Below are 57,671 nucleotides of genomic sequence, written 5' to 3' on the forward strand. Positions count from 1 at the left end.
AAGGCTTCATGACGCTGGCCACGGCGTCATCGCCCTCGGTCGGCCACTGCAACACCATGGGCACGGCGCTGTCGATGAACTCGCTGACCGAGGCGCTGGGCATGTCGCTGCCCGGCTCGGCGGCGATCCCGGCCCCGTATCGCGACCGGCAAGAGAATGCCTACCGCACGGGCCTGCGCATCGTCGACATGGTGCATGAGGACCTGAAACCCTCCGACATCCTGAGCCGTGAGGCGTTCCTGAACGCCATCGTCGTCAACTCGGCCATCGGCGGCTCGACCAATGCCCCGATCCACCTGAACGCCCTGGCGCGCCATGTCGGCGTCGAGCTTTCCATCGACGACTGGCAGCAGACCGGCGAGGACGTGCCGCTGCTGGTCAATCTGCAGCCGGCCGGGGAGTATCTGGGCGAGGACTACTACCGCGCCGGCGGCGTGCCGGCGGTGTTCGGGCAGCTGATCGAGCAGGGCCTGATCCGCGAGGAGGCGCGCTGCGTTTCCGGCCAGAGCATCGGCGAGCAGTACCGTGGCGCCACGATCGAGGACGAGAACGTCATCCGTCCGTTCTCCAGGCCGCTGGTCGAGCGGGCCGGCTTCGCGGTGATGCGCGGCAACCTGTTCAACTCGGCGATCATGAAGACCAGCGTGATCAGCCAGGAGTTCCGCGACCGCTACCTGTCCAACCCCGACGACCCCGACGCCTTCGAGGGCGAGGCCATCGTGTTCGACGGGCCCGAGGACTATCACCACCGGATCGATGATCCGTCGGTGGGCATCACCGCCAACTCGATCCTGTTCATGCGCGGCGCGGGCCCCATCGGCTATCCGGGCGCGGCCGAGGTCGTGAACATGCGGGCGCCCAACTACCTGATCAAGCAGGGCATCCATCAGCTGCCGTGCATCGGCGATGGCCGTCAGTCGGGCACCTCGGGCTCGCCGTCGATCCTCAACGCCTCGCCCGAAGCGGCGGCGGGCGGCGGTTTGGCCTTGCTGAAGAGCGGCGACAAGGTGCGGTTCGACCTGCGCAAGTCGCGCGTCGACGTGCTGGTCTCGCCCAGCGAGATCGTCGAGCGTCGCAAGGCGCTGGAAGCCGCCGGCGGCTTCAAGTATCCGGAGAGCCAGACGCCCTGGCAGGAGATGCAGCGCGCCGTCGTCGGCCAGATGGACACCGGCGCGGTGCTGGAGCCGGCCGTGAAGTACCAGCGCATCGCCCAGACCAAGGGCCTGCCGCGCGATAATCACTAGATTGGTGAGGGGCGGCGCTTAGCGCGCCGCCTTGAACACCCGCGCCTCGAAGACCGCCGCCCACTGATTGGCGGCCATTTCGAAGCTCACCGTCACCTTGCGCTTACCGTCCGTCAGGGCCTGGGGCAGGGCATAGGTCTTCACGTTCAGCGGCCCGGTGCGCTCGCCCGGCAGCGTCTCATGCGCGATCTCCTGGCCTTCGACCAGGATCCGGAAGTCCTTGTTCCGAGGCGCGCCGTCATACGTCACCTCCAGGGTCAGCGGCCCGGGCGCGGTCGCCATCTGGAAGGCGATCGAGCCCTTGTTCAGGATGCGGCTGCGGACCGTCAGGTTGCCGCTGTCCTGGGTGCCGCGACTGGCCTTCAGGTCGTGGTCGACCTCGGGCTGCTGCTCGCCGAAGCGAATGGTGTCGACGGTGCGGTCGCGAATGTCGGCGCGGACCTTGGCCTCGGCGACCAGGCGGGGCTCGGCTTCGGTCCATTGCGCTTGGCTCAGGCGACGGAAGTAGACAGCCGTGCGGTTGTGGTGCTGCTCGAGATAGGGACGCAGGGCCAGGTTCTGGGGACGGCTATTGTCGTCCAGGGTGAATCGCTGCGCGCCGCTGGCCGGCGTCAGAGCAGGGGTCCCGACCACCACCGGATCGAAGCTGTCCCAAGGCTGGTCGGGTGAGCCCAAATCAGCGGCCAGCACCAGGGGACCATTCAGGAAGGCGATCAAATCCGGAGCGTCCGGCATGCTTTCCGTGCGCACCGTCATCGGCAAGGTCAGTGTCACACGATCGCCAGCCTTAAGTGTAAGGTCGACATAGCCGTTCTTGGGCGTGATCGTCCGGGTTTGGCCGTTGATCTTCACCGACGGCGCCGCGCACCAGCTTGGGATCCGCAGCGAGATCGGTGTCGGCGTCTTGGCCTTCGCCAGGGTCAGGACCACCCTGTCGCTGTACGGAAACTCGGTGTCGATCTCGAGCTTCACGCCCTTCTGTGACCAGTCCAGCGTCGCTGGGTAGTAGAGATTGACCCGCACCCGTTCGCCGTCGCGCCAGAAGATGCTGTCGCCCAGCTTGGAATAGTTCTCCATGCCGGTCCCGACGCAGCACCAGAACGAGTCCGTCGGTGTCGAGTGGCCCCGGGCATAGCCCGAGGCTAGCGGCGAGAAGTAGGTGAACATTCCGGTGTCGGGGTCCTGCTGCGACAGGATGTGATTCAGGTGGGCGCGTTCGTAGACGTCGAAGTAGCGGCTATCGCCAGTCCAGCCGTGCAGGTGGCGCGTCAGCTTCAGCATGTTGTAGCTGTTGCAGCACTCGCAGGTCTGCTGGCCCAGGCGTGTCGACAGCTGGCGCGGCTTGCCGAAGTGCTCGAACTCGGAATTGCCGCCGATTACGTAGGAGTGGTCGTCGACGACCGTCTCCCAGAAGAACATCGCGGCCTTGGCCGCATCGGTGTCGCCGCCGGTCTCATAGAGCCGGGCCTCGCCGATCAGCTTGGGGATCTGGGTGTTGGCGTGCTTGCCGGCCAGCTCGTCACGGCCGGCGATCAGGGGATTGATGATCTCGTCGTGCCGCAGGCGGCGCGCCATGTCGAGCCAGCGCGATTGGCCGGTGCGCGCATGCAGCTCGGCGAAGCTATCGACGATGCCGCCGTGTTCCTCGTGTAGCACGGTCTGGATCTGCCGGGCGTCCAGCGGCTCGAACACGCCAGCCAGATATCCGCCCAAGCCGACGGCAACTGCCAGGGCCTTGGGATCGCCGCAGTAGAGATGGGCGTCCAGCGCGCCGGCCAGCACCTTGTGATAGGTATAGATCGGCACCCAGCCGCCGTTGAGGTTGCCCGAGGCGCTGATCTTGCCGGTGCGGATCTCCTCATAGATGACCTTGCCGTCGATCGTCTTGCCGTCGCGGTCGACCGTCGTGCCGCCGGCGTAGCCGTCGCCATTGGCGGCCTGGCATGCGGCCAGCTCCTCGACGATGTAGGCCGCGCGTTGCTTGAACTCGGGCTGGCCGGTCTGGGCCCACATCAGCGAGACGGCGGTCAGGTAATGGCCCAGGCTGTGGCCGGCGATGCCACGGCTCTCCCAGCCGCCGTAGACCTCGCCCTTGGGCGTCAGGCCCGCGCCGGCGCGGAAGTTGTGCAGCAGGCGATCGGGCTCCAGCGACAGCAGGTAGCGCTGGTTGGTCTGCTGGGCGGTCAGGAAGCGCGAGGGCTTCAGTCGCACCTGCGACAGGGGAAAGCTTTCCAGCTTCGTTTTGGGGGGCTGCGCGAAGGCGGGCGCAGCCAGGGCCGCCGCGCCGAGCGCGGCCCCGGTCTTCAGGGCGGTACGGCGCGACGGTCCGGTCATGGCGCGCGCCCTATTCGACGTGCTGGTCGGGCAGGGCGTTGGTCGCCTTCGAGCCCCACAGCGCATAGAACAGCACATAGATCTCGCAGGCCGCCGTCAGCAGGAACGAGGTCTGCAGGCCGAAGGTGTCGGCCAGCCAGCCCTGGACGATCACCAGCGCGCCGCCGGCGATGGCCATGATCAAGAGGCCCGAGCCTTCCTCGGTCAGCGGCCCCAGGCCCTTGATGCCCAGGGTGAAGATCGTGGGGAACATGATCGAGTGGAAGAAGCCCACCGCGATCAGCGACCACATGGCCACCGGGCCATGGGCGAAGGTGGTGATGATCATCACCACGAACGCGCCGATCGAGAAGGCGGCCAGGACGTGCTCGGCGGGGAAGCGGCGCATCAGCACGCTGCCCAGGAACCGGCCCACCATCATGCCGCCCCACAGGATAGCCAGGTAGCGCGAGGCCTCCTCATGGGTGATCGCGGCGATGTTGGGCTGCGAGACGAAGTTGATGAAGAGGTTGGCGACCCCAATCTCGGCGATCAGGTAGATGAAGATGGCCGGCACGCCGAACACCAGGTTTCGGTGCGACCACAGGGACAGCTTCTTGCGCTCCTCGCGCGACGAGCGCTGGGTGGCCTGGCCGATGGCCGGCAGCTTCACGCGGCCCATGACCACGGCCAGCAGGATCAGGGCGATGGTCACCAGCACATAGGGAAGGATCACCGACTGGGCGTCGGCGTAGCGCTCGGCCTGGGTCAGGACGACATCGGTCCCGGCCGTGCCGCTCTTGGAGCGACCCAGGATCAGGTAGCCGGCGAACAGCGGCGCCAGGGTAGTGCCCAGCGAGTTGAAGGCCTGCACCAGGTTAAGGCGGGCCGAGCCGGTCTCGGGCGGACCGATCACGGCGACATAAGGATTGGCTGCCACCTGCAGCAGGGTGATGCCGCTGGCGATCACGAACAGCGCCGTCAGCACCAGGCCGTACGAGGCCAGCATCGCCGCCGGAACCATCATGGCCGCCCCGACCGCCATGCCCAGCAGGCCAACGACGATGGCCTTCTGGTAGCCGATCCGCTCGATCAGCTTGGCCGACGGGATCGAGGCCACGAAATAGGCGATGAACCAGACGGACTCGATCAGGGTCGTGCGGGTGTAGTCCAGCACGAACACGCTGCGCAGGTGCGGCAGCAGCGTGTTGTTGATGACCGTGATGAAGCCCCACATGAAGAACAGGCTGGCCAGCAGGCTCAGGGCCGAGCCGTAAGCCTTCTGCGGGGCGTCGGCGCTCGCCGTGGGCGGCGCGCTTTGCGGGATGGCGGGCATCGTTTCCTCTCCGTCGATGCGGGCTTCGGCGGCTGACGCCACTCTCGATTTATTGTCCGAGTATATTGATGCTGCCAAGCCGTCAACGCGCGAGCTTTGGCGTGTCCCATAAGCTGGGATCGTCGGAAGCGTTGCTGGTTATTGTAGGACAAAAATAAGCCTGCTACCAAAACGCCCAACGATTTTCAGGGGCGCGTAAAGCCCCGTCAGGAGGAAGCACCATGGCGAAGGCCAAGATATTCCTGGGCGCGGCGATCGCGGCCCTGGCGATGGCGGCGAGCGTACAGGCCGCCGAATTGACCGCTTCGGCGACCCTGAAGGCAGACCAGCCGGGCGCGCCGATCTCGCGCTACATCTATGGCCAGTTCTCCGAGCACCTGGGCGCGGGCATCTATGACGGCGTCTGGGTCGGGACCAATTCCAAGATCCCCAACGTCCGCGGCATCCGCACCGACGTGGTCACGGCGCTGAAGGACATCCGCGTGCCGGTGATCCGCTGGCCGGGCGGCTGCTTCGCCGACGAGTATCGCTGGCGCGACGGCATCGGCCCGCGCGACAAGCGTCCCTCGCGCAAGAACAACTGGTGGGGCGGCTCGCCCGAGACCAACGCCTTCGGCACCCACGAATTCATGGACTTCGCCGAGCAGGTCGGCGCCGATCCCTACGTCTCGATCAACATGGGCTCGTCCGACCCGACCGAGATGCGCGAGTGGATCGAGTACATGACCTCGCCGGGTGACGACACTCTGGCCCAGGAGCGCCGCGCCAACGGCCGCGACAAGCCGTTCAAGGTGCCGTTCATCGGCATCGGCAACGAGAGCTGGGGCTGCGGCGGCGAGATGACGCCCGAGTACTATGCCAACGAGTACCGTCGCTTCTCGGCGTTCTTCCACAAGAACGACGACAATCCGGCGATGCGCATCGGCTCGGGCGCCAACTCGTTCGACGTCAACTGGACCGACGTCGTGACCAAGAACGCCGGCAAGTTCATGGACGCCATTTCGCTGCACTACTACACGATCCCGACCGGCGTCTGGTCCAAGAAGGGCGCGGCCACGGGCTTCGACAAGGCGGCCTGGAGCAAGACCATGGCCCAGACCCTGCGGATGGAGGACCTGCTCCAGAAGCACATCGCGGTCATGGACAAGAACGATCCGAGCAAGCGGATCGGTCTTTATGTCGATGAATGGGGCACCTGGTACGATGTCGAGCCGGGCACCAATCCGGGGCACCTCTACCAGCTCAACACGCTGCGTGACGGCGTCCTGGCGGCGGCGAACTTCAACATCTTCCACCACCACACCGACCGGGTGAAGATGACCAACATCGCCCAGACCATCAACGTGCTGCAGGCGATGATCCTGACCCAGGGCGACAAGATCGTCCTGACCCCGACCTACTACGCATACAAGATGTACGTGCCCTTCCAGGACTCGACGGCGATCCCGCTGGACGTGACCGCGCCCGAGATCGACGTGGGCGGGACCAAGATCCCGGCCTTCAACGCCTCGGCCGCCAAGGGCAAGGACGGCAAGACCTACATCGCCATCGCCAATATGGCGCCGGACGACAGCCTGAAGCTCTCGGTGGCCCTGGGCGCGCTGAAAGCCAAGGCCGTGTCGGGCCAGGTGATGACCGCCGACAAGATGGACGCCATGAACGCCTTCGGCGCCAAGCCGGCCGTGGCGCCGGTCGCCTTCAAGGGCGCGAAGCTGTCGGGCGACAAGCTGACCTTGGACATCCCGTCCAAGTCGGTCGTGGTGGTCGCTGTCGAATAGGGCTGTCGAATAGTCGTTTCGGGAGCGCCGTTCGCACGGCGCTCCCGACATTTCATATTTGACGATCCAATTCATATATGATGTCCATCTCTACAGGCGCTCAACGAGAGGCGCCGGAGGAAACATCCATGTCTCAAGGCTCGAGCTCGCGTACGGGCTGGGCGCCGCTGGTGCTGATCGTCGCCCTGTTCTTCCTGTGGGGCGTCGCGAACAACCTCAACGACGTCCTAATTCCCCACCTGAAGAAGGCCTTCTTCCTGACCGACCTGCAGTCGGGCCTGGTGCAGTCGGCGTTCTATCTGGGTTACTTCTTCCTGGCCCTGCCGGCCGGCCTGCTGATGCGCCGCTACGGCTACAAGGCCGCGGTGATCGTCGGCCTGACGCTCTTCGGGGCAGGGGCCTTGCTGTTCTGGCCGGCCGCCGAGCTGCGCCGCTACGAGTTCTTCCTCAGCGCCCTGTTCGTCATCGCCTCGGGCCTGGCGTTCCTGGAGACCTCGGCCAATCCGCTGATCACTGTGCTGGGAGATCCGGCCAAGGCCGAGCAGCGCTTGAACCTGGCCCAGGCCTTCAACCCGCTGGGTGCGATCACCGCTGTCGTCGTGGGCCGCCAGTTCATCTTGTCGGGTGTCGAGCCAACCAAGGCGGAATTCGCCGCCATGACCCCGGCCCAGCTGTCGGCGTTTCAGGCGGCCGAGGCCAAGTCGACCCAGCTGCCGTATCTGATCATTGCCGGCGTGGTCATCCTATGGGTGGTGCTGGTGGCGATCACCAAGTTCCCGCCCCAGGCCAGCCGCCCGACCGAGGCGGACCAGCACGAGGAACGCGTCGACAAGCCTATCCTGGGCCTGTTCTCGCGTCCGCGCTTCCTATTCGGCGTAGCGGCCCAGTTCTTTTATGTCGGCGCTCAGGTGGGCGTGTGGAGCTACATGATCCGCTACGCCCAGGACCAGGTTCCGGGCATGGGCGAGAAGACCGCGGCCGCCTACTTGTCGTGGTCACTGGTCGGCTTCATGGCCGGTCGCTTTGCCGGCACAGCGTTGATGAGCAAGGTCGATCCCTCGCGGCTGATGGCGGTGTTCGCCGCCGCCAATGTGGTCCTGACCCTGGCCGCCGTCGCGATCGGCGGACATCTGGGTCTGCTGGCCCTGGCCTCGACCAGCTTCTTCATGTCGATCATGTTCCCGACCATCTTCGCCAGCTCGATCAAGGGGCTGGGGCCGCTGACCAAGACCGGTTCGTCGTTCCTGGTCATGAGCATCATTGGCGGGGCGGTCCTGACGGCGGTGATGGGCGCGATCTCCGACGCCAGCGCCATCCGCTTCGCGATCCTTGTTCCTTGCGTCTGCTTCGCTGTCGTCGGCGTCTTTGGCCTGACCGCCAAGCGCCGCGACGTCACCGCCCACGATGCCGTCCTGGCTGGAGGTCACTAGAAATGATGGATGTCTTGGTCTGCGCCGCGCCGGGTGAGCTCAAGTTGGAGCAGCGTGCGCAACCGACGCCAGGTCCCGGCGAGGTGCTGCTGCGCGTGCGCCGGGTCGGGATCTGCGGCACGGACATGCACATCTATCGCGGGACCCAGCCTTATCTCAGCTATCCGCGCGTGATGGGCCACGAACTGTCGGGCGAGGTGGTTTCGGCGCCGGACGGCAGCGGGCTAGGCGAGGGCGACCACGCCTATGTCATGCCCTACCTGTCGTGCGGGACCTGCGCGGCCTGCGCTAAGGGCAAATCCAACTGCTGCATGAACATCCGCGTGCTGGGCGTGCACATGGATGGCGGGCTGCGCGAGTACCTGACCGTGCCGGCCGGCTTCGTGCGCAAGGTCGAGGGCGTCTCGCTGGATGAGGCCGCCATGGTCGAATTCCTGGCCATCGGCGCCCATGCCGTGCGCCGCGCCAGGATCGAGCCCGGCCAGTCGGTGCTCGTCGTCGGAGCGGGGCCGATCGGCATCGCCGCAGCCCTGTTCGCCAAGCTGGCCGGCGGCCAGGTGACGGTCCTGGACGGCCGGGCCGATCGTCTGGACTTCTGCCGTGACCACCTGGGCGCCGACCACATCGTGACGCTGAGCGACGAAACGTCGGCAGCGCTCTCGGCCCTGACCGAAGGCGTCTTCTACGACGTGGTGTTCGACGCCACCGGTAGCGCCGCGGCCATGCAGCAGGGCTTTGGCTATGTTGGCCATGGTGGGACCTATGTGCTGATCTCGGTCGTCGCGGCCGACATCACCTTCTCGGATCCCGAATTCCATAAGCGCGAGATGTCGCTGCTGGCCAGCCGCAACGCCACGCTGGAGGACTTCGACTACGTGCTGGCCGCCATGCGCGCGGGTCGTGTTCCGACGAAAGAACTCAATACACACAGCGCCTTGCTGAAAGATCTTGCAGCAGCCCTGCCGGGTTGGATGGAGCCGTCGGCCGGCGTCATCAAGGCCATCGTCGCGTGCTGATCGACGCTCACTGTCATGTCTGGCGGATCGGCCATAACGACCACGAATGGCCAACGCCGGACTTGGCGGTGATCCATCGTGATTTTGACCTCAGAGGTCTGGTGCAAGCTTCTAAATCTACTGATCTTTCTGGTGTCGTTCTCGTGCAATCTCAGCCGAGCGACCGCGACACCGAATGGCTGCTGGAACTGGCCGCCGCCGACCCGCTCGCGCTAGGCGTCGTGGGCTGGACCGACCTGACCGCGCCCGACGCGGCGGACCGGATCGCGGCCCTAGCGCGGGATCCATGGCTGAAGGGCTTGCGGCCCATGTTGCAGGATCTGGCCAGCGACTGGATCCTCGACCCCAAGCTCGCGCCCGCCATCGAGGCGGTGATCGCGGCGGACCTGTCGTTCGACGCCCTGGTCAAGCCGCGTCACCTGCCGGCCATACTGGAACTACTCCATCGCTGGCCTGAACTGCGCGTCGTGATCGACCATGGCGCCAAGCCGGAGATCGCGGCCGCGCGCCTGGACCCCTGGCGCGATCAAATGGCGGCGCTGGCCGCGCAACCCGGCGTCCATTGCAAGCTCTCGGGCTTGTTGACCGAAGCTGGCGATGCGCCGACCGCCGAGGCGGTTACGCCTTACGCAAGGCATCTGATCGACGTCTTCGGCCCTGATCGCCTGATGTGGGGCAGCGACTGGCCCGTGCTGAACCTGGCCGGTGACTACCCGTCCTGGCGCGCCATGTGCGAGGCCTGGCTCCCGCCAGAGCAGCATCCCGCGCAATTCGGCGAGACGGCGCGGCGATTCTATCGCTTATAGAAGGCATGTCCGACCTGCCCGCCAAGAAGCGAGAATACCGTGCGCCCGCCCTGGAGAAGGGCCTCGACGTGCTGGAATTGCTGGCCGCCCATCGTGGCGGCCTGACCCTGGCCCAGATCTCCAACGCCCTGGACCGCTCGTCCAGCGAGCTGTTTCGCATGGTCCAGGTGCTGGAGGCGCGGGGCTATGTCGGGCGCGCCGCCGACGAGGACGGTCTTGTCCTGACCAACAAACTGTTCGCCCTGGGCATGACCCGCGCGCCGGCCAAGGATCTGATGGAAGCGGCCCTGCCGGTCATGCGCTCGGTCGCGCAGAAGATCGGCCAGTCCTGCCACCTGGCCGTGGCCAGCGGCGACCAGATGGTCGTCGTCGCGCGCATCGAGGCCCCGGGGGACCAGGGTTTCTCGGTCCGTGTCGGTTATCGCCGCCAGATCGTGGAGGCGACCTCGGGTCTGGTGCTCTACGCTTTCCAGCCCGAAAGCATCCGCGCGCGCTGGGACGAGACGCTGAAGAGCGGGGCGTCCGCCGGGACCTGGAAGGCCTTCCAGGCCAGCGCCGCTCAGGCCCGCAAGGACGGCTATGTTCGCGCCGACAGCTATGTGACCAAGGCCGTGGTCGACCTCTCCGTGCCGATCCATGGCCCGAATGGCGTGTCGGCGGCCCTGACCTGTCCGTATGTCGATACGCCAAGCGCGCTGCCGGTGGCCGACACCATCGCGGCCATGCAGAAGGCGGCCGCCGAGGTCACCAGCGAGATCCGGCCAACAGCCTAGTCGGGCGAGAGTTTCGGCGTCTGTCGATTGACTTGCCTCGCCTGGAATGGAATTTTATCAGCAAGATCGATTTTATAAATAAACGGGATGGAAGCGGGAATGGCAGGCGGCGAGCAACGGTCGGCGACCTTGGCGCGTCTGCCGCGTTTGGGGTTCGGCGGCGGGGCCCTGGGCAATCTCTATGCGGCCATGTCGGACGGCGCGGCGCGTAACGTCATCGACACCGCCTTGGTCTCTGGCATCGATTATTTCGACACCGCGCCGCACTACGGTTTCGGCCTTAGCGAGACCCGCCTGGGCGAGGCCCTGGTCCGGCGCGATGTGATGATTTCGACCAAGGTCGGTCGGCGCTTGGAGCCGATCCAGACAACCGAGCGCGAGCGTCACGGCTTCGTCGACGCCGCGCCATTCGAGCCGGTGTTCGACTACACCCGCGACGGCGTCCTGCGGTCCTTCGAGGCCAGCCTGCGCCGTCTGAAGCGCGACCGGGTCGACGTGCTGCTGGCCCACGACCTGGGCCGTGCGACCCATGGCGACGCCCATGCGGGCCACATGCGCGACTTCCTGGAGGGCGGCTACCCGGCCATGCGCGAGTTGAAGGACAGCGGCGCGGTCGGTGCGATCGGCCTGGGCGTCAACGAGCAGGCGGTCTGCGAGGAGGTCCTCGACCACGCCGATGTCGACGTCTTCCTGCTCGCCGGCCGCTACACGCTGCTGGAGCAGACGGCGCTGGAGAGCTTCCTGCCGCGCTGCGTCTCGCGTGGCGTCGGCATCATCGTCGGCGGCCCATTCAATTCCGGCGCCCTGGTCGAGACTACCGGCACGCTGCACTACAACTACGAGACCGCGCCCCGCGAGATCGTCGAGCGAGTGGAGCGCTTGCGCCGGGTCTGCGCCGTCCACGGTGTGCCTCTGGCCGCTGCGGCGTTGCAGTTCCCGCTGGCCCATCCGGCGGTGCTGAGCGTCATTCCGGGCATGGCGACGCCGGCTCAGGTGACCGATGCAACCCGCTGGCTGGACATGACTATTCCAGATGCGCTGTGGTCTGACCTCAGGAGCGAAGGTCTGATCCGTCTCGATGCCCCCGCTACACGAGCCGCCGCATGAAGCCTATCCTGCTGCATCCCGACGACAACGTCCTGGTGCTGGCCGAGCCGATCCTGGCTGGCCAGACGATCGAGATCGATGGCGCCGAACTGGTCGCGCCCGGCGCTGTCGCGGTCGGCCACAAGATTGCCCGCCGCGCGCTGGTCGCCGGTGAGAAGATCCTGAAGTACGGGGCGCCGATCGGCTCCATGACCGTCTCGGTGACGGCTGGCGAGCACGTCCACATGCACAACATGAAGAGCGACTACATCGCCAGCCATACCCGGTTGGCGACCGGCGAGGGCCGAGGCTGATGAGCATCCAGGGCTACCTGCGCGCCGACGGCCGCAAGGGCATCCGCAACGTCGTGGCCGTAGCCTATCTGGTCGAGTGCGCCCACCATGTGGCCCGCACGATTGTGACCAAGAGTGACGATCCCGACGTTCATCTGATCGGTTTTCCGGGTTGCTATCCAAACGCTTACGCCCTGAAGGTCATGCAGGCGATCGGGACCCATCCCAACATCGGCGGCGTACTGCTGATCTCGTTGGGCTGCGAGAGCTTCAACCGCGAAGCCCTGCGCGAGGCGATCGCAGCCAGCGGCCGGCCGGTCGAGATTCTGGTCATCCAGGAGAGCGGCGGCACCGCCGAGACCATCCGCAAGGGCGTCGAGGCCGTGGCCCGCCTGAAGGCCGTCGCAGAGCAGACTGCCCGTGTTCCTATGGATGTCTCCGAGCTCGTCATCGGCACCATCTGCGGCGGCTCGGACGGCACCAGCGGCATCACCGCCAACCCCGCCGTCGGCCGGGCCTTCGACCGCCTGGGCGCGGCCGGGGCGGCCTGCGTGTTCGAGGAGACCGGCGAACTGGTCGGCTGCGAGAAGATCATGGCCGACCGGGCCATCACCCCGGAGCTAGGCGTCGAACTGGAAGCCAGCGTTCGCAAGGCAGAGGCCTATTACACCGTCATGGGCTACGGCAGCTTCGCGCCGGGCAATGCCGAGGGCGGCCTGACGACCCAGGAAGAAAAGTCGATGGGGGCCTATTCCAAGTCGGGATCGGCCCCGATCGTCGGCATCCTCAAACCCGGTGATCTGCCGCCCAGCGGCGGGCTCTACCTGCTGGATGTGGTGCCGGACGGTGAGGTTCGGTTCGGTTTCCCCAACATCTCGGACAATGCCGAGATCGTCGAGCTGATCGCCTGCGGAGCCCACCTGACGCTGTTCACGACGGGGCGCGGCTCGGTGGTCGGCTCGGCCGTCTCGCCGGTGATCAAGGTCTGCGCCAATCCCGAGACCTACCGCAAGCTGTCGGGCGACATGGATGTCGACGCCGGCCGGATCATGGAAGGGCGCGGCACGCTGGACGAGGTCGGCGACGAGATCTTCGACCTGGTGCTTTCGGTGGCCGGCGGCCAGCGGACAGTGTCCGAGGCGCTGGGCCACCAGGAATTCATCCTCACCTACAAGGCCTTTGACCCGATCGGTCCGGCCTGCCTGCCGCTGCGGCGCGCGAGTTAAGGGGCGTATCCATGGGACGACTTTCGGGGAAGACCGCGCTGGTGACGGCAGCGGCGCAGGGCATCGGCAAGGCCAGCGCGGAGCTGTTCGCCCGCGAAGGCGCACGGGTCATCGCCACCGATCTGAACGAAGACCTGCTGGCCAAGGTCGAGGGCTGCGAAGGCCGTCGCCTGGACGTGCTGGACCTGGACGCCATCAACGCCCTGGCGGCCGAACTGGGCGCCATCGACGTGCTGTTCAACTGCGCGGGCTATGTCCATGCCGGTACGATCCTGGACTGCGACGAGAAGGCCTGGGCGTTCTCGAACGACATCAACGTCACCGCCCAGTACCGCACGATCCGCGCCTTCCTGCCGGCCATGTTGGCGGCCGGGAAGGGCTCGATCGTCAACATGGCCTCGGTGGCCAGCTCGATCAAAGGCGTGCCCAACCGCTTCGCCTACGGCGCCACCAAGGCGGCCGTGATCGGCCTGACCAAGGCCGTGGCCGCCGACTTCGTGGGGCAGGGCGTGCGCTGCAACGCCATCTGCCCGGGCACGGTCGACACGCCTTCGCTGAACCAACGCTTGGCCGAGACCGGCGACTACGAGGCCGCCCACAAGGCCTTCACCGCCCGTCAGCCGATGGGCCGCCTGGGCAAGGCCGAGGAGCTGGCGCAGCTGGCCCTGTACCTTGCCAGCGACGAGTCGAGCTTCACCACCGGCCAGATCCACATCATCGACGGCGGCTGGATCAACTAGATATGCGCCACTGCCTGGCCCTGGACCTCAAGGACGATCTGGCGCTGATCGAACGCTACGAGGCCTGGCATGCGGGCGGGGCCGTACCGCCGGCAGTGATCGCGTCGATCCGCGCCGCCGACATCCGGGACATGCAGATCTGGCGGCTGGGAACGCGGCTGTTCATGATCATGGAGACCGGCCCGGCCTTCTCTGCGGAAGCCAAGGCTGCCGCCGACATGGCCTCCGAGGACGTCCAGGCCTGGGAGCGCCTGATGTGGGAGTTCCAGCAGCCGCTGCCGGGCACCGCTGACGGTGAGAAGTGGCTGGCGATGCAGCAGATCTTCGCTCTGGACGACCAGCCTTAGCGGTATCGGTAGCGCAGTCCCAGGCGGACGTCCCGGCCCGTGCGGTGTTGGTAGTTTGGGATCTGGCTGCGATCGATGAACTGGCGCGCCGCCGGGTCGGTGAGGTTCGCCAGGTCTGCCGCGAGGGTCAGTTGCGGCGAGATCTGGTAGCGCACTGACACATCGACCGTGGTCAGAGCGTCGAAACCCTCGGCGTCGCCGCCAGTCACGGCGGGCACGTTGCCCAGATAACGACCGCGGTGGCTGATCCCCGCCCGAGCGTCCAGGCGACGGCCGTCATAGTTCAGCGAAAGATTGCCCACGAAGCGTGGCCCGCCTAGCGAGTCCTGGATCGCTTCCATCGCGCCGTTGGGCATTCGGTAGCGGACCTTGGAGCGCGTATAGGCCAGCGAACCCTGCAGCCGCCACCGCGCCAGCGTCGAACCCGGTGCGCCCAGGGGCGTGAAACCCGAGATCTCCAGCCCGCTCAATCGACCCTTGCCCGTGTTGGCCGGGCGCACGAACTGCCAGATCGGCAGAGCCGGATCGCAGCCGGGCGTGCTGCCGCAAGCCTGGGCCGCTACGCTGTCGGGCAGGCCGTAGGGATTGGTCGAGAACAGCGCCGGCGGGCTGATGGTCTGCTGGACCACCGAGGCGATCGCCTTGTGATAGGCCGAGACCGTCACCGCGCCGCCGTTCGGCGCGTACCATTCCGCGCCCAGGTCGAAGGTGGTGGCGCGGGTCGGCGTCAGGTTCGGATCGCCCGCCGAGACGCTCTTGAGGCTGGGGGTCGAGATGGTGAAGCCGGGACGCAGGCTGCGCAGGTCGGGACGGACCATCACCCGCGCCGCGCCCATCCGCACGGTCCAATCGGCAGCCGGCTCCCACACTAGGTTGGCCGACGGGAGCAGGTCCAGATAGCTGCGCTTGGCGCGGACAGGCTTGAGGCTGCCATCGGCCTGGACCTGCGAGCCGCGCGCGTCCTGCGCTGTCCGGGCCAGGCGCAGGCCGACGTCGCCCCACAGCTGGCGATCGTTCTGGCGGGGACGTGAGATCAGGACATGGGCGGCGTCGTCGCGCTCGCCGATCGCGTAGTTGGTGGCCGCGGCCGGTTCGCGGCCCAGGCGGAAGGCGTCGCAGGCGGCCTGGGCGCAGGCCTGACGCAGCAGGGTCAGGCCTCGGAACATATCCGGCGCGAGCCACGGGCCAGGAGGGTTCACCGCGCCGAACGACGCATTCGCGCCGACCATGCGGACATAGTCGGCGATCGGCACGGCGGCCAGGGCGGCGGGGATCGAGCCGTTCAGGTTGGCGGTCGTGCCGTTCGAGCGCGACAGGCTGACGGCCTCGGTTCGGTAGTCCTTGTGCAGCACGCCCGCGCGCCACTCCAGGCCGCGCGCCGCGCCCTTCAGGTCCAGGCCGGCGGTCTTGTAGCTGTTGTCGACCCAGTTGGGATCGTCGCGGACTTCCGAAAGCGTCCAGGCCGAGGCTTGGTCCAACACCGCGTCGCCGTAGCCGATGTACGGGCGAGAGGCGTCGCGAAAGTCGTAGACGAAGCCGTTCACCCCATACTGATCCATGTGCAGAGTGTTCTGCACCGGATTGCTGAAGTCCGAGCGCGAGAAGCCCAGCAGCGCGGTGGCCTCGATCCCGTTTGCGAATAGTTGGGTCGCCGACAGGGTGGCCTGTCGGAAGATGGTGTCCAGCTCGTCGTAGCGGGCTTCGGACTTCACATCGACGCCGTCGAAGATCCCGGCCAGCAGCACGTCCGGTCCCTTGCCGGTGCGGATCACCGGATCGATCGCGGTCACCGCGTTCAGGCCGCAGATCGGCGCGGCGGCCGGGCCGCACGGGCCGGCGGTGCGGAAGGTAAAACTTTCCAGCAGATATTCGTGCCGTCGGGCGCGCAGGCTGGCGTACAGCAGGTCCAGCGAAACGCGGGTGCGGTCCGAGGGGCGCCAGTCCAGGGCGCCGGTCAGGCCCAGGCGCGACTGGTCCGCCGTCATCAGCTCCAGGCGCGGGATGCGGGCGTGCAGGGCGGCGTTGACCTGATCCAGGCTGGCGTTGCCGCGAACCGCGCCGAAGCCGGGATACAGCGCCTCGCCCGTCTGCCAACCGCCAGCCGTGGTGCCCGCGTCGACGGCGTAGCGGCGCGAATAGGCGGCCGAGACCAGCACGCCCAGGCGATCGTCAGCCAGGCGACGCGACACGACGATCGAGCCACGCGGCGCCAGGCGGTCGGCGCGGCTGTTCCAGCTTTGCTCGCCGTAAAGCAATACGCTCTTGTCGCGCAGGTCGAAGGCCGAGCGGGTGCGGATGTCGACCGTGGCCCCCAGCGAGCCTTCATCGATGTCGGCGGTGGCGGTCTTCTGCACCTTGATCTGCCGGAAGAGGTCGGCGGCGAAGACGTTGTAGTCGAACGCCCGGCCGCGATTGGTGCCGCCGCCGACATTGGCGCCGCCGAAGGTCGCCAAGGTCTCCATGCCGTTGATGCGCACGCGGGTGAAGCGGCTGGCGACGCCACGCAGGGCGATCTGGCGGGTCTCACCGCCGTCGCTGACGGCCGCCGCGCCGGGCAGCTCCCGCAAGGCGTCGCCCAGGCTGATCGCGCCGGAGCGGGCGATCTCGTCCTCGGTCAGGATGTCGATGGGCGAGGGTGTGCGGCGCTTGAGGTAGGCCGGCAGGTCGGCATTGGCGATGGCCGTGACGGCGACCGGCGCGACCTCGGCCGGGGGCTCGTCATCGAACCGGCGCGGGGCAGGTGGAGGCGGAGGAGGGCGGCGAGATGGCCGAGTGGCCTGGGGCGCGGCCGGGATGATCGTGACCACCCCGTCGGCGCCGATCACGAAGGTCAGGCGCGACCCGGCCAGCAGGGTCGAGAGGGCCGTTGGCAGCGACAGCGTTCCGCGCAGGGCGGGCGCTTGTCGATTGGCGATCAGCGAAGCGGGGGCCAGGACGACGACGCCCGTGCGTTCGGAGACGGCCAGCAGGGCGCGGGCCAGGGGCTGCGCGGGTTGGTCGAAAGCATAGGCCGTCGGACCGGGCGCGGCCATGGCCGGAACGCTGGCCAGAAGCGCGGCCAGAGCCGTCGCTGATCCGAGCACGTGGGGAGGTTTCATAGGGAGCGCGCGAACGCTTGAGCGGTCCGACTACGCCAAACCACACTCGCAACGATTCGACGCTTCGGCCGCTCCGCCCCGGACACCGCCACTCCCCGATTGTTCTCGGTATCCTTGTTGCGACAGACGATGCGGGGGATCGGTGCGTCGATCAATGGCTTGTCGGACAATTCGAGCAAATCCGGAACTTTCTTGTGCGGATCGGCGAGCGTGAAACGTTGTTGAAATCTGGTTTCGCTGACGCAAGGAAAATTCATATATTTCTAGAAGTTACCGGTAACTTTCCGCTTTTTCCAGTTCTCTGGGCATGCTTATCTCGATGACACCGGTGACAGAGATCCGGTGAGAACGGCCCCTGGATGGCCGCCAGTCGGGAGGAAACGATGACTAAGCCACAGCGCGCGCCGCGCCGCTCGGCCCTGTGCGATTCCCTCGCCGCACACTCCGAAATCGCCGCGTGCAGCGTTGCCGGCCAACGGCATTTCGTTGGCCGCACCTAGGCGTTCGAGACCACCTCCTCCCGAGGTGCCAACTGGGGCGGCGTCGGTCCTTCATCCCCGACGCCGCTCATCTTCTTCGGAGTGACCCATGCGTTTGAAGGGCCTGACACTGGCCACCGCCCTGGCGCTAACGCCGCTGGCCGCGCAGGCGCAAACCGCTGAGGTCGCGCCGCCAAAGTTCCGGGCCATCAAGATCGTGCTGATCGGGGATTCCACCAGCGCCGTGCAAGGCGGCTGGGGTCCCAGCTTCTGCGGCTGGCACGTGACGTCGTTCGCCGCCTGCATCAACCTGGCGCGCGGCGGCCGCTCCAGCGGCAACTACCGCGCCGAGGGCTCGTGGGCCCTGGCCATGGACGAGATCAAGTCGGGCGGCTTCACCGACACCTATGTGCTGATCCAGTTCGGCCATAACGACCAGCCGGGCAAGCCGGGCCGCTCGACGGATCTGGCGACCGAGTTTCCGGTCAACATGAAGCGCTATGTCGACGAGGTGCGGGCCGTCGGCGGCAAGCCGATCCTGGTCACGCCGCTGACGCGTCGCCAGTTCAAGGACGGCAAGCTGCAGGACGATCTGGGGCCTTGGGCCGACGCCGTTCGCAAGGTCGCGACCGAGACCAACACCCCGCTGGTCGACCTGCACGCCCGCAGCCAGGCCGCCGTCCAGGCCATGGTACCCGTCGAGGCCATGAAGTTCGCCCAGCGTCCGCCTTCGACCGAGGTGGTCGATGCGGCGGCCAAGACCGGCACGACGATCCCGGCCAGCACTGGCGTTCCGGCCCTGCCAAGGGCGCCCGCGCCGACGGCCCAGAACAACGCCGCCGTCGAACCGATGGGCCAGGCCAGGCTGTCGTTCGACTACACGCACCTGGGCGTCGTCGGCGCCGACTATTTTTCGGCGATCGTCACCGACGAGCTGTCGAAATCCGTGCCGGCCCTGCGCCGCTACCTGATCCAGTAGGCTTCCCATGACCCTGACCCGCCGCTCTACGCTCGCCGTCCTGGGCGCCGCCTCGGCCCTGACCGCCGCGCCCGCGCGCGCCGCCCAGGCCAAGGCCGGCCCGCTGCGCCTCTGGTGCCGTCAACCCGCCAAGGAATGGGTCGAGGCCCTGCCGGTCGGCTCGGGCAAGCTGGGGGCGATGATCTTCGGCGGCGTCGCGGCCGAGCGGCTGCAGCTGAACGAGGACACCCTGTGGGCCGGCGGCCCGTACGAGCCGATCAATCCGGAAGCTAACGGCGCGCTCCCGGAGATCCGCCGTCTCATCAATGCGGGTGAGTACGCCAAGGCCACCGAACTGGCCGACGCCAAGTTCATGGGCTCGCCCAAGCGCCAGATGTCGTACCAGACGATCGGCGACCTGAAGCTGGACTTCCCGGGCCTGGGCGAGGCCGGCGCTGACTATGTCCGCGACCTCGACATCGACGGCGCTCTGGCCGCCACCAGCTTCACGGCCGGCGGCGTGCGGTATCTGCGCGAGGTAATCGGCAGTGCGCCGGACGGCGTGATCGCCGTGCGCCTGACCGCTAGCAAGAAGGGCGCGATCAGCGTCGACCTGACCTTCGCCAGCCCGCTGAAGTCCAAGCCGGTCTCGTCGGTCGAGGGAAACCATCTGGTCCTGGCGGGCGCCAACGAACCCTCGCAAGGCATCGACGCCAAGCTGAAGTTCGAGTGCCGCATCGACGTCCGCGCCAAGGGCGGCAAGGTCAGCGGGCAGAGTGGCGTGTTGTCGGTGAAGGGCGCCGACGAGGTATTGCTGCTGATCACGGCGGCGACCAGCTACAAGCGCTACGACGACGTTTCCGGCGATCCGACGGCGCTGAACAAGGCGAAGCTCGCCAAGCTGGCGACCAAGCCGTGGACCGAGCTGCTGGCCGAGCACCAGGCCGATCACCGGGGGCTGTTTCGCCGTGTCAGCGTCGACTTCGGCCGCACCCGCGCCGACCTGCTGCCGACCGACGAGCGCATCAAGCAGTCGCCGACTACCGACGACCCGTCCCTGGCGGCGCTTTACTATCAGTACGGCCGCTACCTGCTGATCGCCTGCTCGCGTCCAGGCAGCCAGCCGGCCAACCTGCAGGGCGTTTGGAACGACAAGACGTTCGCGCCTTGGGGCGGCAAGTACACGATCAACATCAACACCGAGATGAACTACTGGCCGGCCGAGCCGACCAGCCTGCCCGAGCTGGTCGAGCCGTTGATCGCGCTTGTGAAGGACATCTCCGAGACCGGCGCGCGGATGGCCAAGGCCATGTACGGCGCGCGCGGCTGGGTCACGCACCACAATACCGACCTGTGGCGGGCGACGGCGCCGATCGACGGCGCCAAGTTCGGCGTTTGGCCGACCGGCGGCGCGTGGCTGTGCAAGCACGTCTGGGACCACTACGACTATGGTCGCGACCAGGCCTATCTGGAGCGGGTCTATCCGCTGATGAAGGGCTCGGCGCGCTTCTTCCTCGACACCCTGGTGGTCGATCCCAAGTTCGGCGTGCTGGTCACCAATCCGTCGATCTCGCCGGAAAACAACCACGGCTACGGCTCGTCCATCGTCGCCGGCCCTACCATGGACCAAGCGATCGTTCGCGACCTGTTCGAGAACTGCCTGAAGGCCGAGGCCATCCTGGGCGGCGACGAAGACTTCGTCGCCGAACTGAAGACGGCGCGCGACAAGCTGGCCCCGTACAAGATCGGCAAGGACGGCCAGTTGCAGGAGTGGCAGGAGGACTGGGACGCCGACGCTTCGGACATCCATCACCGTCACGTCTCGCACCTGTACGGCCTGTTCCCGTCGGACCAGATCTCGATCGACACCACGCCCAAGCTGGCGGCGGCGGCCAAGACCACCCTGGTCACGCGCGGCGACCTCTCGACCGGCTGGGCCATCGCCTGGCGTCTGAACCTGTGGTCGCGCCTGGGCGACGGGGATCACGCTCACGGCATCCTGAAGCTGTTGCTGGGTCCCGAGCGCACCTATCCGAACATGTTCGACGCCCACCCGCCGTTCCAGATCGACGGCAATTTCGGCGGAACTTCGGGCATGACCGAGATGATCCTGCAGAGCCGCAACGCCCGCATCTACCTGCTGCCGGCCCTGCCGTCGGCCTGGCCAACGGGACACATCACCGGCTTGCGGGCGCGCGGTGCGGTTGGTGTCGATGTCCGTTGGGCGGGCGGCAGGCTTTCCGAAGCGGTGCTGACGGCCAAGGCCGAAGGCGAGCATACGGTGGTCCATGCCGGCTCGACGCTGAAGGTGGCGTTGAAGAAGGGTCAGACCGCACGCCTGGTGGTGCGCAATGGCGCCCTGGTGCGCGCATGATCGGCAAGCGCCTGTTCCTGGGCCTGCTGCTGGCGATGGCGCTGAGCCATATCGCTTCCGCCGAGACCCTGCGGGTCGGTCCCAAGGCCGCTTACAAGACCCTGACCGCCGCCGTGGAAGCTCTGCCGGCCGACGGCGGCACGATCGAGCTGCAACCGGGCGAGTACCGGGAGAAGGTGACGATCGCCAAGCCGAACGTCCGCCTGGTGGGCAAGGGCGCCAAGCCCCAGGACGTGGTCATCGTCTGGAGCGACGGCGCCCGCAACGCCGGCGGCACCTTCAAGTCGTTCACGATGAACGTCACGGGCGACGGCTTCAAAGCCAAGAACCTGACGATCCAGAACGACTATCATCTGAAGGATCCGCAGCCCTCGCAGGCGGTGGCCCTGGCGATCACCGCCGACCGTGCGGTGCTGGAGAAGGTGCGCCTGCTGGGCGCGCAGGACACGCTGTACGCCGCCTCCAAGAAGGACAAGCCCAGCCGGCAGTACTTCAAGGACTGCTACATCGAGGGCCACGTCGACTTCATCTTCGGCGACGCCAAGGCCTTCTTCGACCGCTGCCACATCCACGGCATCGCCCACCAGAGCGTGATGATCACGGCCCAGAGCAAGGTGCGGCCCGATCAGGACAGCGCCTATGTCTTCGACCGCACCCTGATCACCGCCGACAAGGACGCCCAGGGCATCTTCTTCGGCCGCGCCTGGCGGCCGCTGGCCACGGTGATCTTCATGCGCTCGCGCATCAAGGCCCCGCTGGACCCCGCCGGCTGGCGCGAGTGGACGCCGGGCAAGACCGACACCCTGAACACCGCCTATTTCGCCGAGTACGCCTCGACCGGTCCGGGGGCGAGCCCCAAGACCCGCGAGCCGCGCACCCATCAGCTGACCGACGACCAGGCCAAGGCCTGGGATCGTCGCAAATTCCTGGCCGGCCCGGACGGCTGGAACCCCTGAGCAACGAGTATCCCATGCGTCTCGACCGCCGCAGCTTCCTGACCACCAGCCTGGGCGTCGCCGCCGCCACGGGCCTGACCCCGACCACCGGCTTTGCCGCCGAGCCGTCCTTGGCTATCCCGGACGACGGCTGGCGGCTCTGGATCGACCAGGGCGCGGCCTGGAAGGACGACGTCATCCACCTGCCGGGGACGTTCGAGCTGGCCAAGCTGCCGGTGAACCCGCCGACTGGCGGCTGGGACGCGTTGGCCTCGGGCGAGGCGATTAGCGTCACTCTGCCAACCACGGTCGAGCAGCACTTCTGGGGCGCGTTCGGCACGCGGCCCTATGGCGCGGACGAGTACCGCTACGCCGAGGACGACGACGTGCCGCGCTACGGCGCCTACAAGGGCGTGTCGTGGTGGAGCCGGGCCATCGACATCCCGGCCTCGGCCAAGGGTCAGCGCGTGATGTTGAACATCCGCGGCGCGCGCATGCGGGCCGAGGTGTTCCTGAACGAGCAGCTTGTCGGCTACTCGATCATGTCGGAGCTGCCGATCCATTGCGATCTCTCCGAGGCCATGAAGCCCGGCGAGGCCAACCGCCTGTCGATCCGCATCACCAATCCGGGCGGCCGGTTCGACTGGCGCGACTCCACCACCATGATGTGGGGCAAGCTGAAGTTCTTCGCCTCGCACGGCTTTGGCGGCCTGGATCGCGGCATGACCTTGAGCGTCCACCCGCGCGCGGCGCGGATCGACGACGCCTGGGTGCTGAACACGCCGAACGCGCGGCAGGTCACCGGCTTCATGGAGGTCGTGCTCGACAAACCGCTGCCCAAGGGCGGCCTCGACAAGCTGAAGAGCAAGGCCGCCGTCGAACTCACCGACGACAAGGGCGCGCCGGTCGCCGCCACGGCCAGCGTCGAGGCTGTCAAAGCGCTGGACGACAAACGCGTGCGGATCCGCTTCACGGTCGCCGCGCCCGGCGCGCAGATCTGGGACCTGAAGACCCCCGTCCTGCACCGCCTGCGCTTCCGCTGGACCGAGGCCAAGGGCGTGGTCGATACGCGCGAGGTGCGCTTCGGCTTCCGCTGGTTTGGCGTCGACGGCGTCGGGACCGACGCGCTGCTGCGCCTGAACGGCCGCCGCGTGCGGCTCTATTCGGCGATCTCGTGGGGCTATTGGGGTTTCAACGGCCTGTGGCCGACGCCGGAACTGGCCAAGCGCGAGGTGACCTCGGCCCACGCCCTGGGCCTGAACGCGCTGCACTTCCATCGCAATGTCGGCAAGCCCGAGGTGTTCGACGCGATGGACGAGATGGGCCTGCTGCGGGTCATGGAGCCCGGCGGCGGTCGCCACGCCATCGGCCGCGACCTCAAGCCCGGCGAGAAGCTGTCGGACGCCGACACGTTCAGCCGCGATTTCCTGCTCGAGAAGTGCAAGACCATGGTCCGGACGTTCCGCTCGCGGCCGTCGCTGGTGCAGTACACCCTGCAGAACGAGATCGGCGCGAACCTGGCCAATCCGGACGTGCAGATCGTTCTGAAGGCCATGCACGACCTGGATCCCAGCCGGGCGGTCATCCTGAACGACGGCTTCGTCAAGCGCGGCGCCGCCCAGGCCATGTACCTGCCGTACAACGACCACTACTACCGCTCAGACGTCGAGCAATGGGGCGGCTGGTGGGTCGAGCACCAGGGCGCGGGCGACCAGTGGTACGACCGCTTCTACAAGTCCAAGGATGACTACATCCACATGCAGAAGGGCAAGCCCTTCATCGTCGAGTTCGGCGAGATGCAGGGGTGCGCCACGGCCGACAACCACGAGGCCATGGTGGTCGAAATCCTGGCCAAGGGCGGCAAGAGCTACGACCTGCAGGACCACAAGGACATCGTCGCGGCCACCAACAGCTATATCGAGCGCTGGGGCTTCAAACAGGCCTTCCCGACGTCCGAGAAGCTGTGGCTGTCAGTCGGCCGCAAGGTCTATGAGAGCTGGCGCAACTATCTTGAGAACATCCGCCTGGGCGAGACCGTCGACGTGGCGGCGATCTCGGGCTGGGAGACCACCTCGATCGAGAACCACTCGGGCATCGTCGACGCTTTGCGTGGCTTCAAGGCCGATCCGACCCTGATGAGCCAAGCCCTGCGGCCGGTGATGGCGATCGCCAAGCCGCGCGCCCTGGCCTATGCGGCCGGCGAGACCGCCGAGCTGGACATCTGGTTCTTCAACGACAGCGGCCAGGCCGCGACCGGCGAGGTCGTGCTGAGCCTGGTGGGCGAGGGCGGGGCGGTCCAGGAGCTGAGCCGCTGGCCGGTCCCGGCTCAGACGTCGGACCAGCTGAGTTATCTGCTGGCCGAGAGCTTCCGCACGCCGGCCCTGACCCGTCCGGGCCTGAACACTCTGCGCGTGGCGTTCGGCGACGTTGTCTCCGATCGCGAGGTCTGGGTGACGGCCGCTGCGGCCAAGCCCGCCAAGCCTATCAAGCTGGGCGTCTCGGGCATCGCCAAGAGTTTGCGCGAGCAGCTAACCGCGTCGCCCAACGTCGTGGTCGAGGACTTCAAGCCGGGCGTGCGTTACGCAGGCATCGTCGCCTCCGGCCTGAAGACCGACGAGATCATCCGCCGCCAGGTGGGCGAGCAGACCGGTCTGGAGGCCCAACCCAAGAAGGGGGAGAAGCCGGTCGTCGTGCTGGGCGAGCTGCCGCCCGAGGTGCTGGCCGCCGCCAAGGCCGGCACGCCGCTGTTGGCCATGGTCCAGGAAGACGGCCTGGCCGACGGCGTCGCCGAGCAGCTCTCCGGTCTGGGTCTGTTCAGCTATGCCGGCCAGGTCGGCGGCCTGCGCGCGCCGTGGATGGGCAACTGGAACTATGTTCGGGCGCACTCGACCTTCGCCGGCCTGCCGGCCGACATGGCCATGAGCGTGCTGCATCAGGTCGAGGGCCAGCCTTCGAACGGTCTGGTGATTGACGGCGACGGTATCGAGGTCATCGCCGCCTATAGCCGCGACCACGACCGCAAGAATGGCGCGGCCAGCTTCACGGTCCGCAAGGACAAGGCGCGGGTGCTGGTCCACCGGCTGCCGGACATGGTCAAGCCGCTGCAACAGCGCTGGCTGGCCAATGCGGTGAGCTGGCTGGCGACCGGCGCCTAAAAACAAGAAAAGAGGGAGGGGTTACGATGATCACCCGACGCGACACGCTGCTGGCCGCCGCCCTGGCGGCGACGCCCGGCCTCGTCATGGCCGCGCCGCGCAAGGCGCCGTTCGAGCGCCTGGGCTGGGCCGGCAAGACGCCCGGCGGTGACGGCGGCAAGGTCATCCGGGTCAAGACCCTGGCCGGCGGCGGTCCCGGCTCGTTGCGGGAAGCCATCGCCGCCAAGGGACCACGCACGATCGTCTTCGACGTCGGCGGCGTGATCGACCTGGCCCGTCACAGCATCAAGGTCACCGAGCCCTTCCTGACCATCGCCGGCGAGACCGCGCCGTCGCCGGGCATCACCCTGATCAAGGGCAGTCTGGCCATCGAGAGCCACGACGTCATCGTCCGCCACATCCGCGTCCGCGCGGGCCGCGACGGCGAGCCCAGCAAAAGCGGCTGGGAGGTCGACGGCATCACCTGCTGGAAGGCCTACGACGTCATCGTCGACCACTGCTCGACCAGCTGGGCCACCGACGAGAACCTGTCGGCCTCGGGGCCGCGCTTCACCGGCGGCGAGGACCCGGCCAAGTGGCGTGACGGGACCTCGCACCGCATCACCTTCAGCAACAACATTGTCGCCGAGGGGCTGTCGAACGCCAGCCACGTCAAGGGCGAGCACTCCAAGGGCAGCCTGATCCACGACAATGCCTATGACGTGCTGATTACCCGCAACCTGTATGCCCACAACCGCGAGCGCAACCAGCTGTTCAAGGGCGGGGTCGAGGCGGTGACGGTCAACAATTTCATCTACGACCCCGGCACGCGCTGCATGCACTACGCCCTGAACGCCAGCGAGTGGGTCGGCCACCAGTGGCGCGTGGGCCAGCTCGCGATCGCCGGCAATGTCGTGAAGGGCGGAGCCTCGACCCGGCCGGACCTGCCATTCCTGATTGTCGAGGGGCAGGGCGATCTGGAGCTCTACGCCTTCGACAACCCGGCCCACTATGCCGACGGGACCGAGATGCCGCCGGTGCGGATCCTCAACACCGATCCGTTCCCCAAGATCAAGCACCTGACCAAGCCGCCATTCTGGCCGGAGGGGCTGAAGCTGATGCCCTCCAGCCAGGTCGAGGCCTATGTGCTGGCCAATGCCGGCGCCCGGCCCTGGGACCGCGACGCCGTCGACCGCCGGATCATCCGCGAGGTGAAGACCGGGACGGGCAAGGTGATCGACGACGAAGCCGAAGTCGGCGGCTATCCCAAGGCCTAGGCCGGGACCTTGTCGAGGAAGCCGGTGACGACGCTCAGGCGGCCATTCTCGACGACGCCAAAGTCCGTACCCTCGACCAGGCTCTGGCCGTCCGGACCCAGGGTCCACGAGAAGCGGACCTTGTCGCCATAGCCGTCGGGCTTGCCCGACAGGGCGAAGCGGAAGCCGGGGAACTGCTGGTGGACGCCGGCGATCAGGGCGTCGATCTGGGCGCGGCCTTCGCCGGCCATCATCGGGTCGACGTAGCGGGCGTTCTCGGTCCAGAGCGCGGCCAGCAGGCCGGCGCGACGATCGGCGTCGGTCTCGTTCCAGCTGTCGATATAAAGCTGAGCGATCTGGGCGGCGTCGGTCATGGCGGGTCTCCGTTGTGGAAGCGCCTGGCGTCTCCAGGCCAGCTCTTGATGCCGGCTTGCGTGAGGTCGCGCGATTACGCGGGAGGTAAAGGCGACACCGCGACCTCTCGCCCGGATGGCGCGCGGGCGCGGTTCCGGCTAAGACGCGCGCCATGCTGCGTATTTCGGAACTGAAGCTGCCGCTCGGCCACGCGCCGGAGGCCATGGCGCCGGCCATTGTCGAGCGTCTCGGGATCGCGCCCGACGATCTGCTGAGCCACGTCGTCGCTCGCCGCGCCCATGACGCGCGCCGCAAGGCGGCGATCCTGATGGTCTATTCGGTGGACGTGGAGCTGCGCGACGAGGCCGCCGTCCTGGAGCGCTTCAAGGGCGACCACCATGTCCGCGTCCGGCCTGACACCGACTACCGCTTCGTGGCCAAGGCGCCGGAGGGCTTCGACGGCCCGCGTCCGGTGGTCATCGGCGCCGGCCCCTGCGGCCTGTTCGCCGGCCTGATCCTGGCCCAGATGGGCTTGAAGCCGATCATCGTCGATCGCGGCAAGATCGTGCGCGAGCGGACCAAGGACACCTGGGGCCTGTGGCGCAAGAGCGAGCTGAACCCGGAGTCCAACGTCCAGTTCGGCGAGGGCGGGGCGGGGACCTTCTCGGACGGCAAGCTCTACAGCCAGATCAAGGATCCACGCTTCCTGGGCCGCAAGGTACTGGAGGAGTTCGTCGCGGCCGGCGCGCCTGAAGAGATCCTGACTGAGGCCCACCCGCACATCGGCACCTTCCGCCTGGTGCACATGGTCGAGCAGATGCGGGCGCTGATCGAGAGCCTAGGCGGCGAATACCGCTGGCAGCACAAGGTCGAGGACTTCGATATCGAGGTCGCCGCCGATGGTTCGCGCCGGCTGAAGGGCCTGCACATCGCCGGACAGGGCTACGTGCCGACCTCCCATGTGGTCATGGCCCTGGGCCACAGCGCTCGCGACACCTTCCAGACGCTGTACGATCGCGGCGTCCACATCGAGGCCAAGCCGTTCTCGATCGGCGTGCGGATCGAGCATCCGCAGTCGTGGATGGACAAGGCGCGCTTTGGCGACTGCGCCGGTCATCCGGACCTGGGCGCGGCCGACTACAGCCTGTCGCATCACTGCGCCAACGGCCGCACGGTCTATAGCTTCTGCATGTGCCCGGGCGGCACGGTGGTGGCGGCGACGTCCGAGCCGGGCCGCGTCGTGACCAACGGCATGAGCCAGTATTCGCGCAATGAGCGGAACGCCAACTCCGGCTTCGTGGTCGGCATCGATCCTGAGCGCGACTATCCCGGCCATCCGCTGGCCGGCATCGAGTTTCAGCGCAAGTGGGAGAGCCTGGCTTATGTGGCGGGCGGCTCCAGCTACAAGGCGCCGGGCCAGAAGGTCGGCGACTTCATGGCCGGCCAGCCGTCGACCGAGTTCGGCGAAGTGCAGCCCTCTTACAAGCCAGGCGTGACCCTTACGGACCTGTCGGCGTGCCTGCCGGACTTCGTGATCGCGGCCATGCGCGAGGCGCTGCCGGTCTTCGGCCGCCAGATCGCCGGCTACGACCATCCGGACGTCATCCTGACCGGTGTCGAGACGCGTACGTCCTCGCCGATCCGCATCACGCGCGGCAAGGACTTCCAGAGCCTCAACACCGCAGGCCTGTTCCCGGCCGGCGAGGGCGCGGGCTATGCCGGCGGCATCCTCTCGGCCGCCGTGGACGGCATCAAGGTCGCCGAAGCGGTGGCGCAGGCCTATGTCGCCGAGGGACTGATCGAGGCCTGCTGACAGGATCGGGTCATGGGCCTGCTCTAAGCAGGCTCATGAACAGCGTCCTCGAACTCCGCCAGTACAAGATCGTCCCCGGCCGCCGGGATCAGATGATCGACGTCTTCGAGCGCTGGTTCGTCGAGAGCCAGGAAGAATTGGGCATGCGCCTGGTCGGTCAGTTCCGCGATCGGGACGACCCGGACCGCTTCACCTGGATCCGCGACTTCGCGGACATGCAGGCGCGCGAGCAGGGGCTGAACGCCTTCTATTTCGGCCCGGTCTGGCAGGCGCACCGCGACGAGGCCAATCCGCTGCTGTTGGACAACGACAACGTCCTGCTGCTGAAGCCCCTGACGCCCGAGCTGGCCTTTGCCGATACGGAGCGTCGGGAGGCGGAGCCGGCGAGCCCGGTCGTGGCGACCATCTTCTATCTCTGGAAGGATCCGGCCGAGGGCTTTGGCCAACTGTTCGCCGAGCGTGCGTCGGCTGCGGGCGCTTCGACGCTGGGCGTCTACGTACCCGAAACAAGCGAAAACACCTTCCCGCGCTTGCCGGTGCGGCAGCACGAGAAGGTGCTCGTGTGGTTCTCGAAAGCTGAGGATCGTGCTTGGCTCGAGGCCGATCCCGATCTCATGGACGCCCAGGAGCGTCCGGCCCAGGTTCTGCGCCTGGACCCGACGCCCCGGTCGAGGCTGCGCTAGGCGACTTCCGCCACCTGCTCCAGCGTGGGGTAGTCGGTGTAGCCTTCGGCGCCGGGGGCGTAGAAGGTCGCCGGGACCGGCGCGTTCAGCGGGGCGTTCTTTTGCAGACGCTCCACCAGGTCCGGGTTGGCGATATAGGCCTTGCCGAACATTACCGCGTCGGCCTTGCCGGCGTCGATGGCGGCGTTGGCGGTGGCCAGGTCGAACTTCTCGTTGGCGAAAAAGACGCCCCCGAAGGCGGCCTTCAGCGCCGGACCCAGGCTGTCGGCGGCTTCATGCTCGCGGGTTGAGATGAAGGCGATCTTGCGCTCGCCCAGGGCCTTGGCGACGTAGCCGAAGGTGGCCGGCAGGTCGCTGTCGCTAATGCCGTGACTGTCGGCGCGCGGCGCGAGGTGCACGCCGACGCGGCCGGCGCCGAACACCGAGACCACGGCGTCGGTGACTTCCAGCAGCAGACGGGCGCGGTTTTCGATCGGGCCGCCATATTGGTCGGTGCGCTGGTTGGAGCCGTCCTGCAGGAACTGGTCGAGCAGGTAGCCATTGGCGCCGTGGATCTGCACGCCGTCGAAGCCAGCGTCCTTGGCGTTCTGGGCGCCTTGGCGGAAGGCCTCGACCACGCCGGCGACTTCCTCGGTCGTCAGGGCGCGCGGGGTCGGATAGGGGCGCTCGGGGCGCAGCAGGCTGACGTGACCCTTGGCGGCGATGGCGCTGGGGCCGACCGGCAGCTCACCGTTCAGGTGCTCGGGATCGGAGATCCGGCCGACGTGCCAGATCTGCATGAAGATGCGGCCGCCCTTGTCATGCACGGCCTTGGTCACTTGTTTCCAGGCCTCGACCTGATCCTTCGACCAGATGCCGGGCACGCCGGCATAGCCGATGCCTTGCGGGGTGACAGGTACGCCCTCGGTGATCAGCAGGCCCGCCGAGGCGCGCTGGCCGTAGTATTCGGCCATCAGGGCGTTGGGGGTATTGGTCGAACCGGCCCGCAGGCGGGTCAGCGGCGCCATGACGACGCGGTTGGGGAGGTTCAGGTCGCCGACGCGCAGCGGGTCGAACAGGTTGGTCATGAGGGTATCCGTAGAAAACGGGCGCCGACCCTCCGTCGGCGTCTGCGCAGCTATCTGGGGGCGCTGTCGGCTATCGCAACCGTAACAGGATCTATTTCGTCTAAAGGCGGGGCGGCCAAAATCTGAAAATCTGGCGCCGCCGGAGTTCGGTGTTTCGCCGGGGTCGGACGGTTGAAACGCGACAATTGCGAGCAGGCAGCTGTTCAGGCCTGCTTTGCTGCTGTGCAAAACGACGTCTTTCGGGGCGCGCGAGGACCGAGAACGCGGTTTTGCGATTGCCGGCCGGACGGGTTGGCCGCCTCCTGATCACGACACGGGAAACAACGGCGTTTCCCGTTGGCCTGTAAGGGCCGCCGGCGGCGATGTAGCCGTCTGGCAAGCTTGGACAACGACGTCCGGAGAGACCACTGCGCGTGGTCTCGCCGGGCGTTTTTTTGTTTTGGCCTTAGGGGATGAAGGCATGAAACCCGGACGATTTATGCTGCACTGCGGTGCGGCACTGAGCACGCTTGCCTGGAGCACGGCCGCCTTGGCGCAGGCCGCACCGGATCCGACGCCAGCGCCCATCGAGGAGCCGGCGCCCGAACCGCCGCCGCCACCCGCGCCGCCGCCGACGATCAGCGACCAGATCGGGGCCGGCAAGCTGATCTTCGAGGTCCGCGGCCGCTACGAGGCCGTCGACCAGACCCACACCGCGACCTTGCTGGACAAAGGTGACGCCTTCACGGTCCGCACCCGTCTTGGCTGGGAGACGGCCGAGTGGAACGGGTTGAAGGGCCTGGTCGAGTTCGAGGATGTCCGCCAGGTCGGCAATGAGCACTACGCCGTCAATGTGCCAGGCGCCGCGACCCCGCCGCTAAATGGAGCCGACAAGTCGCGCTATCCGATCATCAACGATCCGGACGTGACCGAGCTGAACCGCGCCCAGCTGACCTGGACGCCCAGCGCGGCCTTGCAGGTCACGGCCGGCCGGCAGCGTATCAACATTGATGACCAGCGCTTCGTCGGCGGTGTTGCTTGGCGCCAGGACGAGCAGACCTTCGACGCGGTCCGCGCCGACGTGGCCCTGGGCCGGTTCAAGGCGACCTACGCCTATGTGACCCACATCAACCGTATCCTGGGCGAGCTGCGAGACTGGGACAGCGACAGCCATCTATTCAACGCCACATGGTCGCCGGCCGAGGCGCTGCGCCTGCAAGGCTTTGTCTACGCTCTGGACTTCGGTAACTCGGCCGCGAACTCGTCAATCACCAGGGGCGCCAAGGCCTCGGGCAAGGCGTGGCTGGGCCTGTACCAGCTGGCTTATAACGCCACCTTCGCCAGGCAGTCGGACTATCGCCACAACACGGCGAACTTCGACCTCGACTATGTCAGCGGCGACCTGGCCGCGACCTTCGACATCTACACCGCCAGGATCGCCTACGAGAGCCTGGAGGGTGACGGGACGCGCGGTTTCACCACACCCCTGGCCACGGTCCACGCCTTCAACGGCTGGTCGGACGCCTTCGTCTCGCCGGGCGGCAACAAAAGCTTCGTCGATGGGATCGAGGACCGGAACCTGGGCGTGAATGTCAAGCCGCGCTTCAAGGCGACCTACTTCTTCAACACCGATCTGATTGTCCGCTACCACGACTTCGACGACCAGAGGACCGGCGCGGACCTGGGCCACGAGTGGGACGTCCAGTTTACCGCCGCGATCACGCCCAAGCTCACCTTGCTGGTCAAGTACGCCGACTTCCAGCGCGAGAGGACCGTGCCTGTGGGCACGGCCACGCCGCCGGCTTCGCGGACCAAGACCTGGCTCTCCCTTGAATACAAATTCTAGCCCTTCAGGACGCATGACCATGAGCAAGACCGACAAAACCTCGTCCGGCCTGACCCGTCGCCACGCCCTGATGGGCGCGGCCGCCACGGTCGCCGCCGCCAAGGCTGCGTTCCCGGCCGGCGCCCACGCCGCCGGCGCGGGACCCGAGATCGCCAAGGCGCGCTTGGGCTTCATCGCCCTGACCGACAGCTCGCCGCTGATCATCGCCAAGGAGCGTGGCCTGTTCGCCAAACACGGCCTGCCTGATGTCGAGGTGGTCAAGCAGGCCTCGTGGGCCGCCACTCGCGACAACCTGGTGCTGGGTTCGGAGCGCGGCGGCATCGACGGCGCGCACATCCTGTCGCCGATGCCCTATCTGATGACCACCGGCGCGGTGACCAACGGCGTGCCGACGCCGATGTACATCCTGGCCCGTCTGAACACGAACGGGCAGGGCATCTCGGTCGGCAACGACCTGAAAGCCGTGAAGGTCGGGCTGAACAGCGCCGGGGCGAAGGCCAAGTTCCAGCAGCTGAAGGCGGCCGGCAATATCGCCAAGGTGGCCATGACCTTCCGGGGCGGCACCCACGACCTGTGGGTCCGCTACTGGCTGGCGGCCGGCGGGATCAATCCGGACGTAGACGTCGCCACGATCGTGATCCCGCCGCCGCAGATGGTGGCCAACATGAAGGCCGGCACCCAGGACGCCTTCTGCGTGGGCGAACCTTGGAACGGCCAGCTGGTCAATCAGCGTGTCGGCTACACCGCCTGCCTGACGTCCGAGCTCTGGATGAACCACCCGGAAAAGGCGCTGGGCATGCGCGCGGCCTGGGTCGACAAGTATCCCCGCGCCGCCCAAGCGATCACCGCCGCCGTCCAGGAGGCGCAGCTGTGGTGCGACAAGGCCTCGAACCTGCCGGCCATGTGCTCGATCGTCTCGGGCCGCCAGTACATCAACGTGCCGATGGGCGATATCCTGCCGCGCCTGCAGGGGACGGTGGACTATGGCGACGGCCGCAGCCTGAAAAACTCGCCGCACCGGATGAAGTTCTGGGCCGACAACGCCAGCTTCCCGTTCAAGTCCCACGACCTGTGGTTCCTGACCGAAGACATCCGCTGGGGCGTGCTGCCGCAGAAGACCAACACCAAGGCCCTGGTCGACAAGGTCAATCGCGCCGACATCTGGCGCGCGGCGGCCAAGACCATCGGCCACGCCGGACCCGCCAGCGACAGCCGCGGTGTCGAGCGCTTCTTCGACGGCAAGGTGTTCGACCCGGCCAATCCGGGCGCCTACCTGGCCAGCCAGCCGATCAAGAAGCTGGTCTGAGGGGAGGGCGCGCCATGACCTTTCCCAAGCCTTCGTTCACGCCCGCGACGCCGGTCGCGATCCTGAAAGCGCCGGCGCCGTCGAAGCCGCCGCTGCTGCCGGAGCTGGGCCGCCGCGCCAAGACCGCCGCGGGCGTCCTGGTCCCGCCGGTGCTGACCCTGCTGGTCGCTCTGGCGCTGTGGCAGGCGATCATCGGCGACTCCTATGCCGGCCTGCCATCGCCCAAGCAGGTGTGGCTGGAGTCCAAGGACCTGATCCTGCACCCGTTCTACGACAATGGAGGGGTCGACAAGGGCCTGGCCTGGCACGTGTTCACCAGTCTCAAGCGCGTCGGCATCGGCTTCTCGATCTCGGCGGTGTTCGGGATCCTGCTGGGCGTCTTCGTCGGCTCCAACCGGTGGGCGCACCGGGGGCTGGATCCGATCTTCCAGGTCCTGCGCACCGTGCCGCCCCTGGCCTGGTTGCCGATCTCGCTAGCCGCCTTCCACCAGGCCCAGCCTTCGGCCCTGTTCGTGATCTTCATCACCGCGATCTGGCCAATCATCATCAACACCGCCGTCGGCGTGCGAAACATTCCCAGCGACTACGTCAATGTCGCCAAGGTGCTGCGTCTGTCGCCGGTCGAGTACTTCTTCAAGATCCTGCTGCCGGCGACGACGCCCTACATCTTCACGGGCCTGCGGATCGGCATCGGCATGAGCTGGCTGGCCATCGTCGCCTCGGAAATGCTGCTGGGCGGCGTCGGCATCGGCTTCTTCATCTGGGACCAGTACAACGCCTCGCGCATCGCCGACATCATCGTGGCCCTGGCCTGGGTCGGCATGACGGGCTTCTTCCTCGATCGCCTGGTGGCCCTGGTTGGCCACTTCGTCTCACGCGGCAACGCCGCCAGCTAGGAGCGCACGCCATGGCCAAGGCCTATCTTTCCATCGAGAATGTCGGCGTCACCTTCCAGAAGGGCGCGGCGCGCACCGAAGTGCTGACCGGGGTCGATCTCAAGGTCGAGAGGGGCGAGTTCGTCTCGATCATCGGCCACTCCGGCTGCGGCAAGTCCACCTTGCTGAACGTGGTGGCGGGCCTCACCCCCGTCACCACCGGCGCGGTGATCCTGGACAGGCAGGAGGTCAATGCGCCCGGCCCCGACCGCGCCGTCGTCTTCCAGAACCACTCGCTGCTGCCGTGGCTGTCGGTGCGCGAGAACGTCTCGCTGGCGGTCGACAAGGTGTTCGGCGGATCCAAGTCCGCCGCCGAGCGCCGCGACTGGACGCTGCACAATCTGGAGCTGGTCAAGATGACTCATGCTCTGGACAAGCGACCGTCCGAGATCTCCGGCGGCATGAAGCAGCGGGTCGGCATCGCCCGGGCGTTGGCCATGGAGCCCAAGGTTTTGCTGCTGGACGAGCCGTTCGGGGCCCTGGACGCTTTGACCCGCGCCCACCTGCAGGACAGCGTCATGGAGATTCACGCGGCGCTGAACAACACGGTGCTGATGATCACCCACGACGTGGACGAGGCGACCTTGCTGTCGGACCGCATCGTGATGATGACCAACGGCCCGCGCGCCTGCGTCGGCCAGGTGCTGGACGTGGCGCTGGCCCGGCCGCGTGATCGTCTGGCCGTGGCGGAGCACCCGACCTACGTCCATGCGCGGGCGGCGGTGATCGAGTTCCTATACGCCCGCCGAGCCGCCTAACCGGGTTTCATCTCCTGCAGCATCGTTGGGATCAGCTCGGACACCGTCGGATGGATGTGCACCGCCCGCGAGATCACCGTGTAAGGCGCCTTGGCGTACATCAGGTCGATCATGCCGTGGATGGCTTCGTCGCCGTTCAGGCCCAGGATGGCGGCGCCGAGGATCTCTTTCGTCTCGGCGTCGACCACCACTTTCATGAAGCCTTGGGTCTCGCCCTTCTCGACGGCGCGGCCGACGCGGGTCATGGGGCGCTGGCCGATCAGCAGCATGCGGCCGGTCGCGCGGGCCTCGGCCTCGGTCATGCCCACGCGGCCCAGCGGCGGATCGACGAACAGACCGTAGCAACTGATGCGATCGCTGACCTTGCGCGGATCAGCGTCCAGCAGGTTGGCGGCGATGATCTCGAAATCGTTATAGGCCGTGTGGGTGAAGGCGCCCTTGCCGTTGCAATCGCCCATGGCCCACACGCCGGGGACGTTGGTGCGCAGCTGGTCGTCAACGACGATGTAGCCGCGCTTGTCGGTCGCGATCCCGGCCTTGTCCAGGCCCAGGTCGTCGGTGTTGGGCTTGCGGCCCACGGCCAGCAGCACGTGCGAGCCGGTAACCTGCGGCGCGCCGGCCTCGCAGGTGACATGGACGCAGACGCCGTCCTCGTGGGCGGCGAAGCTGATGCACTCGGCGTTCAGGCGGAAAGCGACGCCCTCGGCCTCCAGGATCTCGCGGATCGCGTCCGAGACCTCGGGATCCTCGCGGCCGATCAGGCGCGGGCCCATCTCGACCACGGTCACCTGGCTGCCGAAGCGGCGGAACATCTGGGCGAACTCCAGCCCGATATAGCTGCCGCCGACGATGACCAGGTGCTGGGGCAGCGTATCCAGCTGCATCATGCCGACATTAGTCAGGTAGGTGATGTCGTCGACGCCCGGCATGTCCGGGACGTTGGCGCGGCCGCCGACGTTCAGGAAGATCTTGGGCGCGGTCAGCAGCTCGTCGCCGACGCGGACGGTGTCGGCGCTCTCGAAGCGCGCGTGGCCCTGGATCACCGTGATCCCCGGCATGCCGCGCAGCCACTTCTCGACGCCGCCCCGCGCGTTCTTGGCGACGGTCTGCTGGCGATCCTTGACCCGTCTCATGTCGATGCCGACCGGGCCTTCCAGTACGACGCCGTAATCGGCGGCGCGGCGGCTCAGGTGGGCGGCATAGGCGCTGGCGACTAGGGTCTTGGTCGGCATGCAGCCAGTGTTGACGCAGGTGCCGCCGAAGTCCTTGCGCTCGATCAGCGCCACGGTCTGGCCGGCGGCGGTCAGGCGTCCGGCCAGGGACGGACCAGCCTGGCCCGCGCCGATGATGATGGCGTCGAACGCGCGCGGGCTGCTCATCGGGCCAGGGCCACGATCAGCAGGGCGCCGCCGACGGCGATGGCGTCCTCGATGAGGGCGGCCGGGGCGTCCTTGCCGAACTTGGCGGCCAGGCGGCCACGCACTTCGGCGCCGCCCAGGGTGCCGATCACCGCACCGACCGCGCCGATGATCGCGCCGCGGACCCAATGGCCGCTGGGCATCATCAGGGCCGCGCCGCTGAAGGCGCCGGTCAGGATGCGCGTGCCGAACTGGTGCGGAACTTTGCGGCTGGGGGTCTTGGGATGCTGGTCGGCCACCAGTTCCAGCAGGGCCAGGACGCTGAACACGCCCACGGCGATCCAGCCGCCCAGCCAGGCCAGCGGAAATCCGACCAGGGGCAGCCAGCCCAGGCGAGCAGCCCAGGCGACTGCGGCCGGCGCGGTCATGGCGCGAAGGCCGGCGATCACGCCGATCAAAAGGGCGAGCAGGTACAGGGTCATGAACGAAGGACTCCGCTTGTGCGCCGGGGATCTGGCGCGTTCGGACATGACAACGCAAGGTCGATTGTCGGTCTTGGACGTTCTCGCCGCCAACCCTGGGCGCCCAAGGAATGTCCGACGCCGCCTGCTTCTTGTGCAGAGTTCGACGCATGGCCTCGTGGCGGGGGAAAGTTCCCCCATGCCGGCCGCCGCCGCTTAGGACCAAGCCGATGCGGGTGCTCGTCATAGATCCAGATACCGCGCGCGCCGCCCTGGTGGCCCAGGGGCTGGAAGGCGTGCAGCCGCTCGAGGTGCGCCGCTCGGCGGTCTATGACGAGGCCGAGGTCCTGGCCTTCGCGCCCGACGTGGTGGTGATCGCCGCCGAGAGCCCGGACCGCGACACGCTGGACAGTCTCAAGGAGTCCGGCCAGGGGCGCCCGGTCGTCATGTTCGTCGACCGTTCGGAGCCGGGCTTGGCCGAACAGGCCGTGCGCGCCGGCGTTGCGGCCTATGTCGTCGATGGCTTGGCGCCCAATCGCGTACGTTCGATCCTGGACGTGGCCATGAGCCGCTTTGCCCTGACGCAGCAGCTGCGCGGCGACCTGGCCAAGGCCAAGGCCGACCTGGAATCTCGCAAGACCGTCGAACGGGCCAAGGGCCTCCTGATGAAGGAGCGCGGCCTGGACGAGGACGGCGCCTATCGCCTGCTGCGCAAGCTGGCCATGGACCGGGGCAAGCCGATCGGCGCCGTGGCCGCCGATCTCCTGGCTTTCGCCGGAGTGCTGAAAGGCGATGCGTCATGAGCGGTCTTTCGGAGCTTAAGCTGGGCTTCATCCCCCTGACCGACTGCGCGCCGCTGGCCGCCGCCCAGGCGCTGGGCTTCTTCGAGGAAGAGGGGCTGGCCGTCGAGCTGGTGCGCGAAGTCTCGTGGGCGACGATCCGCGACAAAGTCGCCGTCGGCGCCCTGGACGGCGCCCATATGCTGGCCCCGATGGTCCTGGCGGCGGGGGGCGAGGTTCTCGCGCCGCTGGCCTTGAACCGGAACGGCAGCGCCATCACGGTCTCCTCGGCGCTGGCCGGGGCGGTCGCCGACGGCGGCGCGGCCGCCTTGGCCGAGCTTGTCGCGGCGCGCCGGGCCAGCGGGCGGGGGCTGCTGACCTTCGCCGTGGTCTTCCCGCACTCGATGCACAACTTTTTCCTGCGCGACTGGCTGGCGCGGGGCGGGGTCGATCCTGACCGCGACGTGCGCATCGTGGTCATCCCGCCGCCGCGCATGGTCGAGCGAATGCGGGCGGGCGAGGTCGACGGCTTCTGTGTCGGCGCGCCCTGGAACGCCGTCGCCGAAGCCGAGGGCGTCGGTCGGATGCTGATCACCGCATCGCAGTTCTGGCCGGGCGGCCCCGACAAGGTGCTGGGCGTCACCGCCAGTTTCGCCGAACGGCGCCCCGACGACCTGCTCGCCTGTCTGCGAGCCGTGATCCGAGGCGCTGCCTGGGCTGATGATCCCGCCAATCGCGACGAGCTGATCGCCCTGCTGGCCCGTGAAGATCGGGTCGGCGCGCCGCCGGCCGCGGTCGCGAGGGCCCTGGAAAGCGAGATCATTTTCCACCGCGGCGCCGCGGGCTTGCCGCGCCGCGAGCATGGCCTGTGGTTCCTGGCGCAGATGCTTCGCTGGGGGCAGCTGGACCCGGCGATCGACTCGCAGGTGTTGGTCGATCAGGTCTATCGCCCCGACCTCTACCGCGACGCGGCGCTGTCGCTTGGCCTAGTGGAAGCCCTGGCTCTGGCCGATCCCGCCAGCCCGCTTCCGGCCTGATCTGCACGCTTCCTGGGCGCCGCTTGTGCGCGAATGCTGAGCAATCGTGCGTCATGTGCTTCGCCGGCGCCGCAGCGCGGCATAGGCGATGACATCCGGTCCATCGCGGGTCTCTCATAGCTCCAGGCCAACGAACAACGGCGTTCGCGGCTGCCAGAGGACCGCTCGGATGCGGTCAGCCACCCGGGGCGAAGACGCTCCGCTCTCGCAGACACGCAAACATCCGAGGCCGTCATGCTCTCCCGCGACTTCCTGAAGGCCGGTCATACGCCGACCCTGTTCGCAGCGTTCCTGTACTTCGACCTCAGCTTCATGGTCTGGGTCATCCTGGGCCCGCTAGGCGTGGCCATCGCCAAGGACTTCCACCTGGATCCCGCGCAGAAGGGCCTGATGGTCGCCATCCCGGTCCTGGCCGGCGCGGTGCTGCGCTTGGTCAACGGCGTTCTGGTCGACCGCATCGGTCCCAAGAAGACCGGCATGATCGGTCAGATGATCGTGCTGACGGGCCTGGTGCTGGCCTGGGCGGTCGGCATCCACAACTATCATCAGGTGTTGGCCCTGGGGGTGATCCTGGGTGTGGCCGGGGCCTCGTTCGCCGTCGCCCTGCCGCTGGCCTCGCGCTGGTATCCGGCCGAGCACCAGGGCCTGGCCCTGGGCATCGCCGGCGCCGGCAATTCCGGCACGGCTCTGGCCGCGCTGTTCGCGCCGGCCCTGGCCAAGGCGTTCGGCTGGCAGACCGTGATCGGCCTGGCCGCCGTCCCGCTGGCCATCGCCTTCGTCGTCTACATGCTGCTGGCCAAGGACGCTCCCGACCAGCCCGCGCCCAAGAAGCTGTCGGAGTATCTCGACGTCCTCAAAGTTCCGGACGCCTGGTGGCTGATGCTGCTTTACGGCGTGACCTTCGGCGGCTTCGTCGGCCTGGCCTCGTCCCTGACCATGTACTTCAACAGCGAGTACGGCCTGGATCCGGTCATCGCCGGCTTCTTCACCGCCGCCTGCGTCTTCGCCGGCTCGTTCATCCGTCCGGTGGGCGGAGCCCTGGCCGACAAGTTCGGCGGCGTGCGCACCCTGAGCTTCGTCTACGTCCTGGCGGCTCTCGGCCTCGCCACCGCCAGCTTCCAGCTGCCGACCGCCTGGTTCGCTCTGGCCGCGCTGATGTTCTCGATGCTGGCCCTGGGCGCGGGCAATGGCGCGGTGTTCCAGCTGGCGCCGCAGCGGTTTCGCAAGGAGATCGGCGTCATGACCGGCCTGATCGGCATGACCGGCGGCATCGGTGGCTTCTACCTGGCCTCGACCCTGGGCATGGCCAAGAAGATGACCGGCTCCTACCAGTCCGGCTTCATCGGCTTCGCCCTGCTGGCGCTGTTCGCCTTCTTCGCCCTGTACGGCCTCAAGGCCCGCTGGCGCGCTATCTGGCCGACCCTGCACGGCGACGCCGCCAGCGTCCGCGTCTGATCCCCCTTCCTCTGAACAACGAGATAGCCATGACCAAGCAACGTCTGGTCGTCATCGGCAACGGCATGGCCGGCTGCCGGGCGGTCGAGGAAGTGCTCAAGCGCGATCCTGCCCGCTACGACGTCACCATCTTCGGCGCCGAGCCGCGGGTGAACTACAACCGCATCATGCTGTCGCCGGTTCTGGCGGGCGAGAAGACCTTCGACGACATCGTCATCAACGACGAGGCCTGGTACCGCGACAACGCCATCACCCTGCATGCCGGTCGCGCCGTCACGGCGGTCGACCTGGACGGCCGCAAGGTGGTCGCCGAGGGCGGCCTTGAAGTGGCCTACGACAAGCTGATCCTGGCCACCGGCTCGGATCCCTTCCGCCTGCCGCTGCCGGGTTCGGACCTGAAGGGCGTGGTCACCTTCCGCGACCTGGACGACGTCGAGGCCATGGTCGAGGTCTCCGGCAAGCCCGGCGCCCGCGCCGTAGTCATCGGTGGCGGCCTGCTGGGCCTGGAAGCCGCCTACGGCCTCGCCCGCCGCGGCATGGCCGCGACCGTCGTCCACCTGATGGACGTGCTGATGGAGCGCCAGCTGGACGAAAGCGCTGGCTACCTGCTGCGCGAGGCCCTGGCCGAACGCGGCGTTGAGACGGTGCTGGGCGCGCACTCCGAGGAGATCGTCGGCCAGGACGGCAAGGTCGCCGGCCTGAAACTGAAGGACGGCCGGGTCCTGCCGTGCGACCTGCTGGTCATGGCCGTCGGCATCCGCCCGAACGCGACCCTGGCCAAGGCTTCGGGCCTGCAGGTCAATCGCGGCATCGTTGTCGACGACGCTATGCGGACCTCGGATCCGGCCGTGTTCTCGGTCGGCGAGTGCGTCGAGCACCGGGGCAACTGCTACGGCCTGGTCGCGCCCATCTGGGACATGTGCCGGGCCTTGGCCGAGGAGCTGACGGACGGCGAGGGCGGTTATCAGGGTTCGGTCCTGTCGACCCGCCTGAAGGTCTCGGGCGTCGACGTCTTCTCGGCGGGCAAATTCGCCGGGGGCGACGGCTGCGAGGACATCGTGTTCCGTGACGCCGCGCGTGGCGTCTACAAGCGCGTGGTCATCGAGGACGGCAAGGTCGCCGGCGCGGTGCTGTTCGGCGACGCGGCCGATGGCGGCTGGTACTTCGACCTGATGCGGGCCGGCACGGACGTGGCCGAGATCCGCGAGACCCTGATCTTCGGGCAAGCGATCACGGAGGGCCTGTCTGGCCTGGACCCTAGCGCTGCCGTTGCGGCCATGCCCGACACGCAGGAGATCTGCGGCTGCAACGGCGTCTGCAAGGGTGCGATCACGGGCGCCATCACGGCCCAGGGGCTGACCACGCTGGATGACGTCCGCGCGGTGACCAAGGCCTCGGCCTCGTGCGGCTCGTGCACGCCGTTGGTCGAGCAGGTCATCCGCCTGACCCTGGGCGACGGCTTCAAGGCCCAGACCGGTCCCAAGCCGATGTGCAAGTGCACCTCTCACCCGCACGGCGAGGTCCGTGAGGCGATCGTTGCGCAGGGCCTGAAGTCGATGCCGGCCGTCTTCCAGGCGATGGAATGGACGACGCCCGACGGCTGCGCCTCGTGCCGTCCGGCCCTGAACTACTATCTGCTGTGCGCCTGGCCGGGCGAGTACGCCGACGACAGCCAGTCGCGCTACATCAACGAGCGGGTCCACGCCAATATCCAGAAGGACGGCACCTATTCGGTCGTGCCGCGCATGTGGGGCGGCATGACGTCGCCCGACGAGCTGCGGGCCATCGCCGACGTTGCCGACAAGTACGACATCCCGGCCGTGAAGGTGACTGGCGGTCAGCGCATCGACCTCTTGGGCGTTAAGAAGGACGACCTGCCGGCGGTGTGGGCCGACCTGAACAAGGCGGGCATGGTCAGCGGTCACGCCTATGCCAAGGGCCTGCGCACGGTGAAGACCTGTGTCGGCAGCGATTGGTGCCGGTTCGGCACCCAGGACTCCACGGGCTTAGGGATCAAGCTCGAGAAGTTCATGTGGGGCTCGTGGGCGCCGGCCAAGGTCAAGCTGGCCGTGTCGGGCTGCCCCCGCAACTGCGCGGAGTCGACCTGCAAGGACATCGGCGTGATCTGCGTCGACAGCGGCTACGAGATCCATGTCGGCGGCGCCGCCGGCCTGCACATCCAGGGCACGCAACTGCTGACCCGCGTCCCGACCGAGGAGGAGGCGATCCAGGTCATCTCGGCGGTCATGCAGATGTACCGCGAGGGCGGCTGGTACCTGGAGCGGATCTACAAGTGGATGGCCCGCGTGGGTCTCGACACGATCCGCACCGTCACGGTCGACGACCTGGACAGCCGCGCGGCGCTCTTCGCCCGCTTCGTGGTCTCGCAGGAGACCGCCCAGATCGACCCGTGGGCCGAGCGCGCCACCGGCGGCGTGGCGGCGGGCGAGTTCAAGCCGATGGCGATCCTTCCCCTGGAGATGGCGGCCGAATGACCCTGCAAGCTCACATCGATCCAGATTGGCGCGACGTCGGCGCCGTGACCGACATCCCCGAGCGCGGCGCGCGACGGGTGGCCACGGCGCAAGGGGACGTCGCCGTGTTTCGCACCGGCGACGGCCAGGTCTTCGCCCTGGTCGACCGCTGCCCGCACAAGCACGGTCCGCTGAGCCAAGGCATCGTCCACGGCCACGGCGTGACCTGTCCGCTGCACAGCTGGGTCATCGACCTGGCCACCGGTCATCCGACCGGGGCTGACGCCGGCAAGGGCTGCACGCCGGTTGTGCCGGTCCTGGTCAAGGGCGGCCGCATCCTGCTGGCCCAGCCGGCCATGGCGGACTGACCCATGGCCGACGGCTCCGCAGCCCTGAACACGATCAAGACGACCTGCGCGTATTGCGGCGTCGGCTGCGGGGTCGCGGGCGCGGTCGGGCAGGGACGGTCGGTGTCGATCGCCGGCGACGCCGTCCACCCGGCCAATTTCGGTCGGCTGTGCTCCAAGGGCTCGGCCCTGGGCGCGACGGTCGGGCTGGAAGGGCGGCTGCTGGAGCCGACGATCAATGGCAGGGCGGCGTCCTGGAACGAGGCCACCGCCCTGGTCGCCAAGCGCTTCAAGGACACCATCGCTCGCCACGGCCGTGACAGCGTCGCCTTCTACGTTTCGGGCCAGCTGCTGACCGAGGACTACTACGTCGCCAACAAGCTGATGAAGGGCTTCATCGGCTCGGGCAACATCGACACCAACAGCCGGCTCTGCATGGCCTCGGCCGTGGCGGCCCACAAGCAGGCGTTCGGCGCCGACCTGGTGCCCGGCTGCTACGAGGACCTCGAGCTGGCCGACCTCGTCGTCTTCAGCGGCCACAACGCCGCCTGGACGCACCCGGTGCTGTTCCGTCGCATGGAGGCGGCCAAGGCGCGCGGCCAGAAGCACGTGGTCATCGACCCGCGCCGCACCGACACCGCCGAGGGCGCGGACTTGCACCTGGCGATCGCGCCGCAGAGCGACGTGCGCCTGTGGAGCGGCCTGCTGGCCGACCTGATCCGGCGCGGCGCGATCGATCGCGACTACATCGCCGCCCACGTCAATAATTTCGACCAGGTGGTCGCCGCGCTCCTGGAAATGGACCAGTCCGTCAGCGCCATTGCCGCCGACTGCGGTGTGCCGGTCGAGGCGGTGCAGGACTTCTACAACCTGTTCGCCGAGAACGAGCGGACGGTCAGCCTGTTCTCGATGGGCGCCAACCAGTCGGCCCAGGGCGTGGCCAAGGGCCTGGCGATCATCAACGCTCACCTGGCCACCGGCCGGATCGGCAAGCCGGGCGCCTGTCCGTTCTCGATTACCGGCCAGCCCAACGCCATGGGCGGGCGTGAGACGGGCGGCATGGCCAACACCCTGGCCGGTCACATGGACTTCGCGCCCGAAGATCGCGATCGCGTCGCCCGCTTCTGGGGCGCGCCTGATACCGTCCGTGCGCCGGGCCTCAAGGCCATCGAGATGTTCGAGGCCGTCCGTGACGGCCGGATCAAGGCGATCTGGGTGATGGCCACCAATCCGGCCGTCAGCCTGCCCGACAGCGGCGCGATCCGCGACGCCCTGGCCAAGTGTCCGTTCGTGGTGGTCTCCGACTGTGTCGAGACCGACACCACCGCCTTCGCCGACGTCAAGCTGCCGGCCCTGGGCTGGGGTGAGAAGGACGGCACGGTCACCAATTCCGAACGCCGCATCTCGCGCCAGCGGGCGCTGTTCCCGGCGCCGGGCCAGGCCCGAGCCGACTGGAAGATCATGGCCGATGTCGCCACGGCCATGGGTTTCGACGGATTTGGCTGGGCCAGCAACGCGGGCGTCTTCCGCGAATGGGCGCGTCTGACGGCATACGAGAACGAAAATCGCTTGCTGAATCTATCCGGTCTTTCGGCTTTGACGCCAGAGGCTTATGGCGAACTCCTCCCGATCCAGTGGCCGGTCAAGGCCGATGGCAAGGGCACGCCGCGCTTGTTCGTTGATGGTCGTTTCCAAACCCCGGACGGCCGCGCCCGCATGGTCCCGACCCGGCCTCGCGGTCCGGCCGAGGCGACCAGCGGCGCGTTCCCGATGTCGCTGAACACTGGCCGCATCCGCGACCAGTGGCACACCATGACCCGTACCGGCCTGGCGCCCGACCTGTGCCGCCACGCGCCCGAGCCGTATGTCGAGATCCACCCCGAGGACGCCCAGGCGCGCGGCCTGCGCGACGGCGCGCTGGCGCGGGTGACGACCGCGCGGGCCGAGGCCGTCGCCGTCGCCAAGGTCACCGATCGCCAGCGGCGCGGCGACCTGTTCATGCCGATGCACTGGACCGACGCCTTCGCGCCGCTGGGTCGCGCCAACGCCCTGGTCGCGTCGCACACCGATCCAACCTCCGGCCAGCCGGAGTTCAAGCACACCCCCGCCCGGATCAACGCCTATCGCGAGACCTGGACGGGCTTCTTTCTCACCCGGTCCGTTCTGGCTCCCCCGGCAGGGACGGACCTCGTCTGGCGGCGTATTCCCCACGACGCCTGCCAGCAGCACGAGTTCGCCGGCCGGGGCGACGCTGTTGAGCGCGACGCCCTCCGCAAGGTCTTGTCCAGAGGCCTGGCCGGCGAACTCGTCACCTATGAGGACGCCGCCACCGGCGCCCGTCGCCAGGCCTGGATCGACGGCGACCGTTTGGTCGCGGTCCTGTTCATGACCACGACCGGCCGCCTGCCGGCCCGCGACTGGCTGGCCGAGCAGTTCGGCGAGCAGGCCCTGAGCGCCGAGGCGCGTTCGGCCCTGCTGTTCGGCCGCCCGCCCGGCGCGGCGGCCGACAAGGGGCCGATGGTCTGCGCCTGCCTGAAGGTCGGGGCCAAGGCCGTCGACGCCGCCATCGCCGCCGGGGCGCGGACGCCAGACGCGGTCGGTAAGGCGACGGGCGCGGGGACCAACTGCGGGTCCTGTCGCCCCGAGATCACTCGTATGATCAAGGCCTTGGCCGCCAATCCTAAGGAGCCCGCCCATGTCGGTTGAGAACACGCTCGGCAAGGTCCTGCTGGTCGGCGCCGGTCCTGGTCCCGTGGACCTGATGACCGTCCGCGCCGTCCGCGCGGTCGAGAGCGCCGGAGCGCTGCTCTACGACGCCCTGTGCTCGGAAGAGGCTGTCGCCTTGGCGCCGCCCGGCTGCGTACGCATCCAGACCGGCAAGCGAGCGGGCAAGCCCAGCATGAAGCAGGACGAGATCAACCGCCTGATGCTGCGCCTTGCGCGAAAGGGTCTGAAGGTCGTGCGCCTGAAGGGCGGCGATCCCTCGATCTTCGGCCGGGTGGGCGAGGAGGCCGCGTTCCTGAACGGCTTCGGCGTCGAGACCGAGGTCGTGCCTGGCGTCACCGCCGCCTGCGCCGCAGCCGCCCAGTTCGGCTTCCCCCTGACCCATCGTGGCGAGGCGCGACGCGTGGTGTTCACCACCGCGCGGCTCGAGGCCGGCGCGCTGTCGGGCGACTGGAGCGCGGCGGCCGATCCCGAAGCGACCCTGGCGGTCTATATGGGCGGCGACGTGGCTGGGGAACTGGCGCTACGGATGATCGAAGCCGGGCGTCCCGGCGATACGCCCGCCGTGGCGGTGGAGAAAGCCGGCGGCGCTGATGCGCGGCTCTATCCAGCCACCCTGGCGACCCTTGCCGAGCGTGTCGCCGAGGCCGGCGACGGGCCGCTGCTGATTGTGGTCGGCGAGGTCGCGGCCCAGGCGCACGCGGTGGCCGGGATCGTCGAGCGCTCGCGCCGCACAGCCTGATACTGACAGTAGGGTGGCAGCAGTCCCTCCCTAGAACGGCGTTCAACAACGCTTTTCGAGAGAGGGACGACCCATGCTGAAGACCTATACCGGCGGCTGCCACTGCGGCGCCGTTCGCTACGAAGCCGAGATCGACCTGGCGGCCGGCACCAGCCGCTGCAACTGCTCGATCTGCGCCAAGACCCGCGCATGGGGCGTGCTGATCAAGCCGGACGCCTTCCGCCTATTGGCCGGTGAAGACAAGTTGGGCGCCTATCAGTTCGCGACGATGAGCGGCGACCACCGCTTCTGCACGACCTGCGGCGTGAGGGTCTATGGCGAGGCTAATGTCGAGCAGCTGGGCGGCGAGGTCGTGTCGGTCCAGGTCGCCACGCTGGACGCCGACCCTGAGGAACTGGCTGCCGCGCCCATCAACTACGGCAATGGCCGCGACAATCTCTGGTGGGAGCAGCCCAGCGCGGCCGAAATGCGCTACCTGTAGGGCCATGGCCAGCCTTCGTTACCGCGCTCGGATCGAGATCAACGGCATCAATCCGTTCGTGCCGGTCGATCCCGAGCAGGCTGCGGTCCTGCGCGAAGGCTGGCGCAAGCCGATGCCGGTGCTGGTCCAGATCAACGGCGCGCCCGCCGAGCCCTGGCGGATCAACATGATGCCGCGCGGCGACGGCGGCTTCTTCCTCTATCTGCACGGCATTGTCCGCGATGCCGCCGCCGGGGTCGGGGTTGGCGATGAGGTTGAGGTGTCGGTGGCGTTCGACGAGGCCTATCGCGGCGGCCCGACCCATCCGATGCCGGAAGCGTTCGAGCTGGGCCTGGCGCGTGACCTAGCGAGCGCCAAGGCCTGGGAGGCTCTGCCGCCCAGCCTCCAGAAAGAAATCCTGCGCCGCTTCGACAGCGTGAAATCCGACGCCGCCAAGGCTCGCAACATCCAAGACGCCCTGGCCGTGCTGGGCGGAGCCCAAGCGCGGTTCATGGCCCGCGACTGGAAGGGCGGCGCGGTCGTCTAGACCAGTTTCCCGAGGCCGCGCTCCAGGTCGGCCTTCAGGTCGTCCAGGCTTTCCAGGCCGATATGGAAGCGCAGCAGCGGCCCTTCCAGGTTCACCGGTACGGTGCGGTTCTTCAGCTGCGGATCGCAGGGAATGGCCAAACTCTCATAGCCGCCCCACGAGAAGCCCAGGCCAAACAGCTTCAGTTCGTCGAGGAAGGCGTTGACCGCGCGCTGGCTGGCGGGTTTGAGCACCACGCCGAACAGGCCGCAGGCGCCGGTGAAGTCGCGCTTCCAGATCGCGTGGCCGGGATCGCCGGGCAGGGCAGGGTGCAGCACCCGCGACACCTCGGTCCGGTCCTGCAGCCAGCGGGCGATCTCGAGGCCGTTCTCCTGGTGACGGGGCAGGCGCGTGGCCAGGGTCCGCAGGCCCCGCAGCATGGTGTAGGCGTCGTCGGGCGACACCGACCAGCCGATATCCCACATCGCGTTGCCCAGCGCGTTGCCGATGGTCTCGTCCATGGTGGTGGCCGAACCCATGAAGCAGTCCGAGTGGCCGCCGACATACTTCGTCAGGGCCTGGACGCTGATCGTCACCCCATGCGCCAGCGGCTTGAAGTAGAAGCCGGCCGCCCAGGTATTGTCGATCAGGGTGATGATCCCCCGCTCGTTGGCCGCGTTGGCGATGGCGGGGATGTCCTGCATCTCGAAGGTTAGGGAGCCGGGGGCTTCGAGCAGGATCATCCGGGTCTTGGGCGTGACCAGGGCCATCAGGCCGTCGGCGTCCAGCGCAGGGTCGTAGTAGGTGGTCGTGACGCCGAAACGGGTCAGGACCCGGTCGCAGAACCGGCGGGTTGGCTTGTAGGCGCTGTCGACCACCAGGATCTCGTCGCCGGCCTTTAGCACCGCCAGCATGGCCCCGGTGATCGCCGCCAGGCCCGACGGATACAGGGTCACGTCCGGCGAGCCCTCCAGCTCGGCCAGGGCGCGCTGCAGGGCGGCGGGCGAGGACAGGCCGGTGATGCCGTAGGTGATCTGGTCGTCGTCATACAGCGACGCGGCATTGGGCAGCAGCACCGTCGAACCGCGCTGGATCGGCGGATTGACCACGCGCGCCAGCGGCATCGGCTCGGAGCCCTTGCGGATCAGGCGGGTTTCTTCATCCATGGCGGGACTCTTCGGCGACGCGGCGTAAAGCTTGTGGTTTAAGGCCCCGCGCGCGCGGTTCAAGGGAGCGATCGGGTGTCGGTGCGATTTGGCGTGATGGTTTTGGCGGTGCTGGCTCTGTCCGGCTGCGAACGACCCGCGTCCAAATCCGAGACCAAGCCGGTCGATGCGGCCCTGCCGATCAAGCCCGCCGCGCCCAGCAAGACCCTGAAGGCCATCAAGGCGCGCGGTGAGTTGCGCTGCGGCGTGAACCCCGCGCTGCCGGGTTTCGCCTTCCGGGACAATGGCGGGCGCTGGCGCGGCTTCAATGTCGACTTCTGCCGCGCCCTGGCCGCCGCCGTGCTGGGCAAGCCCGACAAGGTGACCTTCGTGCCGCTGGGCAACGAGGAGCGGATCACGGCCCTGCGTAGCGGCAAGGTCGACGTTCTTTGGCGCAACACCTCGTGGACGTTCTCGCGCGACGCCGGCGATCAGCTGGACATGGCGGCGATCTCGTATTTCGACGGCCAGGGCTTCCTGGTCCGCCGCAGCCTGAACCTGACCAGCGCCGTCGAGCTCAACACCGCCAAGATCTGCGTCCAGGGCAACGCCACGTCGGCCCAGAACCTGGAAGACTTCTTCCGCTCGCGCGGCATCGCCTACACGGCCATGGTGTTCGAGAGCGAGGAGCAGACCCGCGCGGCCTATCAGACCGACAAATGCGACGCGTTCACCGCCGATATCTCGGCCCTGGCGGCGGCGCGGACGCTGATGGACGACCCCGGCGCCCACGTGATCCTGCCCGACGCCATCTCCAAGGAGCCGCTGGGTCCGCTGGTGCGCCAGGACGACCCAGCCTGGACCGACATCGTCCGCTGGACGCTATACGCCCTGATCCTGGCCGAGGAGCACGGAGTGACCAAGGTCAACCTCACGGACATGAAGGCCGGGGCCGATCCCGAGGCGCGGCGGCTGCTGGGCGAAGGTGGCTACGGTACGATGCTGGGCCTGGACGCCGATTGGGCCGCGCGCGCCATCATGGCCGGCGGCAACTACGGCGAAATCTTCGATCGTGATGTGGGACAAGGCTCAGCGCTGAAGCTGGACCGAGGCCTGAACGCGCTATGGAACGCGCCCAAGCCCGGCCTGCTGTACGCGCCGCCGATGCGCTAGGCGGCGGGGCCCGTCGCGACGGGGACGTCCGACAGGCCGCCCCATTCCGTCCACGAGCCGTCATAGACCGCCGAGCGCGGCTTGCCGAGGCGGGCCAGGGCCAGGGCCACGACCGAGGCGGTGATGCCCGAGCCGCAGGTCGAGACGATCGGCTTGTCGATGTCGATGCCGGCCTTCTCGAACACCGTCTTCAGCTGGTCGGGCGGCAGCATGGTCTGGTCCGCGGCCAGCATCGCCGACAGCGGGATGTTACGCGCGCCGGGCATGTGGCCGCCGCGCAGGCCTGCGCGGGGCTCGGGATCGCGGCCCTCGAAGCGGCCGGCGGCGCGGGCGTCGATGATCTGTTCCTTGCCGGTCTCGACGATGCCGCGCATCTGCTCGACCGAGCGATAGATGTCGGCCTGCCAGCGCGGGGTGAAGTGGCGCTCCTGCGGTAAGGCGGGGCCGTCCTCGACCGGGCGGCCCTCGGCGATCCACTTGGGCAGGCCGCCGTCCAGCACCACGACGTCCTCATGGCCCATGGCGCGGAAGTGCCACCAGGCGCGGGCGGCCGGCAGGATGCCGAGGCTGTCGTAAACCACGATCCGCGAGCCGTCGCCCAGGCCCAGCTTCTTGACGCGCGAGGCGAACTTGGCCGCCGTCGGGATCATGTGCGGCAGGTCGCTGGTCTCGTCCGAGATGTCGTCGATGTCGAAGAACACCGCGCCGGGGATGTGGACCTTCAGGAACTCCGCGCCCGGATCGCGCTGGGCGGCCGGCATGTGCCACGAGGCGTCGACCACGCGCACGTCCGGCGCGTCGAGATGCTCGGCCAGCCAGGCGGTGGAGACCAGCGGATCGGACGGAGCAGCCATGGGAACGCCTTTCGGAATCGAACTCGTTGCGGACCTTACATCCAAGGCGGCGTCGGCAGGCCCTTTTCCGCCAGGAATTCGCGGTTGAACAGCTTGGACTGATAACGCGAGCCGTGGTCGCACAGGATGGTCACGATGGTGTGGCCGGGGCCCAGTTCCTTGGCCAGCTTGATGGCGCCGGCGACGTTGATGCCGGTGGAGCCGCCCATGCACAGGCCTTCGTGCTGCACCAGGTCGAAGATCACCTGCAGCATTTCCTCGTCGGTGACGCGGAAGGGGAAGTCGATGGCCAGGTCTTCCAGGTTGGCGGTGACGCGGCCCTGGCCAATGCCCTCGCTGATCGAGGTCCCTTCGGACTTCAGCTCGCCGTCCTTGTACCAGCTGTAGAGCGCCGCGCCGTAGGGGTCGGCCAGGCCGATCTTCACGCCGGGCTTGCGCTCACGCAGGGCCTGGGCCACGCCCGCCAGGGTGCCGCCCGAGCCGACCGCGCAGATGAAGCCATCGACCTTGCCGCCGGTCTGCTCGAAGATCTCCGGACCGGTGGTCTGGTAGTGCGCCTCGCGGTTGGCGACATTGTCGAACTGGTTGGCCCAGACGGCGCCAAGTTCCTGCGCCAAGCGCCCGGAATAACGGACATAATTGTCAGGATTGGAGTAGGGGACGGCGTCCACCTCGACCAGCTCGGCGCTCAGCAGGCGGATGGCGTCCTTCTTCTCCTGACTCTGGGTGCGGGGGATGACGATCGTCGTCTTGTAGCCCAGCGCCGAGGCGACCATGGCCAGGCCGATGCCGGTATTGCCGGCCGTACCCTCGACGATCCGGCCGCCGGGCTTCAGCAGGCCCTTGGCTTCGGCGTCGCGGATGATGCTGAGCGCCGCGCGGTCCTTGACGGACTGGCCGGGGTTCATGAACTCGGCCTTGCCCAGGATCTCGCAGCCGGTGGCCTCGCTGGCGCGGCTCAGGCGGATCAGCGGGGTGTTTCCGATCGCGTCGAGGACGCTGGGCAGGGCGGTCATGGTCGGCCTTCGAGTGGAGCTTTCGATGGCTGGTAGATCGTGCGGCGGCCCGCCCGCGCAACCCCAATTTTCCTGAAGACGCTTGAGCCGTGTCGACAAACCCTGAGCTTGGCCATGGGTTTGCCCAGCTATCCACAAGGCGCTACCGGCAATACTGAGCTGAAGGGCTTGGTGTTACCCGCGACTGAGACCCAACTGGATCACATTCGTCCGCTCGGTGCGGAAGCCGGCCTCGCAATAGCTTAGATAGAACCGCCACAGCCGGCGGAAGCGCTCGTCGAAACCGTCCTTGCGGATCTCACTCCAGGCCGCCTCGAAACTGCGCGCCCATTCGGCCAGGGTGTCGGCATAATTCTGGCCGAAGCGCTTGAGATCGTTCCATTCCAGGCCCGCGCGCTCGGTCTCTTCCTTTAGTCGCGCCTCGCTGGGCAGCATGCCGCCGGGGAAGATGTAGCGCTGGATGAAATCGGTGCGGCTGCGGTACTTGGTGAACAGCTCGTCGCGGATGGTGATGATCTGCAGGCCGGCGCGGCCGCCGGGGTTCAGCACCTCGCGCACCTTGCTGAAATAAGCCGGCCAGTACTCCTCGCCGACCGCCTCGAACATCTCGATCGAGGCCACGGCGTCGTAGCGGCCCTGGACGTCGCGATAGTCGATCAGCTGGATTTCGGCTTTCTCGGCCAAGCCCTGGTCGAACAAGCGCTTTTTGGCGAAGTCGTACTGGGCTTGCGAGATGGTGATGCCGGTGACCTTGGCCCCGACCTCCTTGGCGGCGAACTCAGCGAAGCCGCCCCAGCCGCAGCCGATCTCCAGGACGTGCTTGCCGGGCGAGAGGTCGATGGTCCGGGCGAGAGCCGCGTACTTCGCCCGCTGGGCGTCCGGCAGCGGTTGATCGGGGCGTTCGTACAGGGCCGACGAATAGGTCATCGTCGGGTCCAGCCAGCGCGAATAGAAGCTGTTGCCCAGGTCGTAATGGGCATGGATGTTCTTCCTCGATCCGGCGCGGCTGTTGCTGTGCAGCAGATGGTACAGGCCGTTGATCGCCCGCATCACCGGATTGCCCGACAGCAGCGGCGACAGCCGGTCGAAGTTCAGCGAGAACGCCTCCAGCACCGCCGACAGATCAGGCGTCTCCCATTCGCCGGCCATGAAACCCTCGGCGAAACCGATCGTACCCGACGAGAAGGCGCGGCGGATAAAGTGGTAGTCGTTGATCTGGACGACCGCGCTAGGGCCAGGCCGCTCGCCGGCGAACCGCAGCGTCTTGCCGGTAGGCAGGATCCAGGTGACCGAGCCGTTGTCCCAATTGGTCGCCAGCACCCGAAGGGCGGCGCGGAAGGCCGTCGGCGCGGCCTTCAGGTCGGGGTCGTTCCAGAGCATGTCCAAGGCGGGGCCTCGCATCCGGTGACGCGTTCATTAACGCCGTTAACCACCTGATCGTAAAGGCCCGGCTCAGCTAGAGGCTCCGATAGGCCTCCATCGCGCGTTCGCGCGCCTTGCCGTGGTCCACGATCGGCTTGCCATAGAGACGTTTGGCTTCAGCGGGCAGATGCAAGGCCCGCTCCCACGGCTTGTGGATAACTTCATCGGGAGCGTTCGCGAGTTCGGGAACCCAGCGACGGACATAGGCGCCGCGCGGATCGAACTTCTCGCCCTGGGCGATGGGGTTGAAGATGCGGAAATAGGGCGAGGCGTCGGCGCCGCTGCCGGCAACCCATTGCCAATTGCCGACATTGTTGGGCAGGTCGGCGTCGACCAGGGTGTCCCAGAACCAGGCCTCGCCCTCGCGCCAGTCGACCAGCAGGTGCTTGATCAGGAACGAGGCGACGATCATGCGCACGCGGTTGTGCATGAAGCCGGTGGCCCACAGCTCGCGCATGCCGGCGTCGACAATCGGATAGCCGGTTTCGCCCCGCGTCCAGGCCTCGAAGGCGGCGTGGTTCTTCGCCCACGGAAAGCCGTCGAACTCGGGCTTGAAGTTTTTGGTCAGCAGCTCAGGCCAGTGGAACAGGATCGAATGGTTGAACTCGCGCCAGCCGACCTCGGACAGGAACTTCTCGACCTCGCCGGCCGGGGCGTCGCCATGCTCGGCGGCATTGTGGGCAGCCAGCCAGACCTGACGCGGGCCGATCTCGCCGAAGTGCAGGTGTGGCGACAGGCCGGAGGTGGCCTCCACGCCAGGGATGTCGCGCTTCTCGCCATAGCCGTCGACGGGGCCGGACAGGAAGTCGTCCAGTCGCTCCAGCGCCCCGGCCTCGCCAGGCGTCCACGTGTCAAAGCCCTTGGACCAGTCGGGCTTGGTCGGGTGCAGGCCCCAGCCGGCCAGGCCTTCGCTGTGGGGGAAATGTTCGGGCGCTTTCAAGGCCTTCGGCGGAAGTTCTACGACGACGTGGGGTAGGTGCTCGCGAGCGGCGCGCCAATAGGGCGTGAAGACCTTGTAGGGCTGTTTGGAGCCGTTCTGCACCGTCCAGGGCTCGTTCAGCAGGCCGGCGTTGAAGCTCTGGCAATCGACGCCAGCGTCCTTCAGGTCGGCCTTGATCCCAGTGTCGCGGTCGATGCTGGCCTTGTCGTAGAGCCGGTTCCAGAGGACGCAGCTCGCGCCGGTGTGCTCGATGACGTCATTCAGCACGTCGGCGGCGACGCCCTTGCGTAGGATCAGCTTATTGCCAAGCTTCTCAAGGCTTTCGCCGAGGCTCTTCAGCGACTTGTCCAGCCACCACAGCGAGGCCGCGCCCATGGGGCGGACGCCGGGCGTCTCGTCTAGGATATAGAGGCAGATCACCGGCCGGCCGCTACCCTCGGCATGGCGCAGGGCGGGATTGTCGGCTATGCGCAGGTCGTTGCGGAACCAGACGATGATCGCCTTACCGTCGTCACTGTTCTTCCGCACTTGCACCGTCCTGCCCGAAGGGTCACCTCTTGGGCGCCCGAAGTCCTAATACGCCGGAATACTCGCCTTGGATCAGCCGCAAGCCGTCGCCCCGAATACCGTCGTCGAGATCAAAACCCCGACCGGCGCGCCCGTCCGCATCGGTAACGGCGAGAAGCTGTCGATCATCGCCGGCCCCTGCCAGATGGAAAGCCGCCAGCACGCGCTGGAAACGGCCCATGCGCTGAAGGAGATGACCGATCGCCTGGGCGTCGGGCTGATCTACAAGACCTCGTACGACAAGGCCAACCGCACCTCGGCCTCGGCCCAGCGCGGCATTGGTCTGCACGACAGCCTGCCGATCTTCCAGGAGATCCGCGAAGCCACCGGCCTGCCGACGCTGACCGACGTGCACGAGACCAGCCATTGCCCGATCGTGGCCGAGGCGGTCGACGTCATCCAGATCCCGGCCTTCCTGTGTCGCCAGACCGACCTGCTGGTCGCCGCCGCCAATACCGGCCGGGCGATCAACATCAAGAAGGGTCAGTTCCTGGCCCCCTGGGACATGAAGAACGTCATCGCCAAGGTGACCGGCGCGGGCAACCCGAACGTCATGGCCTGCGAGCGCGGCGCTTCGTTCGGCTACAACACCCTGGTCAGCGACATGCGGTCCCTGCCGATCATGAAGGAGATCGGCTGCCCGGTCGTCTTCGACGCCACCCACAGCGTCCAGCAGCCGGGCGGGCAGGGCACGTCGTCGGGCGGTCAGCGCGAGTTCGTGCCGGTCCTGGCCCGCGCGGCCGTGGCCGTCGGTGTCGCCTGCGTGTTCATCGAGACCCACCCGGATCCCGACCACGCCCCGTCGGACGGTCCCAACATGGTGCCGATGAGCCAGTTCGAGGCCCTGGTCGGCAACCTGCTGAAGTACGACGCCCTGACCAAGGCGGCTTAAGGCATGAGCCGTCGCATCGTTCTCGTCACCGGCGGGGCGGGCTTCATCGGCAGCAACGTCGTGGCCCGGCTCTGCGAGGATCCGGCCCTGGACGTGGTGGTCTGCGACCGCCTGCGTGACGCCGCCTCGGGCAAATGGCGCAACATCGCCAAGCACCCGATCGCCGACTTCGTCGCGCCGGAGCAGCTCAACGACTGGCTGGCCAAGCGCGGAAGCGAGGTTGAGCTGATCGTCCACATGGGCGCGGTGTCCTCGACCACCGAGCAGGACGCCGACAAGATCGTGCAGTCCAACTTCGTGCTGTCTCGCGACCTGTGGGACTGGTGCGTCCAGCACGGCAAGCGCCTGATCTACGCCTCGTCGGCGGCGACCTATGGCGACGGAACCTTGGGTTTCGAGGGCAAGGACGACCTGGAGTCCTTGCGGGCCCTGCGGCCGCTGAACGCCTATGGCTGGTCCAAGGCCCTGTTCGACATCTACGCCGTGCGCGAGGCCCATCGCGGCCGCGCCCCGGCCCAGTGGGCGGGCCTGAAGTTCTTCAACGTCTATGGTCCCAACGAGGACCACAAGGGCGGCATGAAGTCGGTCGTGGCCCAGATCTGGCCGCGCATCGCCGCTGGCGAGGGCGTAAAGCTCTTCAAGTCGCATCACCCGGACTACGAGGACGGCGGCCAGCTGCGCGACTTCGTCTATGTCCGCGACGTGGTCGACGTGATCGCCTGGCTGGCCAAGAGCCCGGCCGTGAACGGCGTCTTCAACCTGGGTTCGGGCCACGCGCGCTCGTTCCGCGACCTGGCCGTGGCGACCTTCGAGGCGGTGAACCGCGAGCCGGACATTACCTATATCGACATGCCCGAGGTGCTGCGCGGCAAGTACCAGTACTACACCCAGGCCGACATGAGCCGCCTGCGGGCCGCCGGCTACAATGCGCCGATGACCTCGCTGGAGGACGGTGTGGCCGACTACGTGGCTGGATATCTCAATACCGAGGATTCTTTCCGCTGACGTCAGGGCACGGTTGTCGCTCACGGCAGCCGGCGTAGGCTGACCCCTGAGATCGGGCCTCAAGCCCGGCGTCAGGGAGTTGGTCATGGCCGGCATCGCCGCCTGGGGCGCCTATGCGCCGCGTCTGCGCTTGAGCCGCAAGGCGGTCACCGAGGCCAATGCCTGGGTCGCGCCGAACCTGAAGGCCAAGGGCAAGGGCGAGCGGTCGATGGCCAACTGGGACGAGGACGCCCTGACCATGGCGGTTGAGGCGGCCCGCGACGCCCTGGGTCCCGACGACGACCGCAGCCACATCGACAGCCTCTATTTCGCCTCGACCACCGCGCCGTTCGCCGACCGGCTGAACGCGGGCATCGTCTCGGCGGCCCTGACCCTGGAGAAGTCGATCGCCGCCAGCGACGTCACCGGCTCGCAACGCTGCGGCCTGACGGCGCTGAGCCAGGCGTTGGCCGCTGGCGGCACATCGCTGGTCGCGGTCGGTGAGCACCGCAAGGCCCGCGCGGTCTCGGCCCAGGAACTGGACTTCGGCGACGGGGCGGCCGCGTTCGTGGTCAGCGACGGGGCCGGCGCGGCCGAACTCCTCGGGCGCGGGAGCGTCACTGACGACTTCGTCGACCACTTTCGCGGCGATGACGGCGGCTTCGACTACTATTGGGAAGAGCGCTGGATCCGCGACGAGGGCATCGTCAAGCTGGTCCCGCCGGCCATCCGCAAGGCGCTGGAGACCGCTGGCCTGAACGCCGCCGACGTCGACCATTTCTGCTTCCCGTCAACCTTCGCTGGCATGGCCGCGACGCTCGCCAAGTCCGTCGGCATCAAGCCCGAGGCCGTTCGCGACAACCTCGCCGCCGTGATGGGCGAGGCCGGCTGCGCGCATGGGCCGATCATGCTCGCCCATGCGTTGGAAGACGCGAAGGCCGGCGAGATCATC

Annotated in this window: 47 protein-coding genes (1 of these 47 only partly in view); 35 read left to right on the forward strand and 12 right to left on the reverse strand. The window is 67.7% G+C overall.

The window, feature by feature from the left end; translation table 11 throughout:
* The coding region (locus J7528_RS11085; protein ID WP_291874005.1) for a dihydroxy-acid dehydratase at positions 1-1,244 on the forward strand (1,244 nt) is incomplete at its 5' end.
* An 18-nt stretch (positions 1,245-1,262) separates the two neighbouring features.
* Here the strand turns inward: J7528_RS11085 and J7528_RS11090 are convergent.
* Both J7528_RS11090 and J7528_RS11095 read right to left on the reverse strand, forming a co-directional pair.
* Positions 1,263-3,578 (reverse strand): glycoside hydrolase family 127 protein, encoded by a 2,316-nt coding sequence (locus J7528_RS11090; RefSeq protein WP_291874007.1) that lies wholly within the window; start codon positions 3,576-3,578, stop codon positions 1,263-1,265.
* A gap of 10 nt (positions 3,579-3,588) precedes the next feature.
* Positions 3,589-4,893 carry a sugar MFS transporter gene (locus tag J7528_RS11095; RefSeq protein ID WP_291874009.1) on the reverse strand — a complete coding sequence of 435 codons (1,305 nt, stop codon included), beginning with the start codon at positions 4,891-4,893 and terminating at the stop codon, positions 3,589-3,591.
* Between the two features lie 221 nt (positions 4,894-5,114).
* On the opposite strand from J7528_RS11095, the gene J7528_RS11100 reads away from it, so the two are divergent.
* From J7528_RS11100 to J7528_RS11145, 10 genes are all read left to right on the forward strand, one after another.
* A complete protein-coding gene (locus J7528_RS11100; RefSeq protein WP_291874011.1) occupies positions 5,115-6,671 on the forward strand; it encodes an alpha-N-arabinofuranosidase in 1,557 nt (518 codons plus the stop codon).
* Positions 6,672-6,799: 128 nt separating this feature from the next.
* Complete coding sequence (gene fucP, locus J7528_RS11105) at positions 6,800-8,101, forward strand: L-fucose:H+ symporter permease (protein ID WP_291874012.1); 1,302 nt, start codon at positions 6,800-6,802, stop codon at positions 8,099-8,101.
* 2 nt (positions 8,102-8,103) lie between these two features.
* Positions 8,104-9,117 carry a zinc-binding alcohol dehydrogenase family protein gene (locus J7528_RS11110; RefSeq protein ID WP_291874014.1) on the forward strand — a complete coding sequence of 338 codons (1,014 nt, stop codon included), beginning with the start codon at positions 8,104-8,106 and terminating at the stop codon, positions 9,115-9,117.
* A complete protein-coding gene (locus J7528_RS11115; RefSeq protein WP_291874016.1) occupies positions 9,111-9,923 on the forward strand; it encodes an amidohydrolase family protein in 813 nt (270 codons plus the stop codon). The genes J7528_RS11110 and J7528_RS11115 overlap by 7 nt, the downstream gene beginning before the upstream one ends.
* 5 nt (positions 9,924-9,928) lie before the next feature.
* The gene (locus tag J7528_RS11120; protein ID WP_291874018.1) at positions 9,929-10,696 is read left to right on the forward strand and encodes an IclR family transcriptional regulator; all 768 of its coding nucleotides are present in this window, start codon (positions 9,929-9,931) and stop codon (positions 10,694-10,696) included.
* Between the two features lie 129 nt (positions 10,697-10,825).
* Positions 10,826-11,803, forward strand: coding sequence for an aldo/keto reductase (locus J7528_RS11125; protein WP_291874020.1), 978 nt, complete (start codon positions 10,826-10,828; stop codon positions 11,801-11,803).
* Positions 11,800-12,096, forward strand: coding sequence for a UxaA family hydrolase (locus J7528_RS11130; protein WP_291874022.1), 297 nt, complete (start codon positions 11,800-11,802; stop codon positions 12,094-12,096). The genes J7528_RS11125 and J7528_RS11130 overlap by 4 nt, the downstream gene beginning before the upstream one ends.
* The gene (locus J7528_RS11135; RefSeq protein WP_291874024.1) at positions 12,096-13,301 is read left to right on the forward strand and encodes a UxaA family hydrolase; all 1,206 of its coding nucleotides are present in this window, start codon (positions 12,096-12,098) and stop codon (positions 13,299-13,301) included. Before J7528_RS11130 ends, J7528_RS11135 begins: the two co-directional genes overlap by 1 nt.
* A gap of 11 nt (positions 13,302-13,312) precedes the next feature.
* Positions 13,313-14,041, forward strand: coding sequence for an SDR family oxidoreductase (locus J7528_RS11140; protein WP_291874026.1), 729 nt, complete (start codon positions 13,313-13,315; stop codon positions 14,039-14,041).
* Positions 14,042-14,043: 2 nt separating this feature from the next.
* The gene (locus J7528_RS11145) at positions 14,044-14,388 is read left to right on the forward strand and encodes an L-rhamnose mutarotase (protein WP_291874028.1); all 345 of its coding nucleotides are present in this window, start codon (positions 14,044-14,046) and stop codon (positions 14,386-14,388) included.
* Here J7528_RS11145 and J7528_RS11150 read toward each other — a convergent pair.
* Positions 14,385-17,471 carry a TonB-dependent receptor gene (locus J7528_RS11150; RefSeq protein WP_291874030.1) on the reverse strand — a complete coding sequence of 1,029 codons (3,087 nt, stop codon included), beginning with the start codon at positions 17,469-17,471 and terminating at the stop codon, positions 14,385-14,387. The two genes, J7528_RS11145 and J7528_RS11150, sit on opposite strands and share 4 nt — an antisense overlap.
* A gap of 603 nt (positions 17,472-18,074) precedes the next feature.
* On the opposite strand from J7528_RS11150, the gene J7528_RS11155 reads away from it, so the two are divergent.
* From J7528_RS11155 to J7528_RS11175, 5 genes are read left to right on the forward strand one after another with little or no spacing between them, the layout of a single operon-like run.
* Positions 18,075-18,944, forward strand: a complete 870-nt coding sequence (locus J7528_RS11155) for a rhamnogalacturonan acetylesterase (RefSeq protein WP_291874032.1) — start codon at positions 18,075-18,077, stop codon at positions 18,942-18,944.
* Positions 18,945-18,951: 7 nt separating this feature from the next.
* On the forward strand, positions 18,952-21,297 hold the full coding sequence (locus J7528_RS11160) for a glycoside hydrolase N-terminal domain-containing protein (protein ID WP_291874034.1): 2,346 nt from the start codon (positions 18,952-18,954) through the stop codon (positions 21,295-21,297).
* Positions 21,294-22,253 (forward strand): pectinesterase family protein, encoded by a 960-nt coding sequence (locus J7528_RS11165; protein WP_291874036.1) that lies wholly within the window; start codon positions 21,294-21,296, stop codon positions 22,251-22,253. The genes J7528_RS11160 and J7528_RS11165 overlap by 4 nt, the downstream gene beginning before the upstream one ends.
* Before the next feature lie 14 nt (positions 22,254-22,267).
* Positions 22,268-25,387: a sugar-binding domain-containing protein gene (locus J7528_RS11170; protein ID WP_291874038.1), complete on the forward strand. Its 3,120-nt coding sequence runs from the start codon at positions 22,268-22,270 to the stop codon at positions 25,385-25,387.
* A 26-nt stretch (positions 25,388-25,413) separates the two neighbouring features.
* On the forward strand, positions 25,414-26,643 hold the full coding sequence (locus J7528_RS11175; RefSeq protein ID WP_291874040.1) for a pectate lyase: 1,230 nt from the start codon (positions 25,414-25,416) through the stop codon (positions 26,641-26,643).
* On the opposite strand, the gene J7528_RS11180 is transcribed toward J7528_RS11175, so the two are convergent.
* Positions 26,640-26,996, reverse strand: coding sequence for a nuclear transport factor 2 family protein (locus J7528_RS11180; protein WP_291874042.1), 357 nt, complete (start codon positions 26,994-26,996; stop codon positions 26,640-26,642). The two genes, J7528_RS11175 and J7528_RS11180, sit on opposite strands and share 4 nt — an antisense overlap.
* A gap of 152 nt (positions 26,997-27,148) precedes the next feature.
* Here J7528_RS11180 and J7528_RS11185 point away from each other — a divergent pair, with 152 nt between their 5' ends.
* Together J7528_RS11185 and J7528_RS11190 are read left to right on the forward strand one after the other, a co-directional pair.
* Entirely contained in the window at positions 27,149-28,789 is a 1,641-nt protein-coding gene (locus J7528_RS11185) for an NAD(P)/FAD-dependent oxidoreductase (RefSeq protein ID WP_291874044.1), read from the forward strand.
* Between the two features lie 35 nt (positions 28,790-28,824).
* On the forward strand, positions 28,825-29,472 hold the full coding sequence (locus tag J7528_RS11190) for an NIPSNAP family protein (RefSeq protein ID WP_291874046.1): 648 nt from the start codon (positions 28,825-28,827) through the stop codon (positions 29,470-29,472).
* On the opposite strand, the gene J7528_RS11195 is transcribed toward J7528_RS11190, so the two are convergent.
* Entirely contained in the window at positions 29,469-30,539 is a 1,071-nt protein-coding gene (locus J7528_RS11195; protein WP_291874048.1) for an alkene reductase, read from the reverse strand. The genes J7528_RS11190 and J7528_RS11195 overlap by 4 nt on opposite strands.
* Positions 30,540-30,999: 460 nt before the next feature.
* Between J7528_RS11195 and J7528_RS11200 the strand changes: the two genes are divergently transcribed.
* Genes J7528_RS11200 through J7528_RS11215 form a run of 4 tightly spaced genes read left to right on the forward strand, consistent with a single transcriptional unit; the run spans position 31,000 to position 35,363 of the window.
* Positions 31,000-32,364: an alginate export family protein gene (locus tag J7528_RS11200; protein ID WP_291874049.1), complete on the forward strand. Its 1,365-nt coding sequence runs from the start codon at positions 31,000-31,002 to the stop codon at positions 32,362-32,364.
* A gap of 13 nt (positions 32,365-32,377) precedes the next feature.
* Complete coding sequence (locus tag J7528_RS11205) at positions 32,378-33,670, forward strand: CmpA/NrtA family ABC transporter substrate-binding protein (RefSeq protein ID WP_291874052.1); 1,293 nt, start codon at positions 32,378-32,380, stop codon at positions 33,668-33,670.
* 14 nt (positions 33,671-33,684) lie between these two features.
* On the forward strand, positions 33,685-34,566 hold the full coding sequence (gene ntrB, locus J7528_RS11210; RefSeq protein ID WP_291874055.1) for a nitrate ABC transporter permease: 882 nt from the start codon (positions 33,685-33,687) through the stop codon (positions 34,564-34,566).
* 11 nt (positions 34,567-34,577) lie between these two features.
* Entirely contained in the window at positions 34,578-35,363 is a 786-nt protein-coding gene (locus tag J7528_RS11215; RefSeq protein ID WP_291874057.1) for an ABC transporter ATP-binding protein, read from the forward strand.
* Here the strand turns inward: J7528_RS11215 and J7528_RS11220 are convergent.
* Together J7528_RS11220 and J7528_RS11225 are read right to left on the reverse strand one after the other, a co-directional pair.
* Entirely contained in the window at positions 35,360-36,742 is a 1,383-nt protein-coding gene (locus J7528_RS11220; protein WP_291874060.1) for an FAD-containing oxidoreductase, read from the reverse strand. The genes J7528_RS11215 and J7528_RS11220 overlap by 4 nt on opposite strands.
* Positions 36,739-37,203, reverse strand: a complete 465-nt coding sequence (locus J7528_RS11225) for a DUF4126 family protein (RefSeq protein WP_291874063.1) — start codon at positions 37,201-37,203, stop codon at positions 36,739-36,741. The genes J7528_RS11220 and J7528_RS11225 overlap by 4 nt, the downstream gene beginning before the upstream one ends.
* 209 nt (positions 37,204-37,412) lie before the next feature.
* On the opposite strand from J7528_RS11225, the gene J7528_RS11230 reads away from it, so the two are divergent.
* The 9 genes from J7528_RS11230 (at position 37,413) to J7528_RS11270 (ending at position 47,747) form a co-directional block, all read left to right on the forward strand.
* On the forward strand, positions 37,413-37,985 hold the full coding sequence (locus J7528_RS11230) for an ANTAR domain-containing protein (protein WP_291874066.1): 573 nt from the start codon (positions 37,413-37,415) through the stop codon (positions 37,983-37,985).
* Complete coding sequence (locus J7528_RS11235; protein WP_291874068.1) at positions 37,982-38,998, forward strand: CmpA/NrtA family ABC transporter substrate-binding protein; 1,017 nt, start codon at positions 37,982-37,984, stop codon at positions 38,996-38,998. The genes J7528_RS11230 and J7528_RS11235 overlap by 4 nt, the downstream gene beginning before the upstream one ends.
* A gap of 234 nt (positions 38,999-39,232) precedes the next feature.
* Positions 39,233-40,453 (forward strand): nitrate/nitrite transporter, encoded by a 1,221-nt coding sequence (locus J7528_RS11240; protein ID WP_291874071.1) that lies wholly within the window; start codon positions 39,233-39,235, stop codon positions 40,451-40,453.
* A gap of 29 nt (positions 40,454-40,482) precedes the next feature.
* Positions 40,483-42,948, forward strand: coding sequence for a nitrite reductase large subunit NirB (nirB, locus tag J7528_RS11245; protein WP_291874074.1), 2,466 nt, complete (start codon positions 40,483-40,485; stop codon positions 42,946-42,948).
* On the forward strand, positions 42,945-43,295 hold the full coding sequence (gene nirD, locus J7528_RS11250; protein WP_291874076.1) for a nitrite reductase small subunit NirD: 351 nt from the start codon (positions 42,945-42,947) through the stop codon (positions 43,293-43,295). The genes nirB and nirD overlap by 4 nt, the downstream gene beginning before the upstream one ends.
* Positions 43,296-43,298: 3 nt before the next feature.
* Positions 43,299-45,980 (forward strand): nitrate reductase, encoded by a 2,682-nt coding sequence (locus J7528_RS11255; protein ID WP_291874079.1) that lies wholly within the window; start codon positions 43,299-43,301, stop codon positions 45,978-45,980.
* On the forward strand, positions 45,970-46,740 hold the full coding sequence (cobA, locus tag J7528_RS11260; RefSeq protein WP_291874082.1) for a uroporphyrinogen-III C-methyltransferase: 771 nt from the start codon (positions 45,970-45,972) through the stop codon (positions 46,738-46,740). The genes J7528_RS11255 and cobA overlap by 11 nt, the downstream gene beginning before the upstream one ends.
* Positions 46,741-46,813: 73 nt before the next feature.
* A complete protein-coding gene (locus J7528_RS11265; protein ID WP_291874084.1) occupies positions 46,814-47,221 on the forward strand; it encodes a GFA family protein in 408 nt (135 codons plus the stop codon).
* A gap of 4 nt (positions 47,222-47,225) precedes the next feature.
* A complete protein-coding gene (locus J7528_RS11270) occupies positions 47,226-47,747 on the forward strand; it encodes a YdeI/OmpD-associated family protein (RefSeq protein WP_291874086.1) in 522 nt (173 codons plus the stop codon).
* On the opposite strand, the gene metC is transcribed toward J7528_RS11270, so the two are convergent.
* Positions 47,744-48,892 carry a cystathionine beta-lyase gene (metC, locus tag J7528_RS11275; RefSeq protein ID WP_291874089.1) on the reverse strand — a complete coding sequence of 383 codons (1,149 nt, stop codon included), beginning with the start codon at positions 48,890-48,892 and terminating at the stop codon, positions 47,744-47,746. The genes J7528_RS11270 and metC overlap by 4 nt on opposite strands.
* A 75-nt stretch (positions 48,893-48,967) precedes the next feature.
* Between metC and J7528_RS11280 the strand changes: the two genes are divergently transcribed.
* Entirely contained in the window at positions 48,968-50,044 is a 1,077-nt protein-coding gene (locus J7528_RS11280; protein ID WP_291874092.1) for an amino acid ABC transporter substrate-binding protein, read from the forward strand.
* On the opposite strand, the gene sseA is transcribed toward J7528_RS11280, so the two are convergent.
* The 4 genes from sseA to J7528_RS11300 all read right to left on the reverse strand — a co-directional run bounded on the left by sseA (position 50,041) and on the right by J7528_RS11300 (position 54,810).
* Positions 50,041-50,898, reverse strand: a complete 858-nt coding sequence (gene sseA / locus J7528_RS11285) for a 3-mercaptopyruvate sulfurtransferase (RefSeq protein ID WP_291874095.1) — start codon at positions 50,896-50,898, stop codon at positions 50,041-50,043. The genes J7528_RS11280 and sseA overlap by 4 nt on opposite strands.
* Positions 50,899-50,933: 35 nt before the next feature.
* Positions 50,934-51,914: a cysteine synthase A gene (locus J7528_RS11290; RefSeq protein ID WP_291874099.1), complete on the reverse strand. Its 981-nt coding sequence runs from the start codon at positions 51,912-51,914 to the stop codon at positions 50,934-50,936.
* A gap of 174 nt (positions 51,915-52,088) precedes the next feature.
* Positions 52,089-53,315, reverse strand: coding sequence for a cyclopropane-fatty-acyl-phospholipid synthase family protein (locus J7528_RS11295; RefSeq protein ID WP_291874102.1), 1,227 nt, complete (start codon positions 53,313-53,315; stop codon positions 52,089-52,091).
* 55 nt (positions 53,316-53,370) lie between these two features.
* Positions 53,371-54,810: a deoxyribodipyrimidine photo-lyase gene (locus J7528_RS11300; RefSeq protein ID WP_291874105.1), complete on the reverse strand. Its 1,440-nt coding sequence runs from the start codon at positions 54,808-54,810 to the stop codon at positions 53,371-53,373.
* Between the two features lie 61 nt (positions 54,811-54,871).
* Here J7528_RS11300 and kdsA point away from each other — a divergent pair, with 61 nt between their 5' ends.
* The 3 genes from kdsA to J7528_RS11315 form a co-directional block, all read left to right on the forward strand.
* On the forward strand, positions 54,872-55,735 hold the full coding sequence (gene kdsA / locus J7528_RS11305) for a 3-deoxy-8-phosphooctulonate synthase (protein WP_291874108.1): 864 nt from the start codon (positions 54,872-54,874) through the stop codon (positions 55,733-55,735).
* A 3-nt stretch (positions 55,736-55,738) separates the two neighbouring features.
* Entirely contained in the window at positions 55,739-56,740 is a 1,002-nt protein-coding gene (gene rfaD, locus J7528_RS11310; protein ID WP_291874111.1) for an ADP-glyceromanno-heptose 6-epimerase, read from the forward strand.
* Between the two features lie 85 nt (positions 56,741-56,825).
* Positions 56,826-57,671, forward strand: partial view of a hydroxymethylglutaryl-CoA synthase family protein gene (locus tag J7528_RS11315; protein ID WP_291874113.1) — the 5' portion only. It continues 621 nt past the right edge of the window; 846 of the gene's 1,467 nt are visible here — the first part of the coding sequence; its start codon is at positions 56,826-56,828; its stop codon lies off the right edge, out of view.

Source organism: Caulobacter sp., from assembly GCF_017744445.1.
Lineage (GTDB): Bacteria > Pseudomonadota > Alphaproteobacteria > Caulobacterales > Caulobacteraceae > Caulobacter.

Excerpts from the sequence above, each read along its gene's own strand:
- J7528_RS11235 (WP_291874068.1), top strand. The coding sequence starts at position 37,982 with ATGAGCGGTCTTTCGGAGCTTAAGCTGGGCTTCATCCCCCTGACCGAC.
- metC (WP_291874089.1), bottom strand. The coding sequence starts at position 48,892 with ATGGATGAAGAAACCCGCCTGATCCGCAAGGGCTCCGAGCCGATGCCG.
- J7528_RS11200 (WP_291874049.1), top strand. The coding sequence starts at position 31,000 with ATGAAACCCGGACGATTTATGCTGCACTGCGGTGCGGCACTGAGCACG.
- J7528_RS11090 (WP_291874007.1), bottom strand. The coding sequence starts at position 3,578 with ATGACCGGACCGTCGCGCCGTACCGCCCTGAAGACCGGGGCCGCGCTC.
- J7528_RS11095 (WP_291874009.1), bottom strand. The coding sequence starts at position 4,893 with ATGCCCGCCATCCCGCAAAGCGCGCCGCCCACGGCGAGCGCCGACGCC.
- J7528_RS11290 (WP_291874099.1), bottom strand. The coding sequence starts at position 51,914 with ATGACCGCCCTGCCCAGCGTCCTCGACGCGATCGGAAACACCCCGCTG.
- J7528_RS11215 (WP_291874057.1), top strand. The coding sequence starts at position 34,578 with ATGGCCAAGGCCTATCTTTCCATCGAGAATGTCGGCGTCACCTTCCAG.
- J7528_RS11240 (WP_291874071.1), top strand. The coding sequence starts at position 39,233 with ATGCTCTCCCGCGACTTCCTGAAGGCCGGTCATACGCCGACCCTGTTC.
- J7528_RS11265 (WP_291874084.1), top strand. The coding sequence starts at position 46,814 with ATGCTGAAGACCTATACCGGCGGCTGCCACTGCGGCGCCGTTCGCTAC.
- J7528_RS11170 (WP_291874038.1), top strand. The coding sequence starts at position 22,268 with ATGCGTCTCGACCGCCGCAGCTTCCTGACCACCAGCCTGGGCGTCGCC.
- nirB (WP_291874074.1), top strand. The coding sequence starts at position 40,483 with ATGACCAAGCAACGTCTGGTCGTCATCGGCAACGGCATGGCCGGCTGC.
- fucP (WP_291874012.1), top strand. The coding sequence starts at position 6,800 with ATGTCTCAAGGCTCGAGCTCGCGTACGGGCTGGGCGCCGCTGGTGCTG.
- J7528_RS11190 (WP_291874046.1), top strand. The coding sequence starts at position 28,825 with ATGAACAGCGTCCTCGAACTCCGCCAGTACAAGATCGTCCCCGGCCGC.
- J7528_RS11140 (WP_291874026.1), top strand. The coding sequence starts at position 13,313 with ATGGGACGACTTTCGGGGAAGACCGCGCTGGTGACGGCAGCGGCGCAG.
- J7528_RS11180 (WP_291874042.1), bottom strand. The coding sequence starts at position 26,996 with ATGACCGACGCCGCCCAGATCGCTCAGCTTTATATCGACAGCTGGAAC.
- J7528_RS11135 (WP_291874024.1), top strand. The coding sequence starts at position 12,096 with ATGAGCATCCAGGGCTACCTGCGCGCCGACGGCCGCAAGGGCATCCGC.
- J7528_RS11205 (WP_291874052.1), top strand. The coding sequence starts at position 32,378 with ATGACCATGAGCAAGACCGACAAAACCTCGTCCGGCCTGACCCGTCGC.
- J7528_RS11110 (WP_291874014.1), top strand. The coding sequence starts at position 8,104 with ATGATGGATGTCTTGGTCTGCGCCGCGCCGGGTGAGCTCAAGTTGGAG.
- rfaD (WP_291874111.1), top strand. The coding sequence starts at position 55,739 with ATGAGCCGTCGCATCGTTCTCGTCACCGGCGGGGCGGGCTTCATCGGC.
- J7528_RS11270 (WP_291874086.1), top strand. The coding sequence starts at position 47,226 with ATGGCCAGCCTTCGTTACCGCGCTCGGATCGAGATCAACGGCATCAAT.
- J7528_RS11295 (WP_291874102.1), bottom strand. The coding sequence starts at position 53,315 with ATGCGAGGCCCCGCCTTGGACATGCTCTGGAACGACCCCGACCTGAAG.
- J7528_RS11100 (WP_291874011.1), top strand. The coding sequence starts at position 5,115 with ATGGCGAAGGCCAAGATATTCCTGGGCGCGGCGATCGCGGCCCTGGCG.
- J7528_RS11155 (WP_291874032.1), top strand. The coding sequence starts at position 18,075 with ATGCGTTTGAAGGGCCTGACACTGGCCACCGCCCTGGCGCTAACGCCG.
- J7528_RS11195 (WP_291874048.1), bottom strand. The coding sequence starts at position 30,539 with ATGACCAACCTGTTCGACCCGCTGCGCGTCGGCGACCTGAACCTCCCC.
- J7528_RS11165 (WP_291874036.1), top strand. The coding sequence starts at position 21,294 with ATGATCGGCAAGCGCCTGTTCCTGGGCCTGCTGCTGGCGATGGCGCTG.
- J7528_RS11130 (WP_291874022.1), top strand. The coding sequence starts at position 11,800 with ATGAAGCCTATCCTGCTGCATCCCGACGACAACGTCCTGGTGCTGGCC.
- sseA (WP_291874095.1), bottom strand. The coding sequence starts at position 50,898 with ATGGCTGCTCCGTCCGATCCGCTGGTCTCCACCGCCTGGCTGGCCGAG.
- J7528_RS11145 (WP_291874028.1), top strand. The coding sequence starts at position 14,044 with ATGCGCCACTGCCTGGCCCTGGACCTCAAGGACGATCTGGCGCTGATC.
- J7528_RS11230 (WP_291874066.1), top strand. The coding sequence starts at position 37,413 with ATGCGGGTGCTCGTCATAGATCCAGATACCGCGCGCGCCGCCCTGGTG.
- nirD (WP_291874076.1), top strand. The coding sequence starts at position 42,945 with ATGACCCTGCAAGCTCACATCGATCCAGATTGGCGCGACGTCGGCGCC.
- cobA (WP_291874082.1), top strand. The coding sequence starts at position 45,970 with ATGTCGGTTGAGAACACGCTCGGCAAGGTCCTGCTGGTCGGCGCCGGT.
- J7528_RS11225 (WP_291874063.1), bottom strand. The coding sequence starts at position 37,203 with ATGACCCTGTACCTGCTCGCCCTTTTGATCGGCGTGATCGCCGGCCTT.
- J7528_RS11220 (WP_291874060.1), bottom strand. The coding sequence starts at position 36,742 with ATGAGCAGCCCGCGCGCGTTCGACGCCATCATCATCGGCGCGGGCCAG.
- J7528_RS11160 (WP_291874034.1), top strand. The coding sequence starts at position 18,952 with ATGACCCTGACCCGCCGCTCTACGCTCGCCGTCCTGGGCGCCGCCTCG.
- J7528_RS11175 (WP_291874040.1), top strand. The coding sequence starts at position 25,414 with ATGATCACCCGACGCGACACGCTGCTGGCCGCCGCCCTGGCGGCGACG.
- J7528_RS11120 (WP_291874018.1), top strand. The coding sequence starts at position 9,929 with ATGTCCGACCTGCCCGCCAAGAAGCGAGAATACCGTGCGCCCGCCCTG.
- ntrB (WP_291874055.1), top strand. The coding sequence starts at position 33,685 with ATGACCTTTCCCAAGCCTTCGTTCACGCCCGCGACGCCGGTCGCGATC.
- J7528_RS11255 (WP_291874079.1), top strand. The coding sequence starts at position 43,299 with ATGGCCGACGGCTCCGCAGCCCTGAACACGATCAAGACGACCTGCGCG.
- J7528_RS11185 (WP_291874044.1), top strand. The coding sequence starts at position 27,149 with ATGCTGCGTATTTCGGAACTGAAGCTGCCGCTCGGCCACGCGCCGGAG.